At 60.0% G+C, this 55,812-nt stretch carries 51 protein-coding genes, 1 other RNA gene, 4 pseudogenes and 1 riboswitch (2 of these 57 cut by a window edge); of the genes and pseudogenes, 40 read left to right on the top strand and 16 right to left on the bottom strand.

The genetic code is table 11. From position 1 onward, the window contains the following. A protein-coding gene (locus JTY93_RS22085) for a KpsF/GutQ family sugar-phosphate isomerase (RefSeq protein WP_205476346.1) crosses the window boundary here: on the bottom strand, nucleotides 1-707 show its 5' portion. Its footprint begins 268 nt before the window's first position; the window shows 707 of its 975 coding nt (coding positions 1-707); it begins with the start codon at nucleotides 705-707; its stop codon lies off the left edge, out of view. Nucleotides 708-994: 287 nt separating this feature from the next. On the opposite strand from JTY93_RS22085, the gene JTY93_RS22080 reads away from it, so the two are divergent. From JTY93_RS22080 to hisC, 10 genes are all read left to right on the top strand, one after another. After that, nucleotides 995-1,804: an ATP-binding cassette domain-containing protein gene (locus JTY93_RS22080; protein ID WP_169994651.1), complete on the top strand. Its 810-nt coding sequence runs from the start codon at nucleotides 995-997 to the stop codon at nucleotides 1,802-1,804. Continuing rightward, nucleotides 1,804-2,601, top strand: a complete 798-nt coding sequence (gene mlaE / locus JTY93_RS22075) for a lipid asymmetry maintenance ABC transporter permease subunit MlaE (RefSeq protein ID WP_029291779.1) — start codon at nucleotides 1,804-1,806, stop codon at nucleotides 2,599-2,601. Before JTY93_RS22080 ends, mlaE begins: the two co-directional genes overlap by 1 nt. Next, nucleotides 2,601-3,068, top strand: a complete 468-nt coding sequence (gene mlaD / locus JTY93_RS22070; protein ID WP_169994647.1) for an outer membrane lipid asymmetry maintenance protein MlaD — start codon at nucleotides 2,601-2,603, stop codon at nucleotides 3,066-3,068. Before mlaE ends, mlaD begins: the two co-directional genes overlap by 1 nt. Nucleotides 3,069-3,079: 11 nt before the next feature. Beyond that, nucleotides 3,080-3,733, top strand: a complete 654-nt coding sequence (locus JTY93_RS22065) for an MlaC/ttg2D family ABC transporter substrate-binding protein (RefSeq protein ID WP_205476344.1) — start codon at nucleotides 3,080-3,082, stop codon at nucleotides 3,731-3,733. Beyond that, complete coding sequence (locus tag JTY93_RS22060; protein ID WP_169994644.1) at nucleotides 3,730-4,035, top strand: STAS domain-containing protein; 306 nt, start codon at nucleotides 3,730-3,732, stop codon at nucleotides 4,033-4,035. Before JTY93_RS22065 ends, JTY93_RS22060 begins: the two co-directional genes overlap by 4 nt. Before the next feature lie 114 nt (nucleotides 4,036-4,149). Beyond that, the gene (locus tag JTY93_RS22055) at nucleotides 4,150-4,389 is read left to right on the top strand and encodes a BolA family protein (RefSeq protein ID WP_010567702.1); all 240 of its coding nucleotides are present in this window, start codon (nucleotides 4,150-4,152) and stop codon (nucleotides 4,387-4,389) included. A 23-nt stretch (nucleotides 4,390-4,412) separates the two neighbouring features. Further along, a complete protein-coding gene (gene murA, locus JTY93_RS22050; RefSeq protein WP_029291769.1) occupies nucleotides 4,413-5,678 on the top strand; it encodes a UDP-N-acetylglucosamine 1-carboxyvinyltransferase in 1,266 nt (421 codons plus the stop codon). A gap of 212 nt (nucleotides 5,679-5,890) precedes the next feature. After that, on the top strand, nucleotides 5,891-6,526 hold the full coding sequence (gene hisG, locus JTY93_RS22045) for an ATP phosphoribosyltransferase (RefSeq protein ID WP_010213102.1): 636 nt from the start codon (nucleotides 5,891-5,893) through the stop codon (nucleotides 6,524-6,526). Nucleotides 6,527-6,653: 127 nt separating this feature from the next. Then, a complete protein-coding gene (gene hisD / locus JTY93_RS22040) occupies nucleotides 6,654-7,970 on the top strand; it encodes a histidinol dehydrogenase (RefSeq protein WP_029291757.1) in 1,317 nt (438 codons plus the stop codon). A 3-nt stretch (nucleotides 7,971-7,973) separates the two neighbouring features. Then, complete coding sequence (gene hisC / locus JTY93_RS22035; RefSeq protein WP_205476343.1) at nucleotides 7,974-9,026, top strand: histidinol-phosphate transaminase; 1,053 nt, start codon at nucleotides 7,974-7,976, stop codon at nucleotides 9,024-9,026. Between the two features lie 369 nt (nucleotides 9,027-9,395). Here hisC and JTY93_RS22030 read toward each other — a convergent pair whose 3' ends face one another. Both JTY93_RS22030 and upp read right to left on the bottom strand, forming a co-directional pair. After that, entirely contained in the window at nucleotides 9,396-10,670 is a 1,275-nt protein-coding gene (locus tag JTY93_RS22030) for a uracil-xanthine permease family protein (RefSeq protein WP_169950858.1), read from the bottom strand. A gap of 2 nt (nucleotides 10,671-10,672) precedes the next feature. Next, on the bottom strand, nucleotides 10,673-11,311 hold the full coding sequence (gene upp, locus JTY93_RS22025; protein WP_029291751.1) for a uracil phosphoribosyltransferase: 639 nt from the start codon (nucleotides 11,309-11,311) through the stop codon (nucleotides 10,673-10,675). Between the two features lie 163 nt (nucleotides 11,312-11,474). On the opposite strand from upp, the gene JTY93_RS22020 reads away from it, so the two are divergent. The 3 genes from JTY93_RS22020 to JTY93_RS22010 all read left to right on the top strand — a co-directional run bounded on the left by JTY93_RS22020 (nucleotide 11,475) and on the right by JTY93_RS22010 (nucleotide 12,881). Beyond that, nucleotides 11,475-12,032, top strand: a complete 558-nt coding sequence (locus JTY93_RS22020; RefSeq protein ID WP_025856323.1) for a hypoxanthine-guanine phosphoribosyltransferase — start codon at nucleotides 11,475-11,477, stop codon at nucleotides 12,030-12,032. A 3-nt stretch (nucleotides 12,033-12,035) separates the two neighbouring features. After that, a complete protein-coding gene (locus tag JTY93_RS22015; protein ID WP_205476342.1) occupies nucleotides 12,036-12,503 on the top strand; it encodes a WbuC family cupin fold metalloprotein in 468 nt (155 codons plus the stop codon). A 90-nt stretch (nucleotides 12,504-12,593) separates the two neighbouring features. Then, nucleotides 12,594-12,881 carry a PA4642 family protein gene (locus tag JTY93_RS22010; RefSeq protein WP_016976601.1) on the top strand — a complete coding sequence of 96 codons (288 nt, stop codon included), beginning with the start codon at nucleotides 12,594-12,596 and terminating at the stop codon, nucleotides 12,879-12,881. Nucleotides 12,882-13,049: 168 nt separating this feature from the next. On the opposite strand, the gene mqo is transcribed toward JTY93_RS22010, so the two are convergent. Both mqo and JTY93_RS22000 read right to left on the bottom strand, forming a co-directional pair. Next, nucleotides 13,050-14,558 (bottom strand): malate dehydrogenase (quinone), encoded by a 1,509-nt coding sequence (gene mqo, locus JTY93_RS22005; RefSeq protein WP_205476341.1) that lies wholly within the window; start codon nucleotides 14,556-14,558, stop codon nucleotides 13,050-13,052. Nucleotides 14,559-15,290: 732 nt separating this feature from the next. Beyond that, the gene (locus tag JTY93_RS22000; RefSeq protein WP_205476340.1) at nucleotides 15,291-15,527 is read right to left on the bottom strand and encodes a hypothetical protein; all 237 of its coding nucleotides are present in this window, start codon (nucleotides 15,525-15,527) and stop codon (nucleotides 15,291-15,293) included. 170 nt (nucleotides 15,528-15,697) lie between these two features. Here JTY93_RS22000 and JTY93_RS21995 point away from each other — a divergent pair, with 170 nt between their 5' ends. Continuing rightward, on the top strand, nucleotides 15,698-16,285 hold the full coding sequence (locus JTY93_RS21995) for a YajG family lipoprotein (protein WP_169994627.1): 588 nt from the start codon (nucleotides 15,698-15,700) through the stop codon (nucleotides 16,283-16,285). 57 nt (nucleotides 16,286-16,342) lie between these two features. On the opposite strand, the gene JTY93_RS21990 is transcribed toward JTY93_RS21995, so the two are convergent. After that, nucleotides 16,343-16,552 (bottom strand): hypothetical protein, encoded by a 210-nt coding sequence (locus JTY93_RS21990; protein ID WP_008434269.1) that lies wholly within the window; start codon nucleotides 16,550-16,552, stop codon nucleotides 16,343-16,345. A gap of 160 nt (nucleotides 16,553-16,712) precedes the next feature. Here JTY93_RS21990 and JTY93_RS21985 point away from each other — a divergent pair, with 160 nt between their 5' ends. Continuing rightward, nucleotides 16,713-16,970, top strand: coding sequence for a hypothetical protein (locus JTY93_RS21985; protein ID WP_205476339.1), 258 nt, complete (start codon nucleotides 16,713-16,715; stop codon nucleotides 16,968-16,970). A 126-nt stretch (nucleotides 16,971-17,096) separates the two neighbouring features. Here the strand turns inward: JTY93_RS21985 and JTY93_RS21980 are convergent. After that, nucleotides 17,097-18,254: pseudogene (locus JTY93_RS21980) on the bottom strand (1-acyl-sn-glycerol-3-phosphate acyltransferase); the annotation flags it as partial. A 143-nt stretch (nucleotides 18,255-18,397) separates the two neighbouring features. Here JTY93_RS21980 and JTY93_RS21975 point away from each other — a divergent pair. The 3 genes from JTY93_RS21975 to JTY93_RS21965 are packed head-to-tail and all read left to right on the top strand — an operon-like array spanning nucleotide 18,398 to nucleotide 19,509. After that, on the top strand, nucleotides 18,398-18,580 hold the full coding sequence (locus JTY93_RS21975) for a CPXCG motif-containing cysteine-rich protein (protein WP_205476931.1): 183 nt from the start codon (nucleotides 18,398-18,400) through the stop codon (nucleotides 18,578-18,580). An 11-nt stretch (nucleotides 18,581-18,591) separates the two neighbouring features. Next, nucleotides 18,592-18,852: a putative signal transducing protein gene (locus JTY93_RS21970; protein ID WP_205476928.1), complete on the top strand. Its 261-nt coding sequence runs from the start codon at nucleotides 18,592-18,594 to the stop codon at nucleotides 18,850-18,852. Nucleotides 18,853-18,888: 36 nt separating this feature from the next. Beyond that, complete coding sequence (locus JTY93_RS21965) at nucleotides 18,889-19,509, top strand: SOS response-associated peptidase (protein WP_169994617.1); 621 nt, start codon at nucleotides 18,889-18,891, stop codon at nucleotides 19,507-19,509. Between the two features lie 205 nt (nucleotides 19,510-19,714). Here the strand turns inward: JTY93_RS21965 and JTY93_RS30090 are convergent, their stop codons facing one another. Next, a complete protein-coding gene (locus JTY93_RS30090) occupies nucleotides 19,715-20,419 on the bottom strand; it encodes a methyl-accepting chemotaxis protein (RefSeq protein WP_375373793.1) in 705 nt (234 codons plus the stop codon). Between the two features lie 201 nt (nucleotides 20,420-20,620). After that, a pseudogene (locus JTY93_RS30085) lies at nucleotides 20,621-20,677 on the bottom strand (hypothetical protein); the annotation flags it as partial. 1,396 nt (nucleotides 20,678-22,073) lie between these two features. On the opposite strand from JTY93_RS30085, the gene JTY93_RS21955 reads away from it, so the two are divergent. Beyond that, nucleotides 22,074-22,892, top strand: a complete 819-nt coding sequence (locus JTY93_RS21955; RefSeq protein ID WP_029297787.1) for a M48 family metallopeptidase — start codon at nucleotides 22,074-22,076, stop codon at nucleotides 22,890-22,892. Nucleotides 22,893-23,019: 127 nt separating this feature from the next. Here the strand turns inward: JTY93_RS21955 and JTY93_RS21950 are convergent, their stop codons facing one another. From JTY93_RS21950 to JTY93_RS21940, 3 genes and pseudogenes are all read right to left on the bottom strand, one after another. Beyond that, nucleotides 23,020-23,604, bottom strand: coding sequence for a TMEM165/GDT1 family protein (locus JTY93_RS21950; RefSeq protein WP_029297789.1), 585 nt, complete (start codon nucleotides 23,602-23,604; stop codon nucleotides 23,020-23,022). Nucleotides 23,605-23,692: 88 nt separating this feature from the next. Then, a riboswitch (yybP-ykoY riboswitch) is annotated at nucleotides 23,693-23,814 on the bottom strand. 50 nt (nucleotides 23,815-23,864) lie between these two features. Beyond that, a pseudogene (locus JTY93_RS21945) lies at nucleotides 23,865-24,509 on the bottom strand (class I SAM-dependent methyltransferase); the annotation flags it as partial. A 561-nt stretch (nucleotides 24,510-25,070) separates the two neighbouring features. Beyond that, nucleotides 25,071-25,352: a hypothetical protein gene (locus JTY93_RS21940; RefSeq protein ID WP_205518912.1), complete on the bottom strand. Its 282-nt coding sequence runs from the start codon at nucleotides 25,350-25,352 to the stop codon at nucleotides 25,071-25,073. Nucleotides 25,353-25,965: 613 nt separating this feature from the next. Between JTY93_RS21940 and JTY93_RS21935 the strand changes: the two are divergent. From JTY93_RS21935 to JTY93_RS21900, 8 genes and pseudogenes are all read left to right on the top strand, one after another. Beyond that, nucleotides 25,966-26,364: pseudogene (locus tag JTY93_RS21935) on the top strand (LysE family translocator); the annotation flags it as partial. Nucleotides 26,365-26,510: 146 nt separating this feature from the next. After that, on the top strand, nucleotides 26,511-28,193 hold the full coding sequence (locus tag JTY93_RS21930; protein ID WP_205476923.1) for a fatty acid--CoA ligase: 1,683 nt from the start codon (nucleotides 26,511-26,513) through the stop codon (nucleotides 28,191-28,193). A 335-nt stretch (nucleotides 28,194-28,528) separates the two neighbouring features. After that, entirely contained in the window at nucleotides 28,529-30,421 is a 1,893-nt protein-coding gene (locus JTY93_RS21925) for a DUF1302 domain-containing protein (RefSeq protein WP_205476922.1), read from the top strand. Nucleotides 30,422-30,449: 28 nt separating this feature from the next. Then, nucleotides 30,450-31,814, top strand: a complete 1,365-nt coding sequence (locus JTY93_RS21920; protein ID WP_169994599.1) for a DUF1329 domain-containing protein — start codon at nucleotides 30,450-30,452, stop codon at nucleotides 31,812-31,814. Nucleotides 31,815-32,071: 257 nt separating this feature from the next. Further along, a complete protein-coding gene (locus tag JTY93_RS21915; RefSeq protein ID WP_205518911.1) occupies nucleotides 32,072-34,843 on the top strand; it encodes a winged helix-turn-helix domain-containing protein in 2,772 nt (923 codons plus the stop codon). A 41-nt stretch (nucleotides 34,844-34,884) separates the two neighbouring features. After that, nucleotides 34,885-37,074 carry an OsmC domain/YcaO domain-containing protein gene (locus tag JTY93_RS21910; protein WP_205476920.1) on the top strand — a complete coding sequence of 730 codons (2,190 nt, stop codon included), beginning with the start codon at nucleotides 34,885-34,887 and terminating at the stop codon, nucleotides 37,072-37,074. A gap of 12 nt (nucleotides 37,075-37,086) precedes the next feature. Beyond that, nucleotides 37,087-37,731 (top strand): MBL fold metallo-hydrolase, encoded by a 645-nt coding sequence (locus JTY93_RS21905; RefSeq protein WP_169994591.1) that lies wholly within the window; start codon nucleotides 37,087-37,089, stop codon nucleotides 37,729-37,731. 166 nt (nucleotides 37,732-37,897) lie between these two features. Beyond that, nucleotides 37,898-38,659, top strand: coding sequence for a YiaD family glycine zipper/OmpA-like lipoprotein (locus JTY93_RS21900; RefSeq protein WP_029297808.1), 762 nt, complete (start codon nucleotides 37,898-37,900; stop codon nucleotides 38,657-38,659). Between the two features lie 68 nt (nucleotides 38,660-38,727). Here JTY93_RS21900 and JTY93_RS21895 read toward each other — a convergent pair whose 3' ends face one another. The 4 genes from JTY93_RS21895 to JTY93_RS21880 form a co-directional block, all read right to left on the bottom strand. Continuing rightward, nucleotides 38,728-39,309, bottom strand: a complete 582-nt coding sequence (locus tag JTY93_RS21895; RefSeq protein WP_169994589.1) for a BON domain-containing protein — start codon at nucleotides 39,307-39,309, stop codon at nucleotides 38,728-38,730. Next, complete coding sequence (locus tag JTY93_RS21890) at nucleotides 39,306-39,899, bottom strand: phosphoheptose isomerase (protein WP_003171862.1); 594 nt, start codon at nucleotides 39,897-39,899, stop codon at nucleotides 39,306-39,308. The genes JTY93_RS21895 and JTY93_RS21890 overlap by 4 nt, the downstream gene beginning before the upstream one ends. A gap of 104 nt (nucleotides 39,900-40,003) precedes the next feature. Beyond that, complete coding sequence (locus JTY93_RS21885; RefSeq protein WP_205476919.1) at nucleotides 40,004-40,375, bottom strand: YraN family protein; 372 nt, start codon at nucleotides 40,373-40,375, stop codon at nucleotides 40,004-40,006. After that, complete coding sequence (locus tag JTY93_RS21880) at nucleotides 40,375-42,186, bottom strand: penicillin-binding protein activator (protein ID WP_205476918.1); 1,812 nt, start codon at nucleotides 42,184-42,186, stop codon at nucleotides 40,375-40,377. Before JTY93_RS21880 ends, JTY93_RS21885 begins: the two co-directional genes overlap by 1 nt. A 219-nt stretch (nucleotides 42,187-42,405) precedes the next feature. On the opposite strand from JTY93_RS21880, the gene rsmI reads away from it, so the two are divergent. The 13 genes from rsmI to murC all read left to right on the top strand — a co-directional run. Beyond that, nucleotides 42,406-43,278 (top strand): 16S rRNA (cytidine(1402)-2'-O)-methyltransferase, encoded by an 873-nt coding sequence (gene rsmI / locus JTY93_RS21875; RefSeq protein WP_169994585.1) that lies wholly within the window; start codon nucleotides 42,406-42,408, stop codon nucleotides 43,276-43,278. 95 nt (nucleotides 43,279-43,373) lie between these two features. Next, nucleotides 43,374-43,727, top strand: an RNA gene (gene rnpB, locus JTY93_RS21870) — RNase P RNA component class A. Between the two features lie 354 nt (nucleotides 43,728-44,081). Then, nucleotides 44,082-44,537 (top strand): division/cell wall cluster transcriptional repressor MraZ, encoded by a 456-nt coding sequence (gene mraZ / locus JTY93_RS21865; protein ID WP_003171868.1) that lies wholly within the window; start codon nucleotides 44,082-44,084, stop codon nucleotides 44,535-44,537. Further along, the gene (rsmH, locus tag JTY93_RS21860; protein ID WP_029297816.1) at nucleotides 44,534-45,481 is read left to right on the top strand and encodes a 16S rRNA (cytosine(1402)-N(4))-methyltransferase RsmH; all 948 of its coding nucleotides are present in this window, start codon (nucleotides 44,534-44,536) and stop codon (nucleotides 45,479-45,481) included. The genes mraZ and rsmH overlap by 4 nt, the downstream gene beginning before the upstream one ends. Then, nucleotides 45,478-45,771, top strand: coding sequence for a cell division protein FtsL (gene ftsL, locus JTY93_RS21855; protein ID WP_029297818.1), 294 nt, complete (start codon nucleotides 45,478-45,480; stop codon nucleotides 45,769-45,771). Before rsmH ends, ftsL begins: the two co-directional genes overlap by 4 nt. Continuing rightward, nucleotides 45,771-47,513, top strand: coding sequence for a peptidoglycan D,D-transpeptidase FtsI family protein (locus tag JTY93_RS21850; RefSeq protein ID WP_205476930.1), 1,743 nt, complete (start codon nucleotides 45,771-45,773; stop codon nucleotides 47,511-47,513). The genes ftsL and JTY93_RS21850 overlap by 1 nt, the downstream gene beginning before the upstream one ends. Further along, on the top strand, nucleotides 47,513-48,976 hold the full coding sequence (locus tag JTY93_RS21845) for a UDP-N-acetylmuramoyl-L-alanyl-D-glutamate--2,6-diaminopimelate ligase (protein ID WP_205476917.1): 1,464 nt from the start codon (nucleotides 47,513-47,515) through the stop codon (nucleotides 48,974-48,976). The genes JTY93_RS21850 and JTY93_RS21845 overlap by 1 nt, the downstream gene beginning before the upstream one ends. Continuing rightward, nucleotides 48,969-50,339, top strand: a complete 1,371-nt coding sequence (locus JTY93_RS21840; protein ID WP_205476916.1) for a UDP-N-acetylmuramoyl-tripeptide--D-alanyl-D-alanine ligase — start codon at nucleotides 48,969-48,971, stop codon at nucleotides 50,337-50,339. The genes JTY93_RS21845 and JTY93_RS21840 overlap by 8 nt, the downstream gene beginning before the upstream one ends. Continuing rightward, nucleotides 50,339-51,421, top strand: a complete 1,083-nt coding sequence (gene mraY, locus JTY93_RS21835) for a phospho-N-acetylmuramoyl-pentapeptide-transferase (RefSeq protein WP_029297824.1) — start codon at nucleotides 50,339-50,341, stop codon at nucleotides 51,419-51,421. Before JTY93_RS21840 ends, mraY begins: the two co-directional genes overlap by 1 nt. Before the next feature lie 6 nt (nucleotides 51,422-51,427). Then, nucleotides 51,428-52,774 (top strand): UDP-N-acetylmuramoyl-L-alanine--D-glutamate ligase, encoded by a 1,347-nt coding sequence (murD, locus tag JTY93_RS21830; RefSeq protein ID WP_205476915.1) that lies wholly within the window; start codon nucleotides 51,428-51,430, stop codon nucleotides 52,772-52,774. Continuing rightward, nucleotides 52,771-53,994 carry a putative lipid II flippase FtsW gene (gene ftsW / locus JTY93_RS21825; RefSeq protein ID WP_375373145.1) on the top strand — a complete coding sequence of 408 codons (1,224 nt, stop codon included), beginning with the start codon at nucleotides 52,771-52,773 and terminating at the stop codon, nucleotides 53,992-53,994. Before murD ends, ftsW begins: the two co-directional genes overlap by 4 nt. Next, nucleotides 53,984-55,054, top strand: a complete 1,071-nt coding sequence (gene murG / locus JTY93_RS21820; protein WP_205476914.1) for an undecaprenyldiphospho-muramoylpentapeptide beta-N-acetylglucosaminyltransferase — start codon at nucleotides 53,984-53,986, stop codon at nucleotides 55,052-55,054. The genes ftsW and murG overlap by 11 nt, the downstream gene beginning before the upstream one ends. Continuing rightward, nucleotides 55,047-55,812, top strand: the 5' portion of a protein-coding gene (murC, locus tag JTY93_RS21815) for a UDP-N-acetylmuramate--L-alanine ligase (RefSeq protein WP_169994574.1). The gene runs 686 nt beyond the window's last position; only the first 766 of its 1,452 coding nucleotides appear in the window; the start codon lies at nucleotides 55,047-55,049; its stop codon lies beyond the right edge, outside the window. Before murG ends, murC begins: the two co-directional genes overlap by 8 nt.

Raw genomic sequence — 55,812 nt, 5'->3', positions numbered from 1 at the left:
ACGGTCATGCCCAGGCCCTTGCGGGTCATTTCCATCAACGCGTCCTTGAGCAAGGTGCCACGTTGTACCTGAGGCAGTTCGTCGCCGGCATGCATCACATTTTCCACTTTCAACAGCAGGCGACGGCCAAGCGCGCCACCGGGGTGGGAAAAGGCGAAGTCTTCGGCGGTAAAGCCACGGGCTTCCAGCAGGGCCACGGCCAGCGCGTCGCCCATGACCAGGGCGGCGGTGGTGGAAGAGGTCGGTGCCAGGTTGAGCGGGCAGGCCTCCTGGGCTACATGTACGTTCAGGTTCACTTCGGCGGCCTTGGCCAGCGTCGAGTCGGGGTTGCCGGTCATACTGATCAACTTGATGCCCAGGCGCTTGATCAGGGGCAGCAAGGTCACGATTTCGTTAGTGGTGCCGGAGTTGGACAGGGCCAGAATCACGTCATCACGGGTGATCATGCCCATGTCGCCATGGCTGGCTTCGGCCGGGTGCACGAAAAACGCTGTGGTGCCGGTGCTGGCCAGAGTGGCGGCAATCTTGTTGCCAACATGGCCTGACTTGCCCATGCCGACCACGACAACCCGGCCTTTACTGGCCAGGATCATCTCGCAGGCGCGTACGAAATCTGCGTCGATATGGGCCAGCAAGCCTTCTACGGCTTCAAGCTCGAGGCGGATGGTGCGTTGCGCGGATTGAATAAGGTCGCTGGATTGGCTCATGTCTGAAATCGTATAGCCTGACGAAAAGTCGGCGATTATAGCGGTAATGAGCAATTCCCTCACGCAAGTTCGTCAGGGTTTGTTCTGCTCGGATGTGAGAACACTCTCAAATACGCGTTTACCTGTCCTGTTTCTGAACAAGCGCTGCTGCGGCCTTGGGCGCTTTATGTCAGCAGTGATATAGTTCGCCGCCAGTTCGGTCCGCGCAGCTCACATGTGTCTAACTGTCGCAAGCAGTTGTCCCAAACGTGGTGTCTGAGTGAGAAGCTGCATCCCAAGGAGTTTAGATGAGTGCCGATAACGCCTACGCGGTCGAGCTGAAGGGCCTTTCCTTCAAGCGCGGTACGCGCAGCATCTTCAATAATGTCGATATTCGCATTCCCCGCGGCAAGGTGACGGGCATCATGGGGCCGTCCGGTTGCGGCAAGACGACCCTGCTGCGCCTGATGGGCATGCAGTTGCGTCCCACTGCCGGCGAAGTCTGGGTCAATGGCCAGAACCTGCCGACCCTGTCGCGCAGCGACCTGTTCGATGCGCGCAAGCACATGGGAGTGCTGTTCCAGAGCGGTGCTCTGTTCACCGATCTTGATGTTTTCGAAAACGTCGCGTTCCCGCTGCGGGTGCATACCCAGCTGTCCGAAGAAATGATTCGTGACATCGTGCTGTTGAAACTGCAGGCCGTAGGGCTTCGCGGTGCCATCGACTTGATGCCTGACGAGCTTTCCGGCGGTATGAAGCGACGTGTAGCCCTGGCACGGGCGATTGCTCTCGACCCGCAGATCCTGATGTATGACGAGCCGTTTGTCGGCCAGGACCCTATCGCCATGGGCGTTCTGGTGCGCCTGATTCGCCTGCTCAACGATGCGCTGGGCATCACCAGCATCGTGGTTTCCCATGACCTGGCCGAAACCGCGAGCATTGCCGACTATCTCTATGTCGTCGGCGATGGCCAGGTATTGGGGCAGGGCACGCCTGAAGAGCTGATGAATGCTGATAACCCGCGTATTCGCCAGTTCATGAACGGTGATCCTGATGGCCCGGTGCCTTTTCATTTTCCGGCAGCGGACTACCGCTCAGATCTTCTGGGGAAGCGCTGATGCGCAAGACATCTTTAATCGAGAAGGTCCGCCTTTTCGGTCGCTCGGGCATCGACATCGTCGAAGTGCTCGGGCGTTCGACGATTTTCCTGTTTCACGCCTTGCTTGGCCGCGGCGGCATCGGCGGCGGTTTTGGCCTGCTGCTCAAGCAGTTGCATTCGGTTGGCGTGATGTCCCTGGTGATCATCGTGGTCTCCGGGGTGTTCATCGGCATGGTACTGGCGTTGCAGGGGTTCAATATCCTGTCCAGCTACGGTTCAGAGCAGGCGGTGGGGCAGATGGTTGCGCTGACGCTGCTGCGTGAACTGGGGCCGGTAGTTACGGCATTGCTGTTTGCCGGGCGCGCTGGTTCTGCCTTGACCGCCGAGATCGGCAACATGAAGGCCACCGAGCAGTTGTCCAGCCTGGAAATGATCGGCGTGGACCCACTCAAGTACATTGTTGCCCCGCGCCTGTGGGCCGGCTTCATCTCCTTGCCACTGCTGGCGATGATTTTCAGCGTGGTCGGGATCTGGGGCGGTTCGTGGGTGGCGGTGGACTGGCTGGGCGTCTACGACGGCTCCTACTGGGCCAATATGCAAAACAGCGTGACCTTCAGCGGTGACGTGCTCAATGGCATTATCAAGAGCATCGTCTTCGCCTTCGTCGTGACTTGGATTGCCGTATTCCAAGGCTATGACTGTGAGCCCACTTCAGAAGGGATCAGTCGAGCCACCACCAAGACCGTTGTGTACGCCTCGCTGGCGGTACTGGGCCTTGACTTCATTTTGACCGCCTTGATGTTTGGAGATTTCTGATGCAAAACCGCACTGTGGAAATCGGTGTCGGCCTTTTCTTGCTGGCTGGCATCCTGGCTTTACTGTTGCTCGCCCTGCGAGTCAGCGGCTTGTCGGCCAGCCCGGCCGCCGATACCTATAAACTTTACGCCTACTTCGACAATATCGCCGGTTTGACGGTCAGATCCAAAGTGACCATGGCCGGTGTGACCATCGGCAAGGTCACGGCAATCGATCTGGACCGCGACAGCTTCACCGGCCGAGTGACCCTGCAACTGGACAAGAAGGTGGATAACCTGCCGACTGACTCCACTGCGTCTATCCTCACGGCGGGTCTGCTGGGCGAAAAGTACATCGGTATCAGCGTGGGCGGGGAAGAAGCCTTGCTCAAGGATGGTTCGACCATTCATGACACACAGTCGTCGTTGGTATTGGAGGACCTGATCGGTAAATTCCTGCTTAATACGGTTAGCAAAGACGCCAAATGAGGAGTTTGTTCATGATCTCTACCTTGCGACGTGGCCTGTTGGTGCTGTTGGCAGCCTTGCCATTGATGGCTAACGCCGTGGCGGCGCCTACGGCGCACGACATTATTGATAGAACCACCAAGGAGCTGCTGGCTGACCTTGCGGCAAACAAGGAACAGTACAAGCAAAGCCCAAGCGCGTTCTACGATGCCCTCAACGGTATCGTGGGGCCGGTGGTCGACGCTGATGGTATCTCCCGCAGCATCATGACCGTGAAGTACTCGCGCAAGGCTACGCCTGCGCAGATGCAGCGTTTCCAGGAAAACTTCAAGCGCAGCCTGATGCAGTTCTATGGCAACGCCCTGCTGGAATACAACAACCAGGGCATCGTCGTTTCCCCGGCCAAGGATGAGTCCGGCAACCGCACCAGCGTGGATATGCAGGTGAAGGGCAACAATGGCTCGGTCTATCCGGTTTCCTACACCCTTGAGAAAATCAACGGTGAGTGGAAAGTGCGCAACGTGATCATCAACGGCATCAACATCGGCAAGTTGTTCCGTGATCAGTTCGCCGATGCGATGCAGCGCAATGGCAACGACCTGGACAAGACCATTGATGGCTGGGCTGGTGAAGTGGCCAAGGCCAAGGAAGTGACCGAAGACGCCGCAGAGAAGCAGGCCCCATGACCGAGTCGGCTGTTCGTCAAGGCCAGGCCGGCGAGTTGCTCCTCAGTGGCGTGCTCGACTACAGCACTGGGCCGGTCCTGCGCAAGCAGGGTCAGGCGCTGATCAATGCCAGCACCGCGCAGGCATTGGTTATCGATTGCTCGGCGGTGGTGAAGTCCAGCAGTGTTGGCTTGTCATTGCTCTTGTGTTTCCTACGTGACGCAGCAAAGGTCAACAAACCTGTCAGTATTCGCGCATTACCCGAGGATATGCGTGAAATTGCCCAGGTTAGCGGTTTGACCGAGCTGTTGGCGCATCCTTAATACACATTATTGAAGAAGCCCCCCGTCAGAGTCCTGCTATGCGGGGTTCGCAGGCGCGGGGCTTTTTTGTATGATGTGCGACCCGCGCGCACTGGGCGCCGATAGAGGTTGAGCATGCAGGCCCTAGAAGTTAAAAGCTTCCTTGAAGGAAAGCTGCCGAATACTGAAGTTGCAGTTGAAGGCGAAGGCTGCAATTTCCAGCTGAACGTGATTAGCGATGAACTGGCGGCATTGAGCCCGGTCAAGCGTCAGCAGCAGATCTATGCCCATTTGAACCCGTGGATCACCGATGGCAGCATCCATGCGGTCACTATGAAATTTTTCAGCCGCGCGGCCTGGGCCGAGCGCACCTGAGCCCCCAAGGCGTCGAGATTCTTATGGATAAATTGATTATTACCGGCGGTGCCCGTCTTGATGGCGAAATCCGTATCTCCGGGGCTAAAAACTCGGCCTTGCCGATCCTGGCCGCTACCTTGCTGTGCGATGGCCCGGTTACCGTAGCCAACCTGCCGCACCTGCACGACATCACCACCATGATCGAACTGTTCGGTCGCATGGGCATTGAGCCGGTGATCGACGAGAAACTGTCGGTCGAAATCGACCCGCGCACCATCAAGACCCTGATCGCACCGTACGAATTGGTGAAAACCATGCGTGCCTCGATCCTGGTACTGGGCCCGATGGTTGCCCGTTTCGGCGAAGCCGAAGTGGCACTGCCTGGCGGTTGCGCCATCGGTTCGCGTCCGGTGGACCTGCACATCCGTGGCCTTGAAGCCATGGGCGCGACCATCGACGTCGAAGGCGGCTACATCAAGGCCAAGGCGCCGGAAGGCGGCCTGCGTGGCGCCAACTTCTTCTTTGATACCGTCAGCGTGACCGGTACCGAGAACATCATGATGGCTGCGGCCCTGGCCAATGGCCGTAGCGTCCTGCAGAACGCCGCGCGTGAGCCGGAAGTGGTCGACCTGGCCAACTTCCTGATCGCCATGGGTGCCAACATCACTGGCGCCGGCACCGACACCATCACCATCGACGGTGTGAAGCGCCTGCACTCGGCGACCTACAAAGTGATGCCGGACCGTATCGAGACCGGTACCTACCTGGTTGCTGCTGCCGTCACCGGTGGTCGCGTCAAGGTCAAGGACACCGATCCGACCATCCTGGAAGCGGTCCTGGAAAAATTGCGCGAAGCCGGTGCCGAAATCACCACCGGCGAAGACTGGATCGAGCTGAACATGCACGGCAAGCGGCCTAAAGCCGTCAACGTGCGTACCGCTCCGTACCCGGCGTTCCCCACCGACATGCAGGCACAGTTCATCTCCCTGAACGCGATTGCCGAAGGCACCGGTGCGGTGATCGAGACCATCTTCGAAAACCGTTTCATGCACGTGTATGAATTGCACCGCATGGGCGCCAAGATCCAGGTCGAAGGCAACACTGCCATCGTCACCGGTATCGAGCAGCTCAAGGGCGCGCCAGTAATGGCCACCGACCTGCGGGCTTCGGCCAGCCTGGTGATCTCGGCACTGTGCGCTGACGGCGATACCCTGATCGATCGCATCTACCACATAGACCGTGGCTATGAGTGCATCGAAGAAAAACTGCAGATGCTCGGCGCAAAAATCCGCCGCGTACCGGGCTAGTCCCAGCTGCACTGTAGGCGCGAGCTTGCTCGCGAAAAACGTCAACGATAACGCGTTATTCAGAATCAACGTGGTATCCATGAGTTCTTCGCGAGCAAGCGCGCTCCCACAAACACTGGTTTGTTTCAAATCGAGGCTGTCATGGCCTCGATCTGTGTCTGGCGCCGTTTGCGACCGGACAGCAATAGCCTGATGAAGGACTGACGTTTCCCATGTTGACCATCGCACTGTCCAAGGGCCGCATCCTTGACGATACTTTGCCGCTTCTGGCTGAAGCGGGCATCGTGCCGACCGAGAATCCGGACAAAAGCCGCAAGCTGATCATCCCCACGACCCAGGACGACGTTCGCCTGTTGATCGTGCGTGCGACCGACGTGCCGACCTACGTTGAACATGGCGCCGCCGACCTTGGTGTCGCCGGTAAAGACGTGCTGATGGAATACGGTGGCCAGGGCCTGTACGAGCCGCTGGATCTGCGTATTGCCCTGTGCAAGCTGATGACCGCCGGCCGTGTTGGTGACGTCGAACCCAAGGGCCGCCTGCGCGTGGCCACCAAGTTCGTCAACGTCGCCAAGCGTTATTACGCCGAGCAAGGCCGTCAGGTCGATATCATCAAGCTTTATGGCTCGATGGAGCTGGCGCCGCTGATTGGCCTGGCCGACAAAATCATCGACGTGGTCGACACCGGCAACACGCTGCGCGCCAATGGCCTGGAACCCCAGGAATTTATCGCCGACATCAGCTCCCGCCTGATCGTCAACAAAGCCTCGATGAAAATGCAGCACGCCCGTATTCAGGCGTTGATCGACACCCTGCGCAAGGCAGTGGAGTCTCGACACCGCGGTTGACTCACCTGCGCGGCCTTAGGTCGCGCCCGTCTATCCGCCTCATAGCCAGAATTCTCAGGTGCCCAAGCGGAAACGACTGCTAGTTTAGGGCGCCTGAGTTTTTGCCAATTCTATTGAGGCCCTCGCTATGACCACGTCCACTGCAATTGCCCGACTCAACGCTGCCGACCCGGATTTCGCCCATCATCTGGATCATCTGCTGAGCTGGGAAAGTGTGTCCGACGACTCGGTCAACCAGCGAGTGCTCGACATCATCAAGGCTGTGCGCGAGCGCGGCGATGCGGCGCTGGTGGACTTTACCCGGCAGTTCGACGGCCTGGACGTCAAGTCCATGGCCGACCTGATCCTGCCCCGCGAACGCCTGGAGCTGGCCCTGACGCGCATCACGGCGCCCCAGCGTGAAGCCCTGGAAGTCGCGGCAGCGCGGGTGCGCAGCTACCACGAAAAACAGAAGCAGGATTCCTGGAGCTACACCGAGGCCGATGGCACGGTGCTGGGCCAGAAGGTCACGCCCCTGGACCGCGCCGGCCTGTACGTGCCGGGCGGCAAGGCCTCGTACCCCTCGTCGGTGCTGATGAATGCCATTCCCGCCAAGGTGGCCGGTGTGACTGAAGTGGTCATGGTGGTCCCGACCCCACGCGGTGAAATCAACGAACTGGTGTTGGCCGCGGCCTGCATCGCCGGGGTTGACCGCGTGTTCACCATCGGCGGTGCTCAGGCAGTGGCTGCGTTGGCCTATGGCACCGAGAGCGTGCCGAAGGTGGACAAGGTGGTCGGCCCCGGCAATATCTACGTGGCCACCGCCAAACGCCACGTGTTTGGCCAGGTCGGTATCGACATGATTGCCGGCCCTTCGGAAATCCTCGTGGTGTGCGACGGTCAGACCGATCCGGACTGGATCGCCATGGACCTGTTCTCCCAGGCCGAGCACGACGAAGATGCCCAGGCGATCCTGGTCAGCCCCGACGCCGAGTTCCTCGACAAGGTGGCGGCCAGCATCAACAAGTTGCTGCCGACCATGGAGCGTGCCGAGATCATCGAGAAGTCGATCAATGGCCGTGGCGCACTGATTCTGGTGCAGGACATGGAGCAGGCCATCGAAGTGGCCAACCGCATCGCGCCGGAACACCTGGAGCTGTCCGTGGCCGACCCACAAGCCTGGCTGCCGTCGATTCGCCATGCCGGTGCGATCTTCATGGGCCGCCACACCAGCGAAGCCCTGGGCGACTACTGCGCCGGTCCCAACCACGTATTGCCAACGTCCGGCACCGCGCGGTTCTCGTCGCCGCTGGGGGTGTATGACTTCCAGAAGCGTTCGTCGATCATCTTCTGCTCGCCCCAGGGCGCTTCCGAGCTGGGCAAGACCGCCTCGGTGCTGGCCCGTGGCGAATCGTTGAGCGCACACGCCCGTAGCGCCGAATACCGCATCGTCAAGGGAGAGTAAGACATGAGCAAATTCTGGAGCCCTTTCGTCAAGGACCTCGTGCCTTACGTGCCCGGCGAGCAGCCGAAGCTGACCAAGCTGGTCAAGCTCAACACCAATGAAAACCCCTATGGGCCATCGCCCAAGGCGCTGGCGGCGATGCAGGCCGAGTTGAACGACAACCTGCGTTTGTACCCCGACCCCAACAGCGACCTGCTCAAGCAGGCCGTGGCCAAGTATTACGGGGTGGATGGGAATCAGGTATTCCTCGGTAACGGTTCTGATGAAGTCCTGGCGCACATCTTCCACGGGTTGTTCCAGCACGACTTGCCGCTGCTGTTTCCGGATATCAGCTACAGCTTTTATCCAGTCTACTGCGGGCTGTACGGCATCAAGTCCGACCCGGTGCCGCTGGACGAGCAGTTCCAGATCCGTGTGGCAGACTATGCCAAGCCCAATGGCGGGATCATCTTCCCCAACCCGAACGCGCCGACCGGCTGCGTGCTGGCGTTGGACGCGGTGGAGCAGTTGCTCAAGGCCAGCCCGGATTCGGTGGTGGTGGTCGATGAAGCCTATATCGACTTCGGTGGCGAAACCGCCATCAGCCTGGTGGATCGTTACCCCAACCTGCTGGTTACCCAGACCCTCTCCAAATCGCGCTCACTGGCCGGTTTGCGCGTAGGCCTGGCGGTGGGCCATCCGGACCTGATCGAGGCGCTGGAGCGGGTCAAGAACAGCTTCAACTCCTATCCGCTGGATCGCCTGGCGATTGTTGGCGCGGCGGCGGCCTTTGAAGATCGTGAATACTTCGAGAAGACCTGTCAGTTGGTCATCGATAGCCGCGAGAAGGTGGTTGCGCAATTGAAGAGTAAAGGCTTTGAAGTGCTGCCTTCGGCGGCCAACTTCATCTTTGCCCGCCACCCACGGCACGACGCGGCCGGCCTGGCGGCCAAGCTGCGCGAGCAAGGGGTGATTGTGCGGCACTTCAAGCAGGAGCGGATTGCCCAGTTCCTGCGGATCAGCATTGGTACGCCGGAGCAGAACCAGGCGCTGGTCGATGGCTTGGGCGAACTTTAAGGCTTAAATCTATATTGGCTGCACTGGCCTCATCGCGGCATAGGTATCTACACAACGTTGCCGCAACGCCTAGACCCAGGCAGCTAGCGCAGTTGTGGCGAGCGGGCTTGCCCCGCGCTGGGCTGCGAAGCAGCCCCAACAAGCCCGCCGCGTTTCTTCAGATAAACCGCGATAGGCGGGTTTAGGGCTGCTTCGCAGCCCAGCGCGAGCAAGCCCGCTCGCCACGGAGGAGTTCACTAGTTTGTGAAAGTTGTGTAGATACTTATGCTCATCGCGGGCAAGCCCGGTTCCCTCATTGAAATGCGTTCCAATGTGGGAGCCGGGCTTGCCCGCGATGAGGCCAACAGCAACACCGACCATCCGTAGCCTTTAGAGCAACGGCTCATCCGGCTTCTTGTGTTTCCAGCCGTCATTGCCCGGCAGCAGCAGGTTCAAGCCAATCGCCACCACCGCACACAGGGCGATGCCTTTCAGGCCGAAATCGTCGGGGCCAGTGCCGGTGCCGATCAGCACACCGCCAATCCCGAATACCAGGGTCACCGACACAATCACCAGATTGCGGGCTTCCCCCAGGTCGATCTTGTGACGGATCAGGGTATTCATCCCCACCGCGGCAATCGAGCCGAACAACAGGCACAGAATCCCGCCCATCACCGGCACCGGAATGCTCTGCAGCAGTGCGCCGAACTTGCCGACAAAGGCCAGGGTGATGGCAAATACCGCCGCCCAGGTCATGATTTTCGGGTTGTAGTTCTTGGTCAGCATCACCGCGCCCGTCACTTCGGCGTAGGTGGTGTTGGGCGGGCCGCCAAACAGGCCAGCCGTGGTGGTGGCGATGCCGTCGCCCAACAGCGTGCGATGCAGGCCGGGCTTTTTCAGGTAATCGCGACCGGTCACGCTACCCACAGCAATCACGCCGCCGATGTGTTCAATGGCCGGTGCCAGGGCGACCGGGACAATGAACAGAATCGCCTGCCAGTTGAATTCCGGCGCGGTGAAGTGAGGCAGGGCGAACCATGGCGCGGCGGCGATCTTCGCGGTATCGACCACGCCAAAGTAGAACGACATGCCAAAACCCACCAGCACCCCGGCAATGATCGGCACCAGGCGGAAAATGCCCTTGCCGAACACGGCCACGATCAGCGTGGTGAGCAGCGCCGGCATCGAGATCAACATTGCTGTCTGGTAATGGATCAGCTCGGCACCGTCACCCGACTTGCCCATTGCCATGTTCGCAGCAATCGGCGCCATGGCCAGGCCGATGGAGATGATCACCGGCCCGATGACCACGGGCGGCAGCAACCGGTCGATAAAACCGGTGCCCTTGATCTTCACGGCCAGGCCCAGAAAGGTGTAGACGAAACCCGCCGCCATCACACCGCCCATGGTCGCCGCGAGGCCGAACTGGCCCTTGGCGAGAATGATCGGGGTGATAAAGGCAAAGCTCGACGCCAGGAACACCGGCACTTGGCGCCCCGTGACTACCTGGAACAGCAATGTGCCAAGACCTGCGGTAAACAGTGCAACGTTTGGATCAAGACCTGTGATCAGCGGCATCAACACCAGCGCGCCAAATGCTACGAAGAGCATCTGTGCGCCAGACAGGATCTGGCGCCAAAGCGGGTCGTTGAATTCATCCTGCATGTTCACGCGTCCTTCTGCTTGGTGCCGAAGATTTTATCGCCCGCATCGCCCAGGCCCGGAATGATGTAGCCGTGTTCGTTCAGGCGCTCATCGATGGACGCGGTGTAGATCACTACATCCGGGTGCGCTTTTTCGACGGCGGCGATACCTTCGGGCGCAGCCACCAGCACCATGGCGCGGATGTCCTTGCAGCCGGCTTTCTTCAGCAGGTCGATGGTGGCGACCATGGAACTGCCGGTGGCCAGCATCGGGTCGATGATCATCGCCAGGCGCTCGTCGATTTCCGGGACGAGTTTTTCCAGGTAGGTGTGGGCCTGCAGGGTTTCTTCGTTGCGGGCGACGCCCACAGCGCTGACCTTGGCGCCCGGGATCAGGCTCAGCACGCCTTCAAGCATGCCGATACCGGCGCGCAGGATCGGCACCACGGTAATTTTCTTGCCGGCGATTTTCTCGACCTGGACGGGACCGCACCAACCGGGGATCTCGTAGTTTTCCAGGGGTAAATCTTTAGTGGCTTCGTAGGTGAGCAACGCTCCGACTTCCTGAGCAAGCTCACGGAAGTTCTTCGTGCTAATGTCGGCGCGGCGCATAAGGCCGAGCTTGTGTCGGATCAGCGGGTGGCGGATCTCACGGATGGGCATGGGGAAAGGCTCCGGCGGCGGGCAAAAAAACCGGCCTAGATTAATCTATCCGAGGGTGTTGTCCTATAGACAACCAGTACGTTAGTCCATAAAGGCTTGAACGTTGCGTCCCAGAGGCGTACCTTCGCCCGCTTTTCTTGCCACAGTACCCCTGGAGAGCGCCATGTCCGCTGATCTCGAGCATATCCGTCAAATCATGCGCGAGGCTGACTGCCTGTACACCGAAGCGCAAGTCGAAGAGGCTATCGCCAAGGTCGGCGCGCACATCACCCGCGAAATGGCCGATACCAACCCGGTGGTGTTCTGTGTGATGAACGGCGGTCTGATTTTCGCCGGCAAATTGCTCACTCATCTGCAATTCCCCCTGGAAGCGTCTTACCTGCACGCCACCCGCTATCGCAATGAAACCAGCGGCGGCGACCTGTTCTGGAAAGCCAAGCCGGAAGTGTCGTTCATCGACCGCGACGTATTGATCATCGACGACATCCTCGACGAGGGTCATACCCTGGGCGCGATCATCGACTTCTGCAAACACGCCGGTGCGCGCAAAGTGCACACCGCCGTACTGATCGACAAGGACCACGACCGCAAGGCCCGCCCGGACCTGAAGGCCGATTACGTTGGCCTGCCGTGCATCGACCGCTACATTTTCGGTTATGGCATGGACTACAAGGGCTACTGGCGCAATGCCAATGGCATCTTTGCTGTGAAGGGGATGTAAGCCATGGCGCGTTTTCTTGATCAATCGCTGTTTGCCGAATTGGCCGAGAAAGCCGCCGCCAACCCCAGGGGCCGGCAGAACGTCAACTTCCATCAGATGGAAGAGCCGTGCCATCGCATGGCTGTCGGCTTGCAGCCACACACCTATGTGCAGCCCCATCGTCATCTTACCGCTGACAAGGCCGAGACCCTGCTGGTACTCAAGGGGCGCCTGGGCATTCTGATCTTCAGCGAGTCAGGCGAAGTCCTGGAGCGGCGCGTCTTGCAGGCGGGTGGCGATTGCCAGGGCGTTGATCTGTCGCCCGGGGTTTTCCACGGCCTGGTGGTGCTCGAGCCCGACACGGTGATGTTCGAGTGCAAGGCTGGCCCTTATCGCCCGGTAGGCGAGGGCGAGCTGGCCACCTGGGCGCCCCGGGAAGGTGAGGCCGGTATGGCTGAGTATCACCGCTGGATGCTGGGCCAGTTCGACTGAACCTGCATTCGATTTTCGTGGCTTCCGAACCTGGAGTCCCGCAGGTAGACTTCTTACCCCCGTGTATATGTCTGCAGGCTGGAGTCGGCAATGCGTAAAGATAAGAAACAAGTGATTGGTGACGAGATCGGCGACGATCAGATCAAACTGTTCCTGGATTTTGAACCGGTCGACGCCACTTCACCTTCCCTGCACAAACTGATCAAAGCCTATCGCGGCTTGCGCATTGATGATTTCGAGCGGTTCCTGGGCTTTTTCAAGGAAGCCGGGCTGGACCTCGATGGCAAGGATGAGCATGGCCAGACCTTCGTGGACCTCATCAAGGACCAGCGCAATGCGGACGAGTACATCGAGCTGATCGAAAACGCTCGCGGCTGAATGCCCAAGACATAAAAAACGCCCCGCTCTCATCACGAGAGCGGGGCGTTTTTTATGGCGCTTCTGTAGGAGCGAGCTTGCTCGCGAAGAACGTTAACGATGACGCGTTTATTCTGGATAAACGCTGCGTCTTCAGGTTTTTCGCGAGCAAGCTCGCTCCTACAGGCGTCAGGCGTAGGTTTGGGGCTCGCTGCTTTGCTCAACCAGCTCCAGGCTGATGTTGTTCTGCACGCTGATCTGGCGATACAGCTCGGCATCGGTCTCCAGGATTTTTTCCCGGGCCGGGAAGATTTCCTGCAGCTTGGCCGCCCATTCGCCGGCCGCCTGGGTCGGGAAGCAGCGTTCGATCAATTCCAGCATGATCGACACAGTCACCGAAGCACCAGGGGAGGCGCCCAGCAGCGCGGCCAGCGAACCGTCCTTGGCCGCGACCAGTTCGGTACCAAATTGCAGCACGCCGCCTTTCTTCGGGTCTTTCTTGATGATCTGCACCCGTTGGCCGGCCACTTCCAGGCGCCAGTCCTCGGCTTTGGCCTCGGGGTAGAAGCGGCGCAGGGATTCCAGGCGCTGCTCCATCGATTGCATCACTTCGCTGACCAGGTACTTGGTCAGGTCCATGTTGTCACGGGCCACGGCCAGCATCGGGCCGATGTTGCCGAGGCGGATCGACATGGGCAGGTCAAGGAACGAGCCGAACTTGAGGAACTTGGTAGTAAAGCCGGCGTATGGTCCGAACAGCAGGGACTTCTTGCCCTCCACCACGCGGGTGTCCAGGTGCGGCACCGACATCGGCGGCGAACCCACGGCCGCCTGGCTGTAAACCTTGGCCTGGTGCTGCTTGACCACTTCCGGGTTGTCGCAGCGCAGCCACTGGCCGCTGACCGGGAAGCCACCAAAGCCCTTGCTTTCTTCGATGCCCGAGGCTTGCAGCAGCGGCAGGGCCGCGCCACCGGCGCCGAGGAAGACGAACTTGGCGTCGACATGGCGCGTGTTGCCGCTGTTGACGTCCTTGATGCTCACGGTCCAGCCGGTGCCATTGCGCTTGAGGCCGGTGACGCGCTTGCTGTACTTGACCTGGGCATCCGGGGAGCTGCTCAGGTGCGCCAGCAATTGGTTGGTCAGGGCGCCGAAGTTGACGTCGGTACCGTTCATCACGCGGGTCGCGGCGATTTTTTCATCGGCGGGGCGGCCAGGCATCATCAGCGGCATCCACTCGGCCATTTCTGCCCGGTCTTCGGTGTAGTGCATGTCCGAGAACGCGTGGTGCTGGCTGAGTGTTTCAAAGCGCTTCTTGAGGAACGACACGCCTTTTTCGCCCTGCACGAAGCTCAGGTGCGGCACTGGACTGATAAAAGACTTGGACGAGCCAAAGGTGCCTTTTTTGGTCAGGTACGCCCAGAACTGCTTGGATACCTCGAACTGGGTGTTGATGTGCACGGCTTTCTTGATGTCGATGGAACCATCAGCCGCCTGCGGGGTGTAGTTCAGCTCACACAGCCCGGCGTGACCGGTACCGGCGTTGTTCCACGGGTTGGAACTCTCCGCGGCACCCGAATCCATCAGCTCAACGACTTCCAGCTTGAGGCCGGGGTCGAGCTCCTTGAGCAGTACGGCGAGGGTGGCACTCATGATGCCCGCACCTACCAGTACTACGTCGACTGCTTCGTTATGCGCCATTTAACGCGTCTCCAAAATCTGCAGCACCAAATTGACGGCATGGCTGCCAGGAGTGACGGGGCGGTTCACGTGATGCCCCAGGTTACCCATGGCCAGGATCGCCATGTCCGATTCTTCGCAATTTTTTTGCAACTTCAGCGGACGCTGCCGACCAGGCCTTATCTGCATATGAACGCATTTCAGGGGCCCTGTGGCAATTCGACTTATGGTCAAGTACGTCCGATCGTGCAACCAAATCCGTAGCGGACAGGCTTCAAGCTCCGGTTTTTGAGGAGTACTCGGTCCTGTGTGGTTGGGCAGTGCCAGACGTTGATGGTGCTTGTACAAACGCAAAACTATTCATTTGCTCGCCACACTCTTGTGAAGTTGTGAAAACCCGTTTTTTTCACGCTCTTTTGAAGACGTGAACCTCAAAAAAGGGCTGCCCAGTCTGGCACCTGGCCCGAAATCACTGCCGACACGCGGCATAACGGGCAAACAACTCAAGTGGCCGAGCGCAATGGCAGCTCTGGCAGATTCGGTAAAGGCGCAGGTTTGCAGACAAAACAGCCAGCTCGCCAGCTTCACTCGATCTGTGTGGGCGGCTCTCTGTGGGCGGTGCGGGGGAGCTAATACCAGGGCATTAGCGATGCTGCGAGGCCCGATCAGGAGACGTCCTTATAATCGGGGGGAGATTGTAGCGAAGAACTGCGGGGAAATGGACGTGTTTTATGACTTTTATTAGCGCTTCGGTCAGGCGGTCAACGGCAGTCGGTGGGATGACCGTGCGCGGCGCGGGCTGACGCGTGCGCGGGCGGGCAGGGGATGGTGCATCCAGCTCAGGCGGATCTCTGCGACTTCGACCCAGCCTTCGCCTACGGGGGGCAGGCTGCACTGCTTGAATGCCTGGCAGCGACCTTGCTGGTCGAGCAGGGCAAAGTTGCGATGGGCGGGTGTGCGAGCGAAAAAGCGCCAGAGAAGATTGAGCATGGTTGGCCTCCTGATAATGGGGGCAAGCATGCCAGCCCAGCATGACATATCGGTGACACTGAACCGCTGCCGGCGGGCCTGGGTCTGAGGTTGTAACTGGCGCTAGTTCCCGACAGTGGCGCGCCGCTATACTGCCGGCCTGTCGGTACCTGAATTCTGGAGAGAAAAGCATGTTGCAACGCCTGTTGTTCGGTTTGATCACTGTGACCAGCTTGACCCTGGTTGGCTGCGCCCACAGCCCGCAGCAACTCAGCCCGCAACCCAAGCTCACTACGCAGCTGGCGCCTGTGGGCCACGGCCAGCCGGTCTCGGTGCGGGTGGTTGACGGTCGTCCGTCGCCGACCCTGGGCACTCGCGGTGGCTTGTACCCGGAAACCAGCTCCATCACGGTGACCGGTGCCGACGTGCTGCCCAAGCTGCAAGCCCAGGCCGAAGCCGCTGTGCGTCTGCTGGGCTTCACCCCGACCAGCAACTCGCCAGGCGCACCGCAGTTGACCGTGACCCTGGCCGAGCTGAAGTACCAGTCGCCCAAGGAAGGCCTGTACGTGACCGAAGCCACCATTGGCGCGACCTTCCGCTCTGATGTGTCGGCTGGCAACCGCCGCTACAGCGGCCGTTACGGTGCATCCCTGGACCAGCGCTTCGGCATGGCGCCGAACCAGGAAACCAACACCAAGCTGGTCAGCGACGTGTTGAGTGATGCCCTGACGCGCCTGTTCAAGGATCCAAGCATCGGCCAGATCCTCAGCTCGCAATAATCGCTAGTAAAAAAGCCGGGCCCCGCCACGGGCCCGGCTTTTTTGTGCCTGCTGGCGTCATGCCGCCGTTTCGACATAAAAGTCCAGCACACTCACGCCAGTCAGCAGATCCAGCTCCGGCAGGTCGGCATGTTGATGCCCGCCGAGGGCGCAATACACCAGCCAGTGCCGGTCCTGGACATTGAACGCCAGGCCGCCGACCAGCGCCTCTTGCTCATCGCTTGGGGCGATCAGGTACAGCCGATCCTGGTTCTGCGCATGCAACATGACAAGCTCCTGAGTGTACGAAGGGCAACAGGGTGGCTTGTTAAGGTGACGTTCAGGTGACGCTGTAAATTACTCGATACATTAGTCGTCAATGGGGGCAGGGAGCTGCAATGCGCGGGAGAGCGCATTTGGATGGATAACTGTCACACTGGGGTCTGAAATGCCGTTGCCTGCGCTACTGATCAATACCGCTGCACTGCTGATTGCGTGCCCTGGCGCCGGGCTGCTGTTCGTCACGCGCCTGCGGGAACAACGCGCGATGGCCAATCTGGCCGCACAGAGCGAAGAGCGGGCGATCGACCAGCCGATGTTGTTTCTGGATGTGCGTACCGAGCGCAGTCATCGCCTTGGCTATCGCATTAGCTTTGCCTGTCTTAGCCTGGCGTTGCTGCTGTCCTGGCTCAGTACTCGACTGTAAAAACACCACAAAACAACTGTGGGAGCGGGCTTGCTCGCGAAAGCGGTGGATCAGTTAGTACAGATTTGACTGATCCACCGCTTTCGCGAGCAAGCCCGCTCCCACATTTAGATGGGTGTTTACAGGGGGGATCCCTGCTTTGACCCGGTACTGATTACGCACCGGCGTCGCATATTGCAGCACCAGATACGGTCGGTGCTCTGCCGGGCAGGCATTCAAGCGTCGTTCCCACTCGGCTTTCGCTTTCGCCAGCTCGTCCGCCGGGAATACCTCGGCAGCCGTCGGCACCTGCAATTGCGGGTCGGCCTCGCTCCACTGTGCATATGCCAGGTAGTGCACTGGAAACAACCGATACCCGCCGAGAATCTGCCGGTCCATCTCGATGGCCAGCAGCTTGGTGTCTTCAAAACGCTCGGTGATGGGCGGCGCAAAGTTGATGTGGACCCGGCCCTTGTAGCCGGTGATGCCCAGGGCGATGCTCACGTCATCCTCACCTGGCGCCTTGGTGTAGGTCCCGGTGGTGGCGCGGATATACAGCTCACGGGCCTTGGCTGCGTCGCACGGGTCGTATTCGTAGCTGATGGACACCGGCGTCAGGTTCAGCGACAGGATGACCTCGGCGAATGGCTCGTCCTTGCGGCTCATATGGAACATCTTGAGGATCGCCGACTCGGTGCGATCATCTCCATCCTTGGCGCGACCTTCGGCCTGGGCGATCCAGATCGACTGGCAGTCGTTGCGGATCGAATGGTTGATGTAAGCCGACAGCAACTGATACGCCGCCATTTTCTCGCGTCGCCCGGTGATGGAGCGATGCACGATAAAACTCTTGTTCAGGCGCATCAGGTCGCTGACAAACGGCTTCTGCAGCAGGTTGTCACCGATGGCAATACGCGGTGTTGGCAGGCCGGCGTGGTACACCGCATAGTTGACGAAGGCCGGGTCCATCACGATATCGCGGTGGTTGGCCAGGAACACGTAGGCCGTGCCGGACTTGAGCTGCTCGACCCCGGTATAGGTGACGCCGTCGGTCGCCCGGTCAATGGTGTGGTCGACGTAAAACTCGACTTTGTCCTGCAAGGTGGCGACGGTGGTGACACCGGCGAACTCACGGCGCAGCTTCTGGGCGATCAGCGGCTTGAGCAGCCAGCCAAAGGCACCGGCAAAGCGCGGGAAGCGAAAGTGGGTCAGGATGTCCAGAAAGGCCTTGTCACTGAACAGCCGGGCCAGCACTGCCGGGACTTCGCTGTCGTTGTAAGGTCGGATGGTATCGAATTCGCCCATCATGCTCTCTTGTTAGAAACGGCTAGGGTAAGTAAAGGTTTGGATCGATAAGTGACAGGGCGAGGTCTGAACAAATGGCATCAAACGAAAAAGCCCTGCAAATAGACCGGCGATTATACGCACAAGTCACCTGGGAGACCGCGATGCTCGAAAGTGCGCTGTACGATTGTCCTTATTGTGGTGAACGGATCGAGACAAGCGTGGACTTGTCCGGTGGTGACCAGAACTATATAGAAGACTGCCAGGTGTGCTGTCGGCCGATCATTTTCGAGCTGCAGGTTCACGGCGACGAATGGATGCTCGAAGTACGCAGCGAGAATGAGTAAAGGGGGCGGCCATGCAACGAATCTACGAGCCGGAAAACCTGATGGAAGGTGAGTTGTTGCAACAAATGCTCGCCAGCGAAGGCATCAATGCCCATCTGGTGGGGCGTCATTTGCTCGGTGGCACGGGGGAGCTGCCGATTTTCGGCCTGTTGGGCCTGGAAGTGGAGAACGACCAAGCCACCTGTGCCCGCGAGCTGATTACTGCGTACATCGGTGCGCAGCCGTTGCCCGGTGATGAACCCGACAGCTACCCCGACGTGTTGGTCTGTTAGGCTGTCGATCGGTTTACCCAAGAGTCGTGTTGCCCCATGTGTGGACGTTATGCCCTGTTTCGCTGGAATCAAGCCTTTGCCGCCTTGCCGGGTTTCCCGGCGGATCAACAGGCCCAGTGGAATATTTCCCCCAATGATTCGGTGCTGATCCAGCGCGCCACTGACGGTCAGCGCACCTTGGCGCGGGCACGTTGGGGGCTGACGCCGCCGTGGTTGACCGATCTGTCCCGCACCCCGGCCCACGCCCGCGCCGAAACCCTGGCCGAACAGCCGATGTTTCGCGAGGCCTTTCGTCTACGCCGTTGCCTGCTGCCGGCCAATGGCTTTTATGAGTGGCGCGGTACCCAGCGCAAGCGCCCTTACTGGTTGACGCCGGGGGAGGGTTCGACCCTGTTTTTCGCGGCGATCTGGGAGGCTTACCCGGTGCAGGAGCAGGTGTGGCTGAGTGCGGCGGTGGTCACCCAGGCGGCGCAGAGCCAGCGCCGGCCGTTGATTCTGGATGCGGCAGGTCAGGAAGCGTGGCTGGACCCCGAGACGCCGTTGCATGTGTTGCAGGGATTGCTGGCCGGTGAGCCCACCGCGTTGCGCGAGCGGGTGCTGGCAAATATGGTCAATGATCCCAAGCTCAATGGCCCGGAATGCCTTACTCCGGGGTGAGCCTGGAGGTTGTGTGGGGGATTTACTGGCTTGCCAGCGATGAGCATGAGTATCTACACAACTTTCAGAAACTGACGAACTTTATTGTGGCGAGCGGGCGATGCGGCGTTCCGACAAGCCCGCTCGCCACAACAGCCCTATCAGCTTGGTTTTAAATTGTGTAGATACTCATGCAGCGATGAGGCCCTGAAGCCCACTGAAGCCGTCAGACCTTGAACTGATTGATCAACCGCCGCTGCTGCTCCGCCAACTGGGTCAGCCCCGCACTCGCGGCACTGGATTCATCCGCACCGCCAGCCACTTCATTGGCCACCTGGCCGATATTGATCACATTGCGGTTGATGTCCTCGGCCACCGCGCTCTGTTCTTCCGCCGCACTGGCAATCTGCGTGTTCATGTCATTGATCACCGATACGGCCTGGGTGATGGTCTCCAAAGCCTGGGCGGCCTTGGCAGCGTGTTGCACGCTTTCATCGGTGCGCTGCTGGCTGTCTTCCATGACCCGCACCACATCCCGCGTGCCTTGCTGCAATTGCTGGATCATGGTCTGGATTTCTTCGGTGGCCTTCTGGGTTTTCTGCGCCAGGTTGCGTACTTCGTCGGCTACCACCGCAAACCCCCGGCCCTGTTCGCCGGCCCGGGCAGCTTCGATTGCGGCGTTGAGGGCCAGCAGGTTGGTCTGCTCGGCAATGCCGCGGATAGCGGTCAGGATTGCATTGATGTTTTCGCTGTCCTTGGCCAGGGCCTGGACCACGCCAACGGCCTTGCCGATCTCCAGGGCCAGGGCGCCGATGGAGGTGGAGGTGTCGCGCACAATCTGCATGCCCTGGCTCGCGGCCTGGTCGGCGTGGGTGGCGGCTTGTGCGGCCTGGGTGGCATTGCGCGCCACGTCCTGGGCGGTGGCGGTCATTTCGTGCACGGCGGTGGCGACCTGGTCGATCTCGGCCATTTGTTTGTGCACGCCCTGGTTGGTGCGGATGGCGATATCGGCGGTGTGCTCCGACGAGTCGCTGACCTTCTGCACCGAACTGACCACCTGGGTAATCATGCCCTGCAGCTTGATCAGGAAGGTGTTGAAACCCGCGGCAATCGCGCCCAGTTCATCGGCGCGGTCACTGGTCAGGCGGCGCGTCAGGTCGCCTTCGCCCTGGGCGATGTCATTGAGCATCGCCACCATTTGCTTGAGCGGCCGCGCAATGCCATGGCCCACCAGCCAGATCACCAGCAGGCCGATGCCAGCAATCAACAGGCCGACCATGGTCATGCCGAAGATATCGGTTTTGCGCTGGGCATCGAGGTCGCTTTGCAGGGTGTGCAGGTCGGCCATTACCGCGCCCAGGGGCAGTTGCAGCATCAGGGTCCAGCGCGCATCGGTCTGGCCGATGTTGAACGGCAGGAACAACTCGATTTGCCCGTTGGCCTGGTCGATGTCGTAGCGCACGTCGCCGATTTTCAGTTGGCCGAGGTTATCCAGTTCTTTTTTTGCGAGCAGATCGCTGGCCTTCTCCCCCAGTTTGCTCGGGTCCTTGGTGTAGGCCACCAGGCGGCCGTTACTGGAAATCAGTGCCATTTCACCGGCGCCGTTGTAAAGCTTCTGGTCGGCTGCGGTGAGCATTTCCTGGATGAAGTTCACCGACAGGTCGGCGCCGACGATGCCCTGGAACGCGCCGTCGATCATGATCGGTTCGATAAACGAGGCCAGCATCACCGTGGTGTTACCCACACGATAGGGGGCGGGGTCGATGGCGCAAGGCTTCAGGGTTTCCTTGGAGCAGAGGTAATACTCGCTGGCGCGAATGCCGGTGGAGAGGATTTTTTGGTCAGTCAGGTCGGCAAGTTTTTCCAGGCCCAGGCTGCCGTCCTGGTTGCGGAACCACCAGGGCATGAAGCGCCCGTTGGTGGGCTCGACACCAACGACGGTGGAGTTCAGGTAATGGGCGTCGTTGTGGTCGATGGCATTGGGTTCCCAGGCTATATAGGAACCGAGGATTTTCGGGTTGCGCACCACGGTTTCGTGCAGCAAGTTGATCAGTTGTTCACGGCCGACCTGCAACGGGGCGGCGCCGCTTGGGTCTTTCATGCCCATCAGCGCATTGGTGGTGGCCAGGCCTTTGGCGGTCACCAGCGGCGCTTCCAATTCGCGCTGGATCAGCGTGGCCTGGGTTTGCGCCAATGCCGTAAGGCGTTGCTCGATGATTTGCTCGAATTGCGCCTGGGTGCGTTCCTGCACCATTTCCTGGGTCCGCGCGCCGGCAAACAATGCGTACAGCACCAAGGCCGCCACGACGCTCAGGACAATGGCCCCGGCCAATGCTGCGACAGAAAACTGAATCGACTTGAATTTCATGATGGCTCCGGGCGCTGGGGGCATGATCTGCCTCCTTATATCGGCCACCGGCCTGACACACATGAGGGGGTGTCCGGCAAAAGCGTTCGGGATGTCGTAAATAGAATGGTCGTAGGCGTAGGCGTCGTCTGAAATTTAACGGTTAAGCGTCAGGTGTATCTGGCGCCGATACAGAGGAGGGCCTACGATACGCGCCATGTTTTCAGGGAGAATGTGCATGAAAAAATATTTGGCGGTAACGGCATTGAGCGCAGCCTTGCTGCTCGCCGGTTGCCAGTCGGTCAACACCACCAGCGGCGGTGCCGTGGGTGTGGAACGCAAGCAGTACATGTTCAGCATGCTGTCGAGCCAGGAAGTCGACCAGATGTACGCGCAGTCGTACCAGCAGACCCTGGGCGAAGCCAGTGGCAAGGGCCTGGTGGACAAGACCAGCGCCAACGCCAAGCGCGTGCAGGCCATCGCCAAGCGGCTGATCGCTCAGGCGCCCACCTTCCGCCCGGATGCGGCGCAGTGGAAGTGGGAAGTGAACCTGATCAAGAGCGACGAGATGAACGCCAACTGCGGGCCTGGCGGCAAGATCTTCGTCTACAGCGGCCTGATCGACACGCTCAAGTTGACCGATGACGAGTTGGCGGCGGTCATGGGCCATGAAATTGCCCATGCCCTGCGTGAACATGGCCGCGAAGCCATGTCCAAGGCCTATGGCATCGAGATGGCCAAGCAGGGCGCCGGCGCATTGTTGGGCCTGGGCCAGGACAGCATGGCGCTGGCCGACACTGTGGCCAACTACGGCATGACCTTGCCCAACAGCCGCAGCAATGAAAACGAAGCCGACCTGATTGGCCTGGAGCTTTCAGCCCGCGCCGGTTACAACCCGAACGCCGCGATCACGCTGTGGAACAAGATGGCCAAGGCCTCGGAAGGCGCACCGCCAGAGTTCATGAGCACTCACCCGGCCTCCAGCAGCCGGATCGCCTCGTTGCAGGCGGCGATTCCCAAGGTGATGCCGCTGTACCAGCAGGCCAAGAAGTCCTGATAATTCAGGCCTTGTGAAGCTCCAAATGTGGGAGCTGGCTTGCCTGCGATAGCGGTGTATCAGTCACGTATTTATCAACTGAGCCACTGTTATCGCGGGCAAACCCGCTCCCACACGGGCTCGCAGGTCAGATCCAGCCGCTGCTTTGCATGGCCTTGTACACCGCCACCAGCGCCAGGATGAAGAACGCCGAGGCCGCCAGGCGCCGAATCAGGGTCAAGGGCAGTTTCTCCGCCGCGAAATTCCCCGCCAGAACCACCGGCACGTTGGCAATCAGCATCCCTAAGGTGGTGCCGATAATCACCAGCCACAACTCCGGATATTGCGCTGCCAGCATCACTGTGGCGATCTGCGTCTTGTCACCGATTTCTGCGATAAAGAACGCAATCAGGGTGGTCAGGAACGGCCCGAACTTGCGTGAAGTACTGGCTTCATCATCGTCGAGTTTGTCCGGCACCAGGGTCCACAAGGCCGTGGCGCAGAAGCTGGCGGCGAGGATCCAGTGCAGCACCGCATCCGAGAAGAAACTGCCAAACCAGGCACCCACGGCACCGGCGGCGGCGTGGTTGGCCAGGGTCGCGGCGATGATGCCGGCGATGATCGGCCAGGGTTTGCGAAAGCGTGCGGCGAGAATAAGCGCGAGCAACTGCGTCTTGTCGCCGATTTCGGCCAAGGCAACGATTGCGGTAGGAACGAGAAGTGAATCCAGCATCAGGTAGGTTTCCAGGGGCGGGTCGACACGGCTATGACACGTACAGCCTTCCCGCCCCGGGTAAGGTGTGCGTGTCATAGGTCTTGTCAAACCCCGGTCCGTCTGTGCGGACTCCTGGGTCGCATACGCCATGGTCTGCTGACCAAGTATGTTGACGTATGCCGGACGAGCATGTTGCTCGTGGGAGACTACTCCCCTAGGACGGAGCGGATTCTGCCTTGGCAAAATCCATTCGGCAAGCCTTCTTTTTCAAACGCCCGTCAGCCGCGCTTGGCCCGGTAGATACGAAAACCCTGGCCCTCAGCCTTGACTGCGCACACGCCCAGGTGCTCTTCGATCAGCGGCTGGTACTTCAGGAAGCTATTGGCGACTAGTCGAAGTTCGCCACCGTTTTTCAGATGTTGGCGTGCTTTTCGCAGCAGGTTTTCCGTTGCGAAATAATCCGTGTGCACCCCGACATGGAACGGCGGGTTGCTCAGAATTGCATCCAGGCCCATGGGCGCGGCATCGATGCCATCGCCGGTCAGCACTTCGCCTTCCAGGCCATTGGCCTCCAGGGTCAGGCGACTGCTGGCGGTGGCGAAGGCGTCCACATCAAGCAGGGTCACGGTGTTGTGCGGGTAGCGCCGCTTGACCGCAGCGCCCAACACGCCGGCGCCACAGCCGAAGTCCAGCAGATGACCGCTGGGCAGTTTGTCCAGGTGTTCCAACAACAGGGCGGTGCCGCGATCCAGGCGGCCATGGCTGAACACACCCGGCAGGCTGACGACCTTGAGCGGGCCGTCGGCCAGTGGTACTTCAAACACTTGGGCCAGGCTCGCCAGCTCCGGCGCCGCCGGAGTGTTGGCCACGGTGGCCAGCCACAGTTGGCAGTGCCGCGCATTGTCGAGCTTGCGTGGTTTGCCAAAGGCGTTGCCGGGACCCAAACCTACAGTTATCTGTTTGCCATGTTGACCACTCTTTTCAACGTAATGTTTAACCTGGGAGTGATCATTAGTCTTGTTTGAGTTTCGTATCGAGCTGTTCGTTTGCATTCTTAAAGCATTGCACTTCGTAAGTGTGTCCAGCTTGCTTTGCAGCACCATAAGCACTCAATGTTATGGGCAATGAGACTTGTTGTGATTCATCAAGCTTTGGGCGAAGGAAGGCAGCCACAGCTCTGCAGTCTTCTTCAAGTTCAATGAGCAGCTGATACCCTTACCGGATCTTTGATCTGCCACTGATGTTCGCATATTTTGTTACCACTAAAAGACTTCCAAGCGTTTTCAGATCGTGTTATTTTGATTCAACTACTTTTTCATTCTTCCCAGCATTTTTATGTGTTTCAATGATCAGCCCAGAAAAACATGGATCTTCTTAATAACAGTTACTAGTTTGAAAAGCGTTGACACTCAGCTCTTCTTTTTGTGGACCACGTTACAGCATCTTGCCCCCGAAAAAAACATATCGTTCGTTCGCACTGGATGTTATTGTTTTACCGCCGCAGCACAAACAACGCCATCATAAGCCTCTATAGTCGTGACGGAGTTTTCATGATGATAGTACAGTCGAAACTGTTTGCTGTTCATCTGCGTGTGCTCGTCTTGCGGCAGCTGACTATCTCTTCCATGAAAAGAAAGGAGCAGAGAGAAATGTTTTGCTTGACCGTTGCTGTGTACGACAAACAGTTTTCCAATATTGATCGGAGGTGATCCATGGTATTTCGCCCGGCTTTCTCCCAAGCCATCGTTTGTCTTTACTACGACCACGATCTTCTAAAGCCATGTGGTCGTTGCTGTGATCGTGTGTTACGCATACAATGGCATACAAGCCCTACAACGTCTTGATAATACCTGGCTGAGTTTTCGAATTCAAGCGTAACAATTTTGATGGCGGCGATCAGGATCGAAACTTTAGGTCAGTGTTTGCTGGATTGTTACCATTTTGATCCATTACTGATCTTCTTCTAATTTAAATATCATCCCCCTACAGATCCCTTGAGATCTTATTCCTTTGTTTTGATGCTTGAAAAACTTTCATGTTGTGCAGGTCAAGTTCCCGTTGGTGAGAAGGTGATCAAGGAAAGTGGCGCGGTAGTTATGTTTAAATAAATGTTTACAGTGGGTTCGAGCATGTTTTTGACCTACAGTGAGAAAATAATCAGTGCCACTTGGTATTTCTGGTTTTGTAGCGCAATATTCGTTACTGTTTGTAATGTTCAATGGGCTTCAGTGTTGTTTTGTTTTTGTCTGGCCAGCATTTTTCAATTTTTGTTGCTTTGAAGCGTATCTTTCAGCGTTTTCCCTCCACCCGGCACCTGCACATCAGTCGTTTGATCAGTATCCAGTTTCTTATTGGCGCGCGTTACAGCGCTGTAATCAGGCGGCGGCGGCCTACCTGTTGTATATCGGCTTCAAGGCATTGCGGGCGCAGCCGGCCAAGCCAGCCAATGAAGAAGAGCTGCACCGTGAAGTGGGTGAGCGCACTGCCCGCGGCGCCTTTACCTCGGGTTTTGTGACCAATGGCCTGAACCCCAAGGCCACGCTGTTTTTCCTGTCGCTGTTCACCGTGGTGATCAATCCTCACACGCCGCTGGCGATCCAGGCCGGTTATGGCCTGTACCTGGCCGTGGCCACCGCCCTGTGGTTCTGCATGGTGGCGATGCTGTTCAGCCAACAGCGCGTACGCGCCGGCTTTGCGCGCATGGGCCATTGGTTTGATCGGAGCATGGGTGCGGTGCTGATTGCCATCGGTGTGAAAGTGGCTCTCACCGAGCGCTAGGCGCGCCATTCGTGAATGAATGCTGGCGCAAAGCTAGCATTCATTGCGTTCTACAAATCATTCCTTCGGCTGATTTGGCCGCCGTGCAACGTCTCTACAGTGCAAATCCTTTAGCCAAGACCGTGCAGTCATAAAAAGGGATTCGTATGTTGCAGACTCGTGTTATCCCGCCCGCAGAAGGCGCCTACCAATACCCGCTGTTGATCAAGCGCCTGTTGATGTCGGGTGCCCGCTACGAGAAAACCCGGGAAATCGTCTACCGCGACAAGCTGCGCTACACCTACCCAACCCTGATCGAACGTGTCGCCCGCCTGGCCAATGTGCTGACCGCAGCCGGGGTCAAGGCCGGTGATACCGTGGCCGTGATGGACTGGGACAGCCACCGTTACCTGGAATGCATGTTCGCCATCCCGATGATTGGCGCGGTAATCCACACCATCAACGTGCGCCTGTCGCCGGAGCAGATCCTCTACACGATGAACCACGCCGAAGACCGCTTTGTGCTGGTCAACAGCGAGTTCGTCGGGCTGTACCAGGCGATTGCCGGGCAGTTGACCACGGTCGACAAGACGCTGCTGTTGACCGATGGCGACGAGAAAACCGCCGACCTGCCCAACCTGGTGGGTGAGTACGAAACCCTGCTGGCCGCTGCCAGCACTCAATACACCTTCGAGGATTTCGACGAGCATTCGGTGGCCACCACCTTCTACACCACGGGTACCACCGGTAACCCCAAGGGTGTGTATTTCACCCACCGCCAACTGGTGCTGCACACCATCGGCGTGGCGACCATCATGGGCAGCGTCGACAGCGTGCGTCTGCTGGGCACCAACGATGTGTACATGCCAATCACGCCGATGTTTCACGTGCACGCCTGGGGCTTGCCGTATGTGGCGACCATGCTCGGCCTGAAGCAGGTCTACCCGGGCCGCTACGATCCGGAATACCTGGTGGAATTGTGGCGCAAGGAAAAGGTCACGTTCTCCCACTGCGTGCCGACCATCCTGCAGATGCTGCTCAACGCCAAGGCCGCCCAGGGCGTGGATTTTGGCGGCTGGAAAATCGTGATTGGCGGCAGCGCGCTCAACCGTTCGCTGTATGAAGCGGCCAAGGCCCATGGCATCCAGTTGACCGCGGCCTACGGCATGTCCGAGACCGGGCCGCTGGTATCCTGTGCCCACCTCAATGAAGAGCTGATGGCCGGCACCGAAGACGAGCGCACGACCTATCGGATTAAGGCCGGTGTGCCGGGGCCTTTGGTGGAGGCCGCGATCGTCGATGGGGATGGCAACTTCCTACCGGCCGATGGCGAGTCCCAGGGCGAACTGGTGCTGCGTGCGCCGTGGCTCAGCGAAGGCTATTTCAACGAGCCGCAGAAGGGCGCCGAGCTTTGGGAGGGCGGCTGGATGCACACGGGCGACGTGGCCACCCTGGATGCCTTCGGCGTGATCGATATTCGCGATCGCATCAAGGATGTGATCAAGACTGGCGGCGAATGGATTTCTTCCCTGGCCCTCGAAGACCTGGTCAGCCGGCATCCGGCGGTGCGCGAAGTAGCGGTGGTCGGGATTGCCGACCCGCAGTGGGGCGAGCGCCCGTTTGCGCTGTTGGTGGTCCGTGAGGGCCACGGGATTGGCGCCCGTGAACTCAAGGAGCACCTCAAACCGTATGTCGAGCAGGGCCACCTGAGTAAGTGGGCGATTCCAAGTCAGATTGCCATTGTTACGGAAATTCCCAAGACCAGCGTCGGCAAGCTGGACAAGAAGCGTATCCGTATCGACATCATCGAATGGCAGGCCAACAACAGCACCTTCCTCTCCACGCTCTGACCCCTTGCGCCGTGCCCGTTCGGGCACGGCAATGCTCTATCACAAGCCTTCGCCTTGTCATTTCCCAGATTTGAGCCATCCTCTCTCGCGTCAGCCTTCGCTGACATGGCGAAAGGGCTGTTGCAGACGGGTTGGTGATGCAAATCACACTTTAGAGGGATCAAGCGATACCCCCTGCTGGCTATAGTCCCTCCCAGAGTTTTTCAAGTATGCGGCGCTGCGGTCCTGGGTGGTCCGGCGGTTGTCTGGCATTGGAATCGTTGTATTCCGGCTGTTACAAGCATGTTTGAAAAGGCTCACTGCCATAACAATAAAATGCACATGGAGTAGCGTCGATGACCTCAGTAAATCAGTTCTGGCGCCGGGCGAGATTACCCCTGGCGGTCAGTCTTGCCTCGACCCTCGCCGGGCCCGCATTCGGCGTCAGTTTCAACATCGGTGAAGTCGAAGGCAGCTTCGACTCGTCCCTGTCGGTGGGGGCCAGCTGGAGCACGGCCAAGCCCGATCGCGACCTGATTGGTGTCAACAACGGCGGCAAGGGGCTGTCGCAGACCTCCGATGACGGTCACTTGAACTTCAAGCGTGGGGAGACGTTCTCGAAGATCTTCAAGGGTATCCATGACCTGGAACTGAAGTACGGCGATACCGGTGTGTTTGTGCGTGGCAAGTATTGGTATGACTTTGAACTCAAGGATGAGAGCCGCGAGTTCAAGGACATCAGCGATCACAACCGCAAAGAGGGCGCCAAGTCTTCAGGCGGGCAGATCCTCGATGCGTTCATCTACCACAACTACTCCATTGCCGATGCGCCGGGTTCGGTGCGCTTTGGTAAGCAAGTAGTGAGCTGGGGTGAAAGTACCTTCATCGGCGGCGGTATCAACTCCGTCAACCCGATCGACGTGTCTGCGTTCCGTCGTCCGGGCGCCGAAATCAAGGAAGGCCTGATTCCGGTCAACATGTTCTACGTGTCGCAATCCTTGACCGATAACCTGTCGGCAGAAGCCTTCTACCAGTTGGAATGGGACCAGACGGTTACCGATAACTGCGGGACGTTCTTCTCGCAGCCGGATGTGGTGTCTGATGGTTGCAGCGACAACCTGCGCCTGCTGGCCAAGCGCTCGACCATTGCGGCAACGGCCCCAGGACGTGGCGCATTGGCGGTATTTGATCGCATGGGCATGGACATTAACAACGAGGGCACCCTGGTTCGTCGCAGTGCCGACCGGGATGCACGTGACAGCGGCCAGTTCGGCGCCGCGATGCACTATAACTTTGAGCCGCTGGATACCGAATTCGGCGCTTACTTCATGAACTACCACAGCCGGGCGCCGATCTTCAGCGCGACGGCAGCACCTGCGTCGGCTTATGCAATGGCACCTGGTTTCGGTCAGTTGGCACCCGTGTTCATTGCGGGTAACTCCAAGTATTTCATCGAGTACCCGGAAGACATCCGTTTGTACGGCTTGAGCTTCTCTACCACACTGCCTACCGGCACTGCATGGAGCGGTGAGGTGAGCTATCGCCCGAATGCTCCGGTACAGCTCAACACCACCGATATCCTGTACTCCGCTGTTAAACCATTGAAGGGCATTTACGATAATGCCTCGCTGCTCAATGGTGTCCCTGGGCAGGATATGCACGGCTACCGACGCAAGGAAATTACCCAGTTCCAGACCACGCTGACCCACTTCTTCGACCAGGTAATGGGTGCCAGTCGTCTGACCGTGGTCGGTGAAGTAGGGGTGACGCATGTCGGCGGGCTTGAGAGCTCATCGAAGATTCGTTATGGCCGTGACCCGGTCTACGGCCCGGGCGCGTTGCCTAGCACGGGCGGCGCGAATACCTGCTCGCAGATCTTGAACACCGGCACCATCGGTGGCGCGGGTCCAGGCACAGACGCCAGTAATCTTTCCAAGAACTGTAACAACGACGGCTTCACCACTGCTACATCCTGGGGCTATCGCGGTCGCGCCATCTGGGAATACCCGGATGTGTTCGCTGGTGTGAACCTCAAGCCTAGTGTGGCCTGGTCCCATGACGTGAGCGGTTACTCGCCAGGTCCTGGCGGCAACTTCGAAGAAGGTCGTAAAGCGGTGAGCCTGGGGCTGGACGCGGAATACCAGAACACCTACACCGCGAGCCTGGCCTACACCAACTTCTTTGGTGGCGACTACAACACCTCGAAGGACCGCGACTTCTTGGCCCTGAGCTTCGGCGCGAACTTCTAAGCACACTGCATTTCAGGAAGACCAGAACATGAAAATAACCAAAAGTCTGTTGCACGTGGGCGTGCTGGGACTGTCGATCATGGCCAGCAGCGTCATGGCGGCTGTCTCGGCGGATGAAGCCGCCAAGCTGGGCACCACGCTGACCCCGATGGGCGCGGAAATGGCCGGCAACGCCGCCGGCACCATCCCGGCCTGGAAACCCCTGCCAACCAACGCCGGCGCCGTGGATGCCAAGGGCTTCCTGGCCAACCCGTATGCCAGCGAACAGCCGCAGTTCACCATCACCGCGCAGAACGTCGAGCAGTACAAAGACAAGCTGGCGCCGGGGCAGTACGCGATGTTCAAGCGCTACCCCGAAACCTTCAAGATGCCGGTGTACACCACCCATCGCGGCGCCACTGTGCCGGCGGAAGTGTTCGCCTCCATCAAGAAAAACGCCACCAACACCAACCTGGTAGGTGGCGGTAACGGCCTGGAAAACTTCGAGACCGCGATTCCGTTCCCGATCCCGAAAACCGGGGTCGAGGTGATCTGGAACCACATCACCCGCTATCGTGGCGGCAGCGTGACACGTCTGGTGACCCAGGCCACGCCGCAGGCCAACGGCTCGTACAGCCTGGTGTACTTCCAGGATCAGTTCGTGTTCCGCGACAAGATGAAGGACTACGATCCGGCCAACCCGGGCAACATCCTGTTCTACTTCAAGCAGCAAGTGACTGCACCGGCGCGTCTGGCCGGTGGTGTATTGCTGGTACACGAGACTCTGGACCAGGTGAAGGAACCGCGCGCGGCGTGGGTCTACAACGCCGGTCAGCGCCGTGTGCGGCGTGCGCCGCAAGTGTCCTATGACGGGCCGGGTACCGCTGCCGATGGCCTGCGTACCTCCGACAACCTCGACATGTACAACGGTGCGCCGGATCGTTACGACTGGAAGCTGGAAGGCAAGAAGGAAATCTACATCGCCTCCAACAGCTACAAGCTCGACGATCCGAAGCTCAAGTACGCCGACATCATCAAGGCCGGCCACATCAACCAGGACCTGGCACGCTATGAACTGCGCCGCGTCTGGCACGTGGTCGCGACCCTGAAGGAAGGCCAGCGTCATATCTACGCCAAACGTGACTTCTATATCGACGAAGACACCTGGCAAGCGGCCGTGATCGACCACTACGACGGTCGTGGCCAACTGTGGCGCGTGGCCGAAGCCCATGGCGAGAACTACTACGACAAGCAAGTGCCGTGGTACGCCCTCGAAACCCTCTACGACCTGCAGTCCGGCCGCTACCTGGCACTGGGCATGAAGAACGAAGAGAAAAAGGCCTATGACTTCGGCTTCACTGCCACCACCAAAGACTTCACCCCGGCGGCCCTGCGCCAAGAGGGTGTTCGCTAACCAGCGGTAAACACGTCCGCACCTGTGGGAGCTGGCTTGCCAGCGATGGCATCACCTCGGTCTATCTGAGATCCCGAGGCGATGCTATCGCAGGCAAGCCAGCTCCCACATTTGTTTGGGGGGCCTGAACATCGCTGGTTATTTCTTGTTGTAGTCTTTTTCAGACAAATGTTGCAAAGATCTACAAAGCGACGGCTTTTAACGCTAGTCTGCGGACATCTGCAATGCCGACCACAGCCTACTACAAGAGCCCGGCGATGACTGATCTGTCCCGAATCCAAGGGCCTGCCAGTGCGGTAATCCCCACGCTGGAAGGGCGCTTCTATCGACCCCCGCTGCCTGATGGCTATGTGCTGCGCCCGCGCCTGTGCGAGCGTTTGAGCGCGGGCCTGGATGGCCGTTTGCTGCTAGTCAGCGCGCCAGCCGGGTTTGGCAAAAGCTCGCTGGCGGTGGAGTTTTGCCAAAGCCTGCCTGAGCACTGGCAAAGCCTGTGGCTGGGTCTCAGTTCGCGGGACAGTGATCCGGGACGTTTCCTTGAGCGCCTGCTGGAAGGTCTGCAACAGTATTTTCCGCAGGTAGGCAACCAGGCCCTGGGCCTGTTGAAAATGCGCCAGCGCCATCAGCCGTTTGCCTTTGAAGAGTGGCTGGATGGCTTGCTCGACGAACTGACCGTCTGCCTTTCCACGCGCGCGCCCTTGTTACTGGTGCTGGATGACTACCACCTGGCCCAGGGCCCGGTGCTGGATCGCTGTCTGCAGTTTTTTCTCAACCATTTACCCGATGGCCTGTTGGTGCTGGTCACCAGCCGCCAGCGTCCCGATTGGCATCTGGCGCGGCTGCGTTTGTCCCGGCACTTGCTGGAGTTGCATGAACAGGACCTGCGCCTGACCAACGATGAATCCCTGGCCTTGCTCGACCGCCATAGCAGTTCGTTGCGCGGTGAGGCACTGGATAACCTGATCCGCCGCAGCGAAGGCTGGGTTGCCGGCCTGCGTTTTTGGTTGCTGGCGGCCTCCGAAGCCGGCAGCGAGGCCGACTTGCCCCAAGGCCTGCATGGTGGGGAAGGGCTGATCCGTGACTATCTGCTGGAAGAGGTGATCGACTGCCTGCCGCCAGAGGTCCAGGCCTTCCTCTATGACACCGCGTCCCAGGAGCGTTTTTGCAGCGAGCTGTGCGACGCGGTGCGCGAGGCCCATGACAGTGCGGAGATCCTGCGTTACCTGCAAGCCCACCAGGTATTCCTGGTGCCGCTGGACGAGCAGGGCCACTGGTACCGCTATCACCACCTGTTTTCCGATTTGCTGCGCACCCGGCGCTCACCGAACGCGATGCTGCCGGCCGCCAGCCTGCACTTGCGCGCTTGTCGCTGGTTCAATGCTCAGGGCTTACTCGATGAGGCCGTGGAACAGGCCCTGCGCGCCGGGCATCTGGATGTCGCGGCGAACCTGGTGCAGAACCTGTCCGAAGAGCAACTGCTGGCCGAACAGAACGTCGGCATGCTCCTGCGCTGGAAGATGGACTTGCCCGATAGCCTGTTGATCAGCACGCCACGCCTGATCGTGCTCTACAGCTGGGCGCTGGGGCTGGCCTGTCAGTTGGACGCAGCAGAAGAATTGTCCAGCCATCTCAGCCGCTTCCTGCCGGCACCGTCCGCCACGGCACAGAAGTCGATGCTCGCTCAATGGCTGGCCCTCAGCGGCATCATTGCCCGGGGGCGCGGCAATCGCGAGCTGACCCAGCTGTATTGCAGCGAAGCCCTGGAAAGCCTGCCGCACAAACGTTATGGCCAGCGCTTGATGTGCCTGTCGACCTTGTCGAACCTGGCCATCGTCGACGCTGACCTGTGGCGCGCGCGGGGCCTGAATCGCGAATCCCTGGAGCTGGCGCAACGCGTCGGCAACCCGCTGTTCGAGGCCTTGGCCCATTACGACCGGGCGCGGGTGCTGCAGGCCCGCGGGGAAATCCTGCGTTCCCTGGAGGAAGTGCGTGAGGGTCTGCAACGCTTGCAGGGCCTGGCATCCCAGCGTCTGTATGCGGTGCGCGCACGCCTATCGCTATACGAAGGGTTCCTGTTGCTGATGCGGTGCCAGCCCGAAGCCGGCTTGTTGCGCCTGCGCGCGGGGCTGGCCGAGGCCCGCGCCTGCCGGGATATCAGCGTGTTGATCGGCCACTGTGTCATCGCCAATCTTGAGGGGCGCCGTGGCGACTTCCCCAAGGCCTTTGCCGAACTGGCCGAAGCCGAGCGATTGATGCATATCTGGGACGTGCCGCCGATCTACTACCTGGCCATGATTACCCTGATCAAATGCGAGTTGTGGTTGGCTCAGGGCCGTACCGACCTGGCCGATGCCTGGCTGGTGCGCCTGGGGCAAACCTATAACGGCGACCAGGCCGCCGCCGCCCCTGAGTTTCATCCACATCTGCCGCAGCATATCGAATTGCAACAGGCGGCCCTGGAGGCCATTCGTGGTCAGTCCGAAAGCGCCCTGCGTCGGCTCGATGCGCTCGCCCGGCAAGCTGAAGGCAAGGGCCAGCAGATGATCGCGGTGATGGCCCTGAACCAGCACGTGCTGTTGTTGCTGGATGACGGTCAGGCAGCGTCAGCCCGCCCGGTTTTTGCCCGAGCCCTGCAAGTGGCGAGCGGCGGCGCGTTGCAACCCTTCCAGCGCCTGCTGGAACGCTATCCCGACTGGGTGCGCGAGCAACTGGGCCAGGCGCCGAATGACTTGCTGCGGCAAAGCCTGTGGGCCCTGCTGCCGGTGGTTGCCCCGCGCGAGCCGGTCGAAACCAGCCACTCCAGCGAAACCTTGAGCGCCCGCGAGCTGGCGGTGCTGCAGTTGATCGCCCAAGGTTGCTCCAATCAGGAAATCAGTAACCAACTGTTTATCTCGCTGCACACCGTCAAGACCCACGCCAGTCATATCAACAGCAAACTGGGGGTCGAGCGCCGCACTCAGGCGGTCGCGCGGGCGCAGGAGATGGGGTTGTTGGGGGTAAGGGGGGAGACTTGCGCCGCAAAAGCCGGATAATGGCGGCCAATTCGTTTGCTCCGCTATTCTGGTAATCCCGCATGGAAATCAAGGTCAATTTTCTCGACAACCTCCGGCTTGAAGCCAAGTTCGATGACTTCACCGTGGTGGCCGACCAGCCGATTCGCTACAAGGGCGATGGCTCGGCCCCCGGTCCGTTCGACTACTTCCTGGCTTCGTCGGCGTTGTGCGCGGCTTACTTTGTGAAGTTGTACTGCAGCACGCGCAATATCCCCACGGACAACATCCGCCTGTCGCAGAACAACATTGTCGATCCGGAAAACCGCTACAACCAGATCTTCAAGATTCAGGTCGAGTTGCCTGCGGATATTTCCGACAAGGATCGCCAAGGCATCCTGCGCTCCATTGATCGCTGCACGGTCAAGAAGGTGGTCCAGGCCGGGCCTGAGTTTGTCATCGAAGAGGTGGAAAACCTCGACGCCGACGCCCAGGCATTGTTGATGCCGGCTTCTGCTTCAGACGCGGGCACCTATATCGCAGGCAAGGACCTGCCGCTGGAGCAGACCATCGCCAACATGTCGGCGATTCTGGCGGGCCTGGGCATGAAGATTGAAATCGCCTCGTGGCGCAATATCGTGCCCAATGTCTGGTCGCTGCATATCCGCGATGCCCATTCGCCGATGTGCTTTACCAACGGCAAGGGCGCGACCAAGGAAGGCGCACTGGCATCGGCCCTGGGCGAGTTTATCGAACGCCTGAACTGCAACTTTTTCTACAACGATCAGTTCTGGGGCGAAGACATTGCCAACGCGGCGTTTGTGCATTACCCGGATGAGCGCTGGTTCAAGCCGGGCCGCAACGATGCGCTGCCGCCTGAGATCCTCGACGAGTACTGCCTGAAGATCTACAACCGCGATGGCGAATTGCGTGGTTCGCACCTGATCGACACCAACTCTGGCAATGAAGAACGTGGCATCGTCTCGCTGCCTTTCGTGCGTCAGTCAGACGGCGAGGTGGTGTATTTCCCCTCCAACCTGATCGAAAACCTGTACCTGAGCAACGGCATGAGTGCCGGTAACACCCTGGCCGAAGCCCAGGTGCAGTGCCTGTCGGAGATCTTCGAGCGCGCGGTCAAACGCGAAATCATCGAAGGCGAATTCGCCCTGCCGGATGTCCCGGCCCATGTGCTGGCCAAATACCCGGGCATCCTCGCCGGTATCCAGGCCCTGGAAGAGCAGGGATTCCCGGTGCTGGTCAAGGATGCCTCCCTGGGCGGCGAATTCCCGGTGATGTGCGTCACCCTGATGAACCCGCGTACCGGTGGGGTGTTTGCCTCGTTCGGTGCCCACCCAAGCCTGGAAGTGGCGCTGGAGCGCAGCTTGACCGAGTTGCTCCAAGGCCGCAGTTTCGAAGGCCTGAACGACTTGCCGCAGCCGACCTTCGAAGGGCATGCGGTCACTGAGCCGAACAACTTTGTTGAACACTTCATTGATTCCAGCGGCGTGGTGTCGTGGCGCTTCTTCAGTGCCAAATCCGACTACGAGTTCGTGGAATGGGACTTCTCCGGCCAGGGCGAAGACTCCAACGCTGAAGAGGCCGCCACCTTGTTCGGCATTCTCGAAGGCATGGGCAAGCAGGTCTACATGGCGGTCTACGAGCATATCGGCGCCAAGGCCTGCCGTATCCTGGTGCCGGACTATTCGGAAATCTATCCGGTTGACGACCTGATCTGGGATAACACCAACAAGGCGCTGTTCTTCCGCGCCGATATCCTGAACTTGCACAGCCTGGATGAGGACGGCCTGCAAGCGCTGGTCGAGCGCCTGGTGGAAAGCGAACTGGATGACTACACCGATATCACCACGCTGATCGGCATCGAGTTCGACGACAACACCGCCTGGGGCCAGTTGACCATCCTGGAGTTGAAGTTACTGATCTATCTCGCCCTGCAGCAGTATGAAGAGGCGAAAGAGGCGGTGGAGATGTTCCTGCAATACAACGACAACACCGTCGAACGCGGCCTGTTCTACCAGGCGGTGAATGCGGTGCTGGAGATGCAACTGGACGAGGACCTGGAATTGGCAGACTACGAGGCCAACTTCCGCCGGATGTTTGGCAACGAGCGCATGGATGCCGCTATCGGTTCGGTAGAAGGCAGCGTGCGGTTCCATGGTTTGACGCCAACCAGCATGAAACTCGAAGGCCTGGACCGACACCTGCGGTTGATCGACAGCTACAAGAAACTGCACGCCGCACGGGCCAATAGCTAGAAGGTATTCCTTATGCACGCGACAACTCCCCGACTGATCCGCGAAACCTTCCCCGTCGGCCCATTGCAGTGCAACTGCACGATCATCGGTGACCCGATCAGCAAGAAGGCGATCGTGGTCGATCCGGGCGGCAACCATGAACTGATCCTGGCACGCCTGGACGCGCTGGGCTTGAAGGTGGTGAGCATCATTCATACCCATGCGCACCTGGATCACTTCCTGGCTTCCGGCCAATTGAAAGAAAAGACCGGCGCCACGCTGCACCTGCACAAGGAAGATCAGTTCCTGTGGGATAACCTGGAAATGCAGTGCCAAATGTTCGGTGTGCCCTACACCCCGGTGCCAGCGCCGGATCGTTGGTTGGCCGATGATGAAGAGCTGGCCTGTGGCTGTGGCGTGGCTTTGCACACGCCTGGGCATACGCCGGGTTCCATGAGTTTCTGGTTTGCCGATGCCAAGCTGCTGATCGCCGGGGACACCTTGTTCCGGCGCGGGGTAGGGCGTACGGATTTGTGGGGTGGCGACCAGGCAACCATCGTGCGTTCGATCCAGCAGCGCCTGTATACCCTGGACGAAGACGCGACCGTGGTGACGGGGCATGGCCCGGATACGCGCCTGGGGGATGAAATGCGTGAGAATCCGTTCGTCAGGGCGTGAAATCGCGAGGCTCTGCTAGGGTTTAGGTAACTGTACTGGCCTTCATCTTTTGTTACAGGACAGAGGCCGGTCATGGAATTTTTGCCGTTTGTCGCGTTCCAAACTCGGCACAGGTCCATTGCCAATGTCCTCTGCATCACAGAATGCAAAAGTAGGAGCTTCCCTCATGTTCACTTCGCGTCGTCTGCTTGTTGTTGCTACCGCGGTAGCCCTATTGTCGGGCTGTGCTTCCCCTAATCCTTACGATGGCAGCCAGGGACAGGCGGACAACGGTTCACAAGGCATGAGCAAAACCGCCAAGTACGGCGGCCTCGGCGCGCTGGCGGGGGCGCTGGCTGGTGCGGCCATTGACCATAACAACCGTGGCAAGGGTGCGCTGATCGGCGCAGCGGTGGCGGGTATTGGTGCTGCAGGTTATGGCTATTACGCTGACCAGCAGGAAAAGAAACTGCGCGAAAGCATGGCCAACACCGGCGTCGAGGTGCAACGCCAGGGTGATCAGATCAAGTTGATCATGCCAGGTAACATCACGTTCGCCACCAACTCCGATGCTATTGCCAGCAGCTTCTATACCCCACTGAATAACCTGGCCGGTTCGCTCAAGCAGTTTAACCAGAACACCATCCAGATCGTCGGCTACACCGACAGCACCGGCAGTCGCCAGCTGAATATGGACCTGTCCCAGCGTCGTGCGCAAAGCGTGGCCAATTACCTGACTTCCCAAGGTGTCAGCCCGACCAACCTGACTACCCGTGGTGCCGGCCCGGATAACCCGATTGCCAGCAATGCCGACGTCAATGGCCGCGCGCAGAACCGTCGGGTAGAGGTCAACCTCGGACCGATCCCTGGTCAGCAGTATGGTCAGCCTGCCCAACAACAGCAGCAGAACAACCAGTTCCAAGGCAATCCATACCAGCAGTACCAGTAACAACCCGCCAATAAAAAGGGCGCCGTGCAGTCAATGCACGGCGCCCTTTTTTGTGGCTGGTGATTACATCAGTCGATGTATTCGAACAGCTTCACGATTTTCTGTACTCCGGACACACCCTGTACCAGGTTGGTAGCGCGGGTGGCTTCCTGTTGGGTCAAAAGGCCCATCAGGTAGACGATGCCATTGTCAGTCACGACCTTGATCCGGGAGCCGGGAATCGCGCTGTCGGTCAGCATCTGCGCCTTGATCTTGGTGGTCAGCACCGCATCGTTGCTGATTGCCAGCAGGGTGATGGGTTGTGCGACCTGCAATTCGTTGTGGACCTTCTTGACCCGTTGTACGGTCGAGGCGGCTTGTTCGGCCTGGGTCTTGAGGTCGGCGCGCGGGGTTTGCCCGGCGAGCAGCACGATGCCGTTGAAGCTGGTCACGACAATGCGCGATGCGCCGTTGCCCAGATCGGTAGCGGCCTTGGCTACGTTGACGCCGACCTTGGTTTCGATCAGCGAATCATCGATCTTGCTGCCAAAGGTACGTGTGCCCCGGTCGTCCTGGATCGGTGTGTCGCGGGTCGCAGTAATGGCCGAGGTGCAGCCGCTGATAGCGAGGCACAGCGTGATGGCCATAAGGCTGAGGCGGTTAACGGTCATTCTTCACTCCCGAACAGTTGGCTGTCGATCAGATCGCACAGGCAGTGGATCGTCAGCAGATGGACTTCCTGAATACGTGCAGTGACATTGGCCGGGACGCGGATTTCCACGTCTTCGGGCAATAGCAGCGAGGCCATGCCGCCGCCGTCGCGCCCGGTCAATGCTACGACAATCATTTCGCGATCATGTGCGGCCTGGATCGCTTGAATAATGTTCGCCGAGTTGCCGCTGGTTGAAATAGCCAGCAGCACATCGCCCGGTTGGCCGAGGGCACGGATTTGTTTGGAAAAGATTTCGTTGTAGCTGTAGTCGTTGGCGATCGAGGTGATCGTCGACGAGTCGGTGGTCAGTGCGATCGCCGGCAAGCTCGGGCGCTCGCGCTCAAAGCGGTTGAGCAGCTCCGAAGAGAAATGCTGGGCGTCGCCGGCCGAACCACCGTTGCCGCACGAAAGCATTTTGCCTTCGTTGAGCAGGGCGTTGACCATGACCTGGCTGGCTTGCTCGATGTGCGGTGCAAGTACGTCCATCGCCTGTTGCTTGGTATCGATACTGGCCTGGAAAAGCTGGCGAATTCGGGATTGCATGTCCATCTGTGTGACCTTAAGTAGCGCGGCTGTATGGCACACGAATGTGCAGCCCGCAAAGCAAAGAGCAAAAGTGTGCGGTGAAGATGTCCGATCCGTACCGCTGGCGCTCAACCATCGAAGGCGTTGCGCAGCCAGTTCAGATCAGCGGTTCCGTGGGCGGTGCTTTCTATGGCAACCACATCGAAACGGCAGGGGGAGTCAGCCCAGCGACGTTCACTGAGCAGGAAAAACTGCGCGGCGAGTATCAGCTTTTGGCGTTTGCGCTCGTCGATACTGGCGAGCGCGCCACCCCATTGTGCGTATTTTCTGTAGCGGACTTCGACAAATACTACTGTATCGCCGTCAAGCATGACCAGATCAAGCTCGCCGCGTTTACACAACCAGTTCTGCGCCAGCAGGCGCAGACCCTGTTGTTGCAAGTGTTCAAGTGCTTGTAGTTCGGCATCCTTGCCGCTTTGTGCGCTGGAGCGTGGTGGCATCAGCGCGGGGTATCGGGCAGGCGTTCGACCTGGCCACTGACAAACTTAGCCCACGGCATCTGGCGTTCGATCCGTTGGCTCGGGCTCATGCCCAGGTTGCCGGAAAGACCGTCGATACGTGTATCAGGCAGCGCCTTGAGTTGGCCCAGGCGCGGTGCCAGGCGGTAGGCATCAACACCCATCGCATACAGGCGGCCCAGGCTGCCATTGGCTTGTGGCCATTGTGTAGCGACCTGGTTGCGCAGCGGGTCGGTGGTGTTGAGCAGCCACGGCGTCTCGCAGAACATGATGCCGTTCATGTCGTTGTACTGGTTCTTGTCGCCGCTGGCGCTAAACACGTGGGACGTGGCGTACACCGGCACATCACCCGCGTACTGGAAGTTCAGCGTCGGCTTGATCTGCTGGGCCTGTTGCGGTGTCACGGCGAGGAAGATGAACTCGATGTCCTGGCGACGCGATGGCTGTGCCGCGACGTCAGCGCCAACCGTGCTTTGCAGGCTCTTGGCGCGACCTTCGCTCTGACGCAGCTTGAACAGGTCAGCGATCTGCTGGGCCAGGGCCACAGGCTGGTCGACATACTCGACGCCGATCAGGGTGCCGCCATTGGCTTCCCAGTCTTGGCGGAATGCCTTGAACACGCGCTCGCCCCATTCGCCTTTGGGCACCATGGCAGCGGCGCGGTGCAGGCCGTCGGCACGGGCGCGGCGCGATACTTCGCGTGCTTCGTCTTCGGCCGCCAGGCCAAACTGGAACAGTTGGGCCGAGCCTTGATCGCCTTCGCTGTAGTTCAGGGCCAGGGTGGTGATAGGCAATTGGGGGCGGGCGCTGAGTTGCTTGACCAGCGGTTTTTCCAATGGGCCGACAACCAATTGCACACCGTCAGCCTGGGCCTGTTTGTAGAACTCATCGATGGAGCTGACGCGCGAGCTGTCATAGACCTCGATGACCGGCGGCTTCTGCCCGGCCTGTTGCGCCTGGTAGTGGGCAGCCATGAAACCTTCGCGCAGGGCCTTGGCCACGCTGGCCAGCGGTCCTTGTTGTGGCAGCAGCAGGGCGATTTTATTCAGTGGCTGGCTGGCCAGTTCCTTGAGCTTGGTCAACTGCATAGGCAGTTGTACCGCCGCCGGGTGCGCAGGGTTCTGCGCGCGCCAGGTGTCGATGGCAGCTTGTTGCTGCTCCAGGGTGCCGGCGTTTTTCACGGCCTGGGCCAGGCTGATCCAGCCGTCGAGGGTAGGGTTGCCGGTGGCTTGCAACTGCTCGCCAGGCACGGCGGCAATCAGGCTCCAGATGGCTTCGTGGTTGCTGGCAGCGGCATCGCCGGTGAGCAGCGGCGCCATGGCCACGCGTTCACGAGCGGCAGCCAGGGTCTGGCCGTCGGCTTCATAGGCGCGAGCATGCACGGTGCCGGTGCGGATCTGTTGCTCCGGCGGCAATTGCTTGAGGTTTTGCAGGCTTGGATGGTCCAGTGCCGTCAACGCTGCCTTGGGCTGGTTGCGGGTCATGGCCAGTTCTGCCGCCAGGGTGCTGGCAAAGACCTGGGCGGCCGGCTTGAGGCTGTCCAGTGGCACTTGCGCGAGGATCTGCGCAGAGCGGCCGGGATTATTCTGGTGAAAGGCCATGTCCGCCGCGCTCAGGCGCAGCAGTGCAGCTTTTTCCGGGGTCTTGGCCGAAGTCGCCTGTTCGAGCAGTTGCTCGATGGTGGCATCCGGGGTCCGTGGGAGTTCGCCAAGGCTTGACGAGGGCGAGCTTGCGCAAGCCGCCAACAGGGCAGCCAGGCAAAGGGCAGAGAACAGCCGCAGGCAAGCGATCATGTAAGTGTTCCTGATACCGATCAAATTAGCGTGGAATTGTACCCAAGCACTGGCCGGGGCGCGATGTTAGTGGCGTGAAACCGTCTATTTAGATCGTTTAAATGTTGCAGGGCGTCGGTAACCACTGCAAACAGACCCTCTGGACGCAACCTCGTCGGCGCATTTTCTGGACGTCTACGCGCTACAATATGGCTTTTGCCAATCTTCGAGGTGTGCGCTTTGACTGCTCCAGGTCCTTTGAATTCCACTGCTGGCTCGCTTTTTGTGGTGGCGACGCCCATTGGCAACCTGGACGACATCAGTGCGCGGGCGCTGAAAGTGTTGCGTGAGGCCAAGTTGATTGCGGCGGAAGACACCCGGCACTCCCAGCGCCTGATGCAGCACTTTGGTATTGCCACGCCATTGGCCGCCTGCCATGAACACAATGAGCGTGAAGAGGGCAGTCGCTTTATCACCCGCCTGCTCGCGGGCGACGACGTGGCGTTGATTTCCGACGCCGGTACGCCGCTGATCTCCGACCCTGGCTACCACCTGGTGCGCCAGGCGCGTGCCGCTGGTATCAATGTAGTACCCGTTCCCGGGGCGTGCGCGCTGATTGCGGCGTTGTCGGCGGCAGGCCTGCCGTCCGACCGCTTTATCTTCGAAGGTTTCCTGCCTGCCAAGGCCGTGGGGCGGCGGGCGCGTCTGGAGTTGTTGAAGGAGGAGCCGCGCACTCTGATTTTCTACGAAGCACCGCACCGTATCCTTGAATGCCTGCAAGACATGGAGCTGGTCTTTGGTGGTGAGCGCCTGGCGTTGCTGGCGCGGGAGCTGACCAAGACCTTTGAAACCCTCAAGGGTCTGCCGCTGGAGGAGCTGCGCGCCTTTGTCGAGGGTGACAGCAATCAGCAGCGTGGCGAGTGCGTTGTACTGGTCGCGGGCTGGACTGCCCCGCAAAGCGAAGACGCCGTGGGCAGCGAGGCCATGCGCGTGCTGGACCTGCTGCTCAAGGAGATGCCGCTCAAGCGTGCGGCGGCCCTGGCGGCGGAAATAACCGGAGTGCGCAAGAATGTGTTGTATCAGGCCGCGCTTGATAAGCAAAAGAACGAATAGTTCCTGGGTTTAACGTGCACGACGTCGGAACATGATGGCAATGCTGTCTTTTAATACTTGTTCTAAGACCGCCGTGCCGTTAACCTTCGCGGCGGAGAGTCGATTGGACAGTCGCTGCCCTCTATGAAAATTAGGGGGGGGAGGAAAGTCCGGGCTCCATAGGGCGAAGTGCCAGGTAATGCCTGGGGGGCGTGAGCCTACGGAAAGTGCCACAGAAAATAACCGCCTAAGCACTTCGGTGCCGGTAAGGGTGAAAAGGTGCGGTAAGAGCGCACCGCACGACTGGCAACAGTTCGTGGCTAGGTAAACCCCACTTGGAGCAAGACCAAATAGGGTTCCAAGGCGTGGCCCGCGCTGGAACCGGGTAGGTTGCTAAAGATGTCCAGTGATGGCCATCGTAGACGAATGACTGTTCAAGACAGAACCCGGCTTATAGATCGACTCTCCACCTTTTTCCTTCTGCACGAGTCTCGGGCAGAAACCAGGTAGCAACGCAAGAATCCCTCCCTGCCAAATCATTGGCAGATGCGTCTTCGTAATACCGAAAAAATCTTACTCTTAACAAATTACTTTAAGTTCGGCCTCTAGCTCTTTGAGCTATTTGGGGTTGTTGAGTCAAAAACATCGCCGAACTCTCGTTTCTCCTCCTTTTGCGCTCCTAAATCTCCGTTCTGTAAGGCTTTTCCTTTAATCCGCGCCTTGACGGTGTGGTGGGCGCATTCCTATAGTGTGCGCAAGTGGCGGAAAGTGGCACAAAGTGGGTTTTTTGAACGTAAAACGCTAAAATTTGGAGAAACGCATCTGTGTTTCGCGGAGCTAACGCTATAAGTCTCGATGCAAAAGGCCGTCTCGCCATGCCGAGCCGGTATCGTGACGAGCTCATTTCGCGAAGTTCAGGCCAGTTAATCATCACGATTGATGCCGTTGATCCCTGTTTGTGTGTTTACCCCCTCGATGAGTGGGAGTTGATTGAAACCAAGTTGCGCGCTCTGCCTTCGTTACGTGAAGAAAACCGCCGTCTGCAACGTTTGCTGATTGGCAATGCCGTCGACCTCGAACTCGATGGCAGTGGTCGTTTCCTGGTTCCACCGCGTCTGCGCGAATACGCCAAGCTCGATAAGCGCGCGATGCTGGTAGGCCAACTGAACAAGTTCCAATTGTGGGACGAAGATGCCTGGGATGCTGTTTCTGCAGCTGACCTGGCTGCTATTCAACAACCGGGCGCCATGCCTGATGAACTGCGTGATTTGATCCTGTGACTATTGATAGCGGCTTTAACCACATCACCGTGCTGCTTGACGAAGCCGTCGAGGCTCTCGCCGTGCGCCCTGATGGCTGCTATCTGGATGGCACGTTCGGGCGCGGGGGGCACAGCCGGTTGATCCTTAGCCAGCTCGGTCCGGAGGGCAAACTTCTCGGGTTCGACAAGGATCCCCAGGCGATTGCCACCGGGCAAGCGCTAGCGGCCGAAGACGGCCGCTTTGTCGTTGTGCAGCGTAGCTTTGCCGAGCTGGGCGCGGAAGTTGCCGAGCGCGGCATGGCGGGCAAGGTGGCCGGGGTTTTGCTGGACCTGGGCGTGTCTTCGCCGCAACTTGACGACCCTGAGCGCGGCTTCAGCTTCATGAACGACGGCCCGCTGGACATGCGCATGGACCCGAGCCGTGGCATCAGCGCCGCGCAGTTCATCGCCACCGCGCCCCACGAAGAAATCACCCGCGTATTCAAGGAATACGGCGAAGAGCGTTTCGCCGGGCGCATGGCCCGTGCCGTGGTCGAACGCCGGGAAATCCAGCCGTTCGAACGCACTGCCGACCTGGCTGAAGTGCTGAAAGTCGCCAACCCGGCGTGGGAAAAGGGCAAGAACCCGGCAACCCGCGCGTTCCAGGGCCTGCGCATTCACGTCAACAACGAACTGGGTGACCTGGAGGCTGGCCTTGAGGCTGCCCTGGAGTCCCTGGAAGTGGGCGGTCGCCTCGTAGTGATCAGCTTCCACTCCCTGGAAGACCGCATCGTCAAACTGTTCATGCGTCGCCTGGTCAAGGGCGAAACCGATAACCTGCCGCGCAACCTGCCGGTACGTTTCGAAGCCTTTGTGCCGAAAATCAAAATCCATGGCAAAGCGCAGTTCGCTTCCGAAGCTGAACTCAAGGCCAACCCACGTGCTCGCAGCGCCGTCATGCGCGTTGCGGAGAAGCTGCGGTGAGCAAGCTTTTCGCCAAGCCCCTTCCGGGCGGCAGCTTCTTTATGATGCTGTTGTATGTCGGCGTGCTGGTGTCCGCAATTGCGGTGTCCTACAGCGCCCACTGGAATCGTCAGCTGCTCAATAGCCTGTACGGCGAATTGAGCGTGCGCGACAAGGCGCAGGCGGAATGGGGTCGGCTGATCCTGGAGCAAAGCACCTGGACGGCCCACAGCCGCATCGAAGTACTCGCTGCTGAACAACTGAAGATGCACATTCCTGGCGCAGCAGAAGTCCGCATGGTGGCGCCATGATGAAACTCGAAGGCGCACTCTACCCGTGGCGCTTCCGCGTCGTGCTGGGCTTGCTCGCATTGATGGTGGGCGCAATTGCCTGGCGCATCATTGACCTGCAAGTGGTAGACCGCGACTTCCTGATCGGCCAGGGCGATGCCCGTAGCCTGCGGCATATCCCGATTCCTGCGCACCGCGGCCTGATCACCGACCGTAACGGTGAACCCCTGGCTGTCAGTACCCCGGTCACCACCCTGTGGGCCAACGCCAAGGAACTGCAAGTCGCCAAGGACAAATGGACCGAGCTGGCCCATGCCCTAGGCCAGGATCCCAAGGCTCTCAAGGAACGTCTTGAAGCCCAGGCCAATAAAGAATTCATCTACCTGGTTCGCGGCCTAACCCCGGAACAGGGGCAAGGCGTGCTCGACCTGAAAATCCCCGGTGTCTATGGCATCGAGGAATTCCGCCGTTTCTATCCGGCCGGCGAGACCACCGCCCATATGGTGGGCTTCACCGACATTGATGACCATGGTCGCGAAGGGGTGGAACTTGCCTACGACGAATGGCTGGCCGGGGTTCCCGGCAAACGACAGGTCATCAAGGATCGTCGCGGCAGACTGATCAAGGATGTCCAGGTCACCAAAAACGCCAAGGCCGGTAAGCCCTTGGCGTTGTCGATTGACCTGCGCCTGCAATACCTGGCCAACCGCGAACTGCGCAACGCCATCATCGAGAACGGCGCCAAGGCCGGCAGCCTGGTGATCATGGATGTGAAGACCGGCGAGATCCTCGCGATGGTCAACCAGCCGACCTACAACCCGAACAACCGTCGCAACCTGCAACCGGCGATGATGCGCAACCGCGCGATGATCGACGTGTTCGAGCCGGGTTCGACCATGAAAGCCATCTCCATGAGTGCCGCCCTGGAATCCGGGCGCTGGAAACCGACCGACAAGGTCGAGGTGTATCCAGGCACCCTGCAGTTGGGCAAATACACCATCCGCGACGTATCCCGCAGCGAAGGCCCGGTGCTGGACCTGACCGGTATCCTGATCAACTCCAGTAACGTCGGCATGAGTAAAGTCGCCTTTGATATCGGCGGCGAGACCATCTACCACCTGGCGCAGAAGATCGGCCTGGGCCAGCCTACGGGCCTGGATTTCCCGGGCGAGCGCGTCGGCAACCTGCCCAACTACCGTGAGTGGCGCAAGGCCGAGACGGCGACCCTGTCCTACGGCTATGGCCTGTCGGTGACCGCGATCCAACTGGCCCACGCCTTTTCCGTGCTGGCCAACAATGGCCGCATGACCCCGTTGAGCCTGATCCACGTGGACGAAGCGCCGAAATCCGAACAGGTCATCCCGGAAAGCGTCGCCAAAACCATGCAGACCATGCTGCAACAGGTGATCGAGGCGCCGCGTGGTGTGTTCCGTGCCCAGGTCCCGGCCTATCACGTGGCCGGCAAGTCCGGTACTGCGCGTAAGACGTCGGTGGGTACCAAGGGCTACGCGGAAAACTCCTACCGCTCGCTGTTCGCTGGCTTCGGTCCGATGAGCGATCCGCGCTACGCCATCGTTGTCGTCATCGATGAACCGAGCAAGGCTGGCTACTTCGGTGGGCTGGTCTCGGCACCCGTATTCAGCAAAGTCATGTCCGGCACCCTGCGTTTGATGAACATCACGCCGGACAACCTGCCGCCGACCCAACAAGCCAACGCCGGACCACCGGCCGCTGCTGCAAAAGCCAATGGAGGGCGCGGCTGATGTCTCTTAGCCTGAACAAGATTTTCGCCCACGCTGGCCGCGATCTGTTGATTCGCGAACTGAGCCTGGACAGCCGCAACGTACGTGCCGGCGACCTGTTCCTGGCCGTGCCGGGTGGCAAGCTCGATGGCCGCGCCCATATCGCCGACGCCTTGCAGCGCGGCGCAGCGGCCGTGGCTTATGAAGTCGAAGGCGCCACTGTATTACCGATTACCGATGTGCCGTTGATTCCGGTCAAGGGCCTGGCGGCGCAGTTGTCGGATATCGCCGGGCGTTTTTATGGCGACCCGAGCCGCCAGCTCAACCTGATTGGCGTCACTGGCACCAACGGCAAGACCAGCGTCACCCAACTGGTGGCACAGGCGCTGGACCTGCTGGGTCAGCACTGCGGCATCGTCGGTACCCTGGGCACCGGTTTCTATGGCGCGCTGCAAAGCGGCCTGCATACCACGCCGAACCCGATTGCCGTGCAGGCGACCCTGGCCGACCTGAAAAAGGCCGGGGCCAAGGCCGTCGCCATGGAGGTGTCGTCCCACGGCCTGGATCAGGGGCGGGTGACCGCGCTGGCGTTCGACGTGGCGGTGATGACCAACCTGTCCCGCGACCACCTGGACTACCACGGCAGCATGGAGGCGTACGCCGCCGCCAAGGCCAAGCTGTTCGCCTGGACCGACCTGAAGTGCCGGGTAGTGAACCTGGACGATGCATTCGGTCGCCAACTGGCCGCAGAAAAAAGCGAAGCGCGCCTGATCAGCTACAGCCTGGAAGATTCCAGCGCCTACCTGTATTGCCGCGAAGCACAGTTCAATGATGAAGGCGTGCTCGCAACGCTGGTCACGCCCCAGGGCGAGCACCACTTGCGCAGCACACTGCTGGGGCGCTTCAACCTGAGCAACGTCCTCGCCGCTATCGGCGCCTTGCTGGGTCTGGATTACGCCCTGGACGAAATCCTGCGCGTACTGCCCAAGCTCGAAGGCCCGGCCGGGCGTATGCAGCGCCTGGGTGGCGGGACGCAACCGCTGGTGGTGGTCGATTACGCCCACACCCCCGATGCCCTGGAAAAAGTGCTCGAAGCCTTGCGCCCTCACGCCAAGGGCAAGTTGCTGTGCCTGTTCGGCTGCGGTGGCGACCGTGATCGCGGCAAACGCCCGCTGATGGCCGAAATCGTCGAACGCCTGACCGATGGCGTGCTGGTCACCGACGACAACCCGCGCAGCGAAGCACCGAGCCAGATTTTCGATGATATTCGTGCAGGCTTCAAAGACGCCTCCCAAGTGACTTTTGTTGCCGGTCGCGGTGCAGCCATTGCCCAATTGATCGCCAGCGCCAGCGCAGACGACGTGGTGGTCCTGGCCGGTAAAGGCCATGAGGACTATCAGGAAATCAACGGCGAGCGCCACGCCTTCTCCGATCTGGTCGAGGCCGATCGCGCTTTGACCGCGTGGGAGGTGACCCATGCTTAAGGCCATGCGGTTCAGCGAACTGGCCCAGGCCTTGTCTGCCCGTATGTTGTCGAGCGATTGCAGCTTCGACGGCGTCAGCATCGACAGTCGCAACATCAAGCCGGGGCAACTGTTTGTCGCCTTGGCCGGCCCGCGTTTCGACGGGCATGACTATTTGAATGAGGTGGCTGCCAAAGGTGCCGTCGGTGCCTTGGTACAGCGTGAAGTCGCTGACTCGACACTGCCGCAGTTGCTGGTGGCCGACACTCGCCTGGCCCTTGGCCAACTGGGAGCCCTTAACCGCGCAACGTTTACCAACCCGGTTGCGGCGATCACAGGTTCTAGTGGCAAAACCACGGTCAAGGAATTGCTCGCCGGCATCCTGCGCACGCGCGGGCCGGTGCTTGCCACCCGTGGCAACCTCAACAACGATTTTGGCGCACCGCTGACTCTGCTCGAACTGGCCCCGGAACACACGGCGGCGGTCATCGAGCTGGGCGCGTCGCGCATTGGCGAAATTGCCTACACCGTGGCCATGACCCGGCCCCACGTTGCCATTATCAACAACGCCGGTACCGCCCATGTTGGCGAGTTTGGCGGCCCCGAGAAGATCGTCCAGGCCAAGGGTGAAATCCTTGAGGGCCTGGACGCTTCCGGCACTGCAGTCCTGAATCTCGATGACAAAGCCTTCGAAACCTGGCGTGTACGTGCCGCCGGGCGCAAGGTCCTGAGCTTCGCCGTGCACAACGCGGCGGCCGATTTCCATGCCTTGAACATCAGCGTCGACGCCCGTGGCTGCCCGGCATTTACCCTGCACAGCCCGCAAGGTGACGAGCATGTGCAACTGAACCTGCTGGGCAATCATAACGTTGCCAACGCCTTGGCCGCTGCGGCTGCCGCCTACGCCCTGGGTGTGTCGCTGTTTGGCATCGCCACCGGCCTTGGCGCCGTGCAGCCGGTCAAGGGCCGCACCGTGGCGCAACTGGCGACCAACGGCATGCGCGTGATTGATGACACGTACAACGCCAACCAGTCCTCGGTCTGCGCGGCCATTGACCTGCTCAAAGGCTTCGACGGTCGCAAGGTCCTGGTGCTGGGCGATATCGCCGAACTGGGCGACTGGGCCGAACAGTCCCACCGTGAAGTCGGTGCTTATGCCGGCGGTAAAGTCGACGCGCTCTACGCCGTTGGCCCGAACATGGCCCACGCTGTCGCCGCATTCGGTGCAGGCGCGCGGCATTTCGCGACCCAGGCTGAATTGATCCAGGCGCTGGGTATGGCCGAACAAGACAAACACACAACCATTTTGATCAAGGGATCGCGCAGCGCGGTGATGGAAAACGTCGTCGCGGCCTTGTGTGGCTCAAGTACGGAGAAACATTAATGCTGCTGCTGCTGGCTGAGTATCTGCAACAGTTCCACAAAGGCTTCGCGGTCTTTCAGTACCTGACCCTGCGCGGGATTCTGGGTGTGCTGACCGCGCTGTGTTTGTCGCTGTTTCTCGGGCCATGGATGATCCGTACTCTGCAAAACCTGCAGATCGGCCAGTCTGTGCGCAATGACGGCCCGCAGTCGCACTTGTCCAAGTCCGGCACACCGACCATGGGCGGCGCGTTGATCCTGTCGTCCATCGGCATCAGCACCTTGCTCTGGGCCGACCTGGCCAACCGCTACGTGTGGGTGGTGTTGCTGGTAACCCTGCTGTTCGGCGCCATCGGCTGGGTCGATGACTATCGCAAGGTGATCGAGAAGAACTCCAAGGGCCTGCCAAGTCGCTGGAAATACTTCTGGCAGTCGGTGTTCGGCCTGGGCGCGGCGATCTTCCTTTATATGACGGCGCCCAGCGCTGTAGAAACCACCCTGATTTTCCCGATGCTCAAGGATGCCAGCATCCCGTTGGGCATTGGCTTCGTGGTGCTGACTTACTTTGTGATCGTCGGCTCCAGCAACGCGGTCAACCTGACCGATGGCCTCGATGGCCTGGCGATCATGCCGACAGTGATGGTGGGCGGCGCCCTGGGCATCTTCTGCTACCTGTCGGGTAACGTGAAGTTCGCCGAATACCTGCTGATCCCTTATGTACCCGGCGCCGGTGAATTGATTGTGTTCTGCGGCGCGCTGATCGGTGCCGGCCTGGGCTTTTTGTGGTTCAACACCTATCCGGCCCAAGTGTTCATGGGCGACGTCGGCGCCCTGGCGCTGGGCGCGGCCCTGGGCACCATCGCCGTGATCGTGCGCCAGGAAATCGTCCTGTTCATCATGGGCGGTGTGTTCGTGATGGAGACCCTGTCGGTGGTAATCCAAGTTGCGTCCTTCAAGTTGACTGGCCGCCGTGTGTTTCGCATGGCGCCGATTCATCACCACTTTGAACTCAAGGGCTGGCCGGAGCCTCGGGTGATCGTCCGTTTCTGGATCATCACCGTGATTCTTGTGCTGGTTGGCCTTGCCACCCTGAAACTGAGGTAGAAACGAGTGTCCCTGATCGCTTCAGACCACTTCCGCATCGTTGTCGGCCTCGGCAAGAGCGGCATGTCCCTGGTTCGCTTCCTGGCGAACCGGGGCACGTCGTTTGCCGTGGCCGATACGCGGGAAAATCCACCGGAGCTGGTCACGCTGCGCCGTGACTACCCGCACGTGGAAGTGCGTTGTGGCGAGTTGGATGTCGAGTTTCTATGCCGTGCCGACGAGCTCTACGTGAGCCCCGGCCTGGCCCTGGCGACCCCGGCCCTGCAAGCGGCAGCGGCGCGTGGGGTGAAGATGTCTGGGGATATCGAGCTGTTTGCGCGTAACGCCAAGGCGCCTATCGTGGCGATCAGCGGCTCCAACGCCAAGAGCACCGTCACCACCCTGGTCGGCGAAATGGCGGCTGCGGCCGGCAAGCGCGTGGCCGTGGGCGGTAACCTCGGTACGCCGGCGCTGGATTTGCTCAGCGACGATATCGAGCTGTACGTCATGGAGCTGTCGAGCTTCCAGCTGGAGACTACCGATCACCTCGGCGCCGAAGTGGCCACCGTGTTGAACGTCAGCGAAGACCATATGGACCGCTACAGCGGCCTGCCGGCTTATCACCTGGCCAAGCACCGGATCTTCCGGGGTGCGCGGCAAGTGGTGGTCAACCGCCAAGATGCCTTGAGCCGTCCGTTGATGGGTGAAGGCCTGCCATGCTGGACCTTCGGCCTGAGCAAACCCGATTTCAAGGCCTTTGGTATCCGTGAAGAGAATGGCGAGAAATACCTGGCCTTCGAATTCCAGAACCTGATGCCGGTACGTGAACTGAAGATCCGTGGCGCCCATAACCAGTCCAATGCCCTGGCGGCCTTGGCGTTGGGGCATGCGGTCGGCTTGCCGTTCGACGCGATGCTGTCGAGCCTGCGCACCTTTGCCGGCCTTGAACACCGCTGCCAGTGGGTGCGAGACCTGGACGGCGTGAGCTACTACAACGATTCCAAGGCCACCAATGTCGGTGCGGCACTGGCCGCCATTGAAGGCCTGGGCGCCGATATCGAAGGCAAGCTGGTCCTGATCGCCGGTGGCGATGGCAAAGGTGCCGACTTCAAGGACCTCAAGGGCCCGGTGGCTGCCCATTGCCGCGCTGTGGTGTTGATGGGCCGTGACAGCGACTTGATCGCCGCCGCCCTGGGTGACGCTGTGCCGCAAGTGCGCGCCACCTCACTGGATGATGCCATCGCCCAATGCCGTGCCCTGACCCAGCCCGGCGATGCCGTGCTGCTGTCGCCGGCGTGCGCCAGTTTCGACATGTTCAAGAACTACGAAGAGCGCGGCCAGTTGTTCGCCCGTGCCGTGGAGGGCTTGGCATGAGTCTGGACCTGAAGAACATCATCAAGCCGTACCCATCGCCGATCATCACCGGGCGCGGGATCGACCTCGACTTCCCGATGCTCGCCGGTTGCCTGGCATTGCTGGGCCTGGGCCTGGTGATGATCACCTCGGCTTCCTCGGAAGTGGCCGCGGTACAGTCGGGCAACACCCTGTACCACATGATTCGCCACCTGATTTACCTGGTGATCGGCCTCGGCGCCTGCGTCGTCACCATGATGATTCCTATCGCCACCTGGCAGCGCCTGGGTTGGCTGATGCTGATCGGTGCCTTTGGCCTGCTGGTGATGGTGATCGTCCCTGGCATCGGCCGCGAAGTGAACGGTTCGATGCGTTGGATCGGCTTCGGTGCCTTCAACGTGCAGCCCTCGGAAATCGCCAAGGTCTTCGTGGTGATTTACCTGGCCGGTTACCTGGTGCGTCGTCAGAAAGAAGTGCGGGAAAGCTGGATGGGCTTCTTCAAGCCCTTCATCGTGCTGCTGCCCATGGCGGGCCTGTTGCTGATGGAACCGGACTTCGGCGCCACCGTCGTGATGATGGGCGCCGCTGCCGCGATGCTGTTCCTTGGCGGGGTGGGCTTGTTCCGCTTTGCCCTGATGGTCGGGCTGGCCGTGGCGGCCGTGACGATCCTGGTGCAGGCGCAACCCTACCGTATGGCGCGACTGATCACTTTTACCGACCCGTGGTCCGACCAGTTCGGTTCCGGCTACCAGTTGACCCAGGCGCTGATTGCCTTCGGTCGCGGCGAGTGGCTGGGCGTGGGCCTGGGCAACAGTGTGCAGAAGCAGTTCTACCTGCCGGAAGCCCATACCGACTTCGTGTTCTCGGTACTCGCCGAAGAGTTGGGCGTGGTCGGTTCCCTGGCCACCGTCGGGCTGTTCGTGTTCGTCTGCGTGCGGGCCATGTACATCGGCCTGTGGGCGGAGAAAGCCAAGCAATTCTTTGCTGCCTATGTCGCGTACGGCCTGGCCTTCCTGTGGATCGGCCAGTTCCTGATCAACATCGGCGTGAACGTCGGCTTGCTGCCGACCAAGGGCCTGACCTTGCCGTTTCTCAGCTACGGCGGCAGCTCGTTGGTGATCTGCTGTGCCTGTCTGGGCTTGTTGCTGCGTATCGAATGGGAGAGTCGAACCCACTTGGGCAGCGAAGAGATGGAATTCAGCGAGAGCGATTTTGCCGAGGAGCCGACCCATGGGCGCTAACGTACTGATCATGGCCGGCGGTACCGGCGGCCACGTGTTCCCGGCGCTGGCCTGTGCCCGTGAGTTCCAGGCCCGTGGCTACACCGTGCATTGGCTGGGTACGCCCCGTGGCATTGAAAATGAATTGGTCCCGGCGGCCGGTTTGCGCCTGCACCTGATCAATGTCAGCGGCCTGCGCGGCAAGAGCAAATTGTCCCTGCTCAAGGCACCGTTCGTGTTGCTCAAGGCGGTGTGGCAGGCGCGCAAGGTCATCCGCGAGCTGAAGCCTGTGTGTGTGCTGGGCTTTGGTGGCTACGTCACCGGCCCGGGCGGCGTCGCTGCACGGTTGAGCGGTGTACCGGTGATCGTCCACGAACAAAATGCCGTGGCAGGTACTGCCAACCGTTTGTTGGCGCCATTGGCGGCGCGGGTCTGCGAGGCGTTCCCGAATACGTTTGCGGCCATGGACAAGCGGCGTACAACCGGCAACCCGGTGCGTACCGAATTGTTCATGGACATTGCCCGCCAGGCCCTGGCCGGGCGCAAGGCGCATCTGCTGATCCTGGGCGGAAGCCTGGGCGCCGAGCCGTTGAACAAATTGCTGCCAGAAGCGCTGGCGCAACTGCCGGTGGAACTGCGTCCCGAGATCTTCCACCAGGCTGGCAAAAACCACGATGAAGTGACTGCCGCCCGCTATCGCGAGGCTGGTGTCGAGGCGACGGTAGAGCCCTTTATCAAAGACATGGCCCATGCCTATGGCTGGGCCGACCTGGTGGTCTGTCGCGCAGGTGCGTTGACCGTCAGTGAACTGGCTGCTGCCGGTCTGCCGTCCTTGCTGGTGCCATTGCCCCATGCGATTGACGATCACCAGACCCGCAACGCCGAATATTTGGCCGCAGAGGGCGCTGCCTTCCTGCTGCCGCAAAGAACGACTGGCGCCGCCGATCTGGCTGCACGCCTGACTGAGGTTTTGATGCAACCCGAACGACTGAACAGCATGGCGAGCACCGCAAGCCGCCTGGCCAAACCCGACGCCACCCGCAGCGTGGTCGATATCTGCCTGGAGGTGGCCCATGGTTGAGAATCAAAAAGCCATGCCGCAACCGGAAATGCGCCGCATCCGTCGCATCCACTTCGTCGGTATCGGCGGCGTGGGCATGTGCGGGATCGCCGAGGTGTTGCTGAACCTGGGTTACCAGGTCTCCGGTTCCGACCTCAAGACCTCGCCGGTCACCGAGCGCCTGGAATCGTTCGGCGCGCAGATCTTTATCGGCCACCGTGCCGAGAACGCCGCGCAAGCCGATGTACTGGTGGTTTCCAGTGCCGTGAATACCTCCAACCCGGAAGTGGCCACCGCCCTTGAGCGCCGCATTCCCGTGGTGCCTCGCGCCGAGATGCTGGCCGAGTTGATGCGCTACCGCCACGGCATCGCCGTCGCCGGTACCCACGGCAAGACCACCACCACCAGCCTGATCGCCTCGGTGTTCGCCGCCGGCGGCCTGGACCCGACCTTCGTGATCGGTGGCCGGCTGAATGCAGCAGGTACCAATGCACAACTGGGTACCAGCCGTTATCTGATCGCCGAAGCCGATGAAAGCGACGCCAGCTTCCTGCACCTGCAACCGCTGGTGGCCGTGGTCACCAACATCGACGCCGACCACATGGCGACCTACGACGGTGACTTCAACAAACTGAAGAAAACCTTCGTCGAATTCCTGCACAACCTGCCGTTCTACGGCCTGGCCGTGGTGTGCCTGGACGATCCGGTGGTGCGGGAAATCCTGCCGCTGGTCAAGCGTCCGACCGTGACCTACGGCTTTAGCGAAGACGCCGACGTGC

Origin of the sequence: Pseudomonas hygromyciniae, from assembly GCF_016925675.1 — a bacterium.
In the GTDB taxonomy this organism is placed as follows: Bacteria; Pseudomonadota; Gammaproteobacteria; order Pseudomonadales; family Pseudomonadaceae; genus Aquipseudomonas; species Aquipseudomonas hygromyciniae.
The sequence above is the reverse complement of the archived record's forward strand: the minus strand, read 5'-3'. Positions and strand labels throughout refer to the sequence as shown.

What these genes read in the sequence shown, in the direction of transcription:
- JTY93_RS22015 (WP_205476342.1), top strand. Translation starts at nt 12,036, where the DNA reads ATGGCGCGTTTTCTTGATCAATCGCTGTTTGCCGAATTGGCCGAGAAA.
- JTY93_RS21880 (WP_205476918.1), bottom strand. Translation starts at nt 42,186, where the DNA reads ATGATCGCTTGCCTGCGGCTGTTCTCTGCCCTTTGCCTGGCTGCCCTG.
- JTY93_RS21950 (WP_029297789.1), bottom strand. Translation starts at nt 23,604, where the DNA reads ATGCTGGATTCACTTCTCGTTCCTACCGCAATCGTTGCCTTGGCCGAA.
- upp (WP_029291751.1), bottom strand. Translation starts at nt 11,311, where the DNA reads ATGCCCATCCGTGAGATCCGCCACCCGCTGATCCGACACAAGCTCGGC.
- JTY93_RS21985 (WP_205476339.1), top strand. Translation starts at nt 16,713, where the DNA reads ATGCCGTTGCCTGCGCTACTGATCAATACCGCTGCACTGCTGATTGCG.
- mraY (WP_029297824.1), top strand. Translation starts at nt 50,339, where the DNA reads ATGCTGCTGCTGCTGGCTGAGTATCTGCAACAGTTCCACAAAGGCTTC.
- JTY93_RS22065 (WP_205476344.1), top strand. Translation starts at nt 3,080, where the DNA reads ATGATCTCTACCTTGCGACGTGGCCTGTTGGTGCTGTTGGCAGCCTTG.
- murA (WP_029291769.1), top strand. Translation starts at nt 4,413, where the DNA reads ATGGATAAATTGATTATTACCGGCGGTGCCCGTCTTGATGGCGAAATC.
- JTY93_RS22010 (WP_016976601.1), top strand. Translation starts at nt 12,594, where the DNA reads ATGCGTAAAGATAAGAAACAAGTGATTGGTGACGAGATCGGCGACGAT.
- JTY93_RS21965 (WP_169994617.1), top strand. Translation starts at nt 18,889, where the DNA reads ATGTGTGGACGTTATGCCCTGTTTCGCTGGAATCAAGCCTTTGCCGCC.
- JTY93_RS21885 (WP_205476919.1), bottom strand. Translation starts at nt 40,375, where the DNA reads ATGCCACCACGCTCCAGCGCACAAAGCGGCAAGGATGCCGAACTACAA.
- JTY93_RS22055 (WP_010567702.1), top strand. Translation starts at nt 4,150, where the DNA reads ATGCAGGCCCTAGAAGTTAAAAGCTTCCTTGAAGGAAAGCTGCCGAAT.
- JTY93_RS21895 (WP_169994589.1), bottom strand. Translation starts at nt 39,309, where the DNA reads ATGACCGTTAACCGCCTCAGCCTTATGGCCATCACGCTGTGCCTCGCT.
- JTY93_RS21990 (WP_008434269.1), bottom strand. Translation starts at nt 16,552, where the DNA reads ATGTTGCATGCGCAGAACCAGGATCGGCTGTACCTGATCGCCCCAAGC.
- ftsW (WP_375373145.1), top strand. Translation starts at nt 52,771, where the DNA reads ATGAGTCTGGACCTGAAGAACATCATCAAGCCGTACCCATCGCCGATC.
- JTY93_RS21905 (WP_169994591.1), top strand. Translation starts at nt 37,087, where the DNA reads ATGCACGCGACAACTCCCCGACTGATCCGCGAAACCTTCCCCGTCGGC.
- JTY93_RS21975 (WP_205476931.1), top strand. Translation starts at nt 18,398, where the DNA reads ATGCTCGAAAGTGCGCTGTACGATTGTCCTTATTGTGGTGAACGGATC.
- JTY93_RS21890 (WP_003171862.1), bottom strand. Translation starts at nt 39,899, where the DNA reads ATGGACATGCAATCCCGAATTCGCCAGCTTTTCCAGGCCAGTATCGAT.
- JTY93_RS21925 (WP_205476922.1), top strand. Translation starts at nt 28,529, where the DNA reads ATGACCTCAGTAAATCAGTTCTGGCGCCGGGCGAGATTACCCCTGGCG.
- JTY93_RS21850 (WP_205476930.1), top strand. Translation starts at nt 45,771, where the DNA reads ATGAAACTCGAAGGCGCACTCTACCCGTGGCGCTTCCGCGTCGTGCTG.
- JTY93_RS30090 (WP_375373793.1), bottom strand. Translation starts at nt 20,419, where the DNA reads ATGACCGCCACCGCCCAGGACGTGGCGCGCAATGCCACCCAGGCCGCA.
- JTY93_RS22030 (WP_169950858.1), bottom strand. Translation starts at nt 10,670, where the DNA reads ATGCAGGATGAATTCAACGACCCGCTTTGGCGCCAGATCCTGTCTGGC.
- JTY93_RS21840 (WP_205476916.1), top strand. Translation starts at nt 48,969, where the DNA reads ATGCTTAAGGCCATGCGGTTCAGCGAACTGGCCCAGGCCTTGTCTGCC.
- JTY93_RS21915 (WP_205518911.1), top strand. Translation starts at nt 32,072, where the DNA reads ATGACTGATCTGTCCCGAATCCAAGGGCCTGCCAGTGCGGTAATCCCC.
- JTY93_RS21910 (WP_205476920.1), top strand. Translation starts at nt 34,885, where the DNA reads ATGGAAATCAAGGTCAATTTTCTCGACAACCTCCGGCTTGAAGCCAAG.
- JTY93_RS22060 (WP_169994644.1), top strand. Translation starts at nt 3,730, where the DNA reads ATGACCGAGTCGGCTGTTCGTCAAGGCCAGGCCGGCGAGTTGCTCCTC.
- JTY93_RS21995 (WP_169994627.1), top strand. Translation starts at nt 15,698, where the DNA reads ATGTTGCAACGCCTGTTGTTCGGTTTGATCACTGTGACCAGCTTGACC.
- murG (WP_205476914.1), top strand. Translation starts at nt 53,984, where the DNA reads ATGGGCGCTAACGTACTGATCATGGCCGGCGGTACCGGCGGCCACGTG.
- JTY93_RS21970 (WP_205476928.1), top strand. Translation starts at nt 18,592, where the DNA reads ATGCAACGAATCTACGAGCCGGAAAACCTGATGGAAGGTGAGTTGTTG.
- hisG (WP_010213102.1), top strand. Translation starts at nt 5,891, where the DNA reads ATGTTGACCATCGCACTGTCCAAGGGCCGCATCCTTGACGATACTTTG.
- JTY93_RS21845 (WP_205476917.1), top strand. Translation starts at nt 47,513, where the DNA reads ATGTCTCTTAGCCTGAACAAGATTTTCGCCCACGCTGGCCGCGATCTG.
- JTY93_RS22080 (WP_169994651.1), top strand. Translation starts at nt 995, where the DNA reads ATGAGTGCCGATAACGCCTACGCGGTCGAGCTGAAGGGCCTTTCCTTC.
- hisC (WP_205476343.1), top strand. Translation starts at nt 7,974, where the DNA reads ATGAGCAAATTCTGGAGCCCTTTCGTCAAGGACCTCGTGCCTTACGTG.
- mlaE (WP_029291779.1), top strand. Translation starts at nt 1,804, where the DNA reads ATGCGCAAGACATCTTTAATCGAGAAGGTCCGCCTTTTCGGTCGCTCG.
- JTY93_RS21930 (WP_205476923.1), top strand. Translation starts at nt 26,511, where the DNA reads ATGTTGCAGACTCGTGTTATCCCGCCCGCAGAAGGCGCCTACCAATAC.
- JTY93_RS21955 (WP_029297787.1), top strand. Translation starts at nt 22,074, where the DNA reads ATGAAAAAATATTTGGCGGTAACGGCATTGAGCGCAGCCTTGCTGCTC.
- hisD (WP_029291757.1), top strand. Translation starts at nt 6,654, where the DNA reads ATGACCACGTCCACTGCAATTGCCCGACTCAACGCTGCCGACCCGGAT.
- JTY93_RS21900 (WP_029297808.1), top strand. Translation starts at nt 37,898, where the DNA reads ATGTTCACTTCGCGTCGTCTGCTTGTTGTTGCTACCGCGGTAGCCCTA.
- mlaD (WP_169994647.1), top strand. Translation starts at nt 2,601, where the DNA reads ATGCAAAACCGCACTGTGGAAATCGGTGTCGGCCTTTTCTTGCTGGCT.
- JTY93_RS21920 (WP_169994599.1), top strand. Translation starts at nt 30,450, where the DNA reads ATGAAAATAACCAAAAGTCTGTTGCACGTGGGCGTGCTGGGACTGTCG.
- JTY93_RS22020 (WP_025856323.1), top strand. Translation starts at nt 11,475, where the DNA reads ATGTCCGCTGATCTCGAGCATATCCGTCAAATCATGCGCGAGGCTGAC.
- mqo (WP_205476341.1), bottom strand. Translation starts at nt 14,558, where the DNA reads ATGGCGCATAACGAAGCAGTCGACGTAGTACTGGTAGGTGCGGGCATC.
- JTY93_RS22000 (WP_205476340.1), bottom strand. Translation starts at nt 15,527, where the DNA reads ATGCTCAATCTTCTCTGGCGCTTTTTCGCTCGCACACCCGCCCATCGC.